The 53473-nt window shown below is 72.7% G+C and carries 56 protein-coding genes and 2 pseudogenes; 23 read left to right on the top strand and 35 right to left on the bottom strand.

The features are described from left to right. Together ADY59_RS22405 and ADY59_RS22400 are read right to left on the bottom strand one after the other, a co-directional pair. Nucleotides 1-696, bottom strand: a 696-nt coding sequence (locus ADY59_RS22405) for a histidine kinase (RefSeq protein WP_049565154.1), incomplete at its 3' end; no start/stop codon positions are given. Next, nucleotides 680-1297 carry a DedA family protein gene (locus ADY59_RS22400; RefSeq protein WP_049565165.1) on the bottom strand — a complete coding sequence of 206 codons (618 nt, stop codon included), beginning with the start codon at nt 1295-1297 and terminating at the stop codon, nt 680-682. The genes ADY59_RS22400 and ADY59_RS22405, both read right to left, overlap by 17 nt. Nucleotides 1298-1397: 100 nt before the next feature. Between ADY59_RS22400 and ADY59_RS22395 the strand changes: the two genes are divergently transcribed. Further along, the gene (locus ADY59_RS22395; RefSeq protein WP_049565152.1) at nt 1398-4097 is read left to right on the top strand and encodes a DEAD/DEAH box helicase; all 2700 of its coding nucleotides are present in this window, start codon (nt 1398-1400) and stop codon (nt 4095-4097) included. Next, nucleotides 4094-5209, top strand: a complete 1116-nt coding sequence (locus tag ADY59_RS22390) for an SWIM zinc finger family protein (RefSeq protein ID WP_049565150.1) — start codon at nt 4094-4096, stop codon at nt 5207-5209. Before ADY59_RS22395 ends, ADY59_RS22390 begins: the two co-directional genes overlap by 4 nt. On the opposite strand, the gene ADY59_RS22385 is transcribed toward ADY59_RS22390, so the two are convergent. The 9 genes from ADY59_RS22385 to ADY59_RS22345 all read right to left on the bottom strand — a co-directional run bounded on the left by ADY59_RS22385 (nt 5202) and on the right by ADY59_RS22345 (nt 11800). Beyond that, nucleotides 5202-6386 carry a hypothetical protein gene (locus ADY59_RS22385; protein WP_049565147.1) on the bottom strand — a complete coding sequence of 395 codons (1185 nt, stop codon included), beginning with the start codon at nt 6384-6386 and terminating at the stop codon, nt 5202-5204. The genes ADY59_RS22390 and ADY59_RS22385 overlap by 8 nt on opposite strands. Next, nucleotides 6383-6877 carry a SigE family RNA polymerase sigma factor gene (locus ADY59_RS22380; protein WP_049565146.1) on the bottom strand — a complete coding sequence of 165 codons (495 nt, stop codon included), beginning with the start codon at nt 6875-6877 and terminating at the stop codon, nt 6383-6385. The genes ADY59_RS22385 and ADY59_RS22380 overlap by 4 nt, the downstream gene beginning before the upstream one ends. A gap of 64 nt (nt 6878-6941) precedes the next feature. Then, the gene (locus tag ADY59_RS22375) at nt 6942-7313 is read right to left on the bottom strand and encodes a hydrophobin family protein (protein WP_049565144.1); all 372 of its coding nucleotides are present in this window, start codon (nt 7311-7313) and stop codon (nt 6942-6944) included. 111 nt (nt 7314-7424) lie between these two features. Further along, the gene (locus ADY59_RS22370) at nt 7425-7820 is read right to left on the bottom strand and encodes a VOC family protein (protein WP_049565142.1); all 396 of its coding nucleotides are present in this window, start codon (nt 7818-7820) and stop codon (nt 7425-7427) included. 2 nt (nt 7821-7822) lie between these two features. Then, nucleotides 7823-8434, bottom strand: a complete 612-nt coding sequence (locus ADY59_RS22365; protein ID WP_049565139.1) for an SRPBCC family protein — start codon at nt 8432-8434, stop codon at nt 7823-7825. Then, nucleotides 8431-8793, bottom strand: a complete 363-nt coding sequence (locus tag ADY59_RS22360) for an ArsR/SmtB family transcription factor (RefSeq protein ID WP_049565137.1) — start codon at nt 8791-8793, stop codon at nt 8431-8433. Before ADY59_RS22360 ends, ADY59_RS22365 begins: the two co-directional genes overlap by 4 nt. Nucleotides 8794-8853: 60 nt before the next feature. Further along, nucleotides 8854-9633: a putative protein N(5)-glutamine methyltransferase gene (locus tag ADY59_RS22355; RefSeq protein ID WP_049565135.1), complete on the bottom strand. Its 780-nt coding sequence runs from the start codon at nt 9631-9633 to the stop codon at nt 8854-8856. A 126-nt stretch (nt 9634-9759) separates the two neighbouring features. Continuing rightward, nucleotides 9760-11187 (bottom strand): pyridoxal phosphate-dependent decarboxylase family protein, encoded by a 1428-nt coding sequence (locus ADY59_RS22350; RefSeq protein WP_049565133.1) that lies wholly within the window; start codon nt 11185-11187, stop codon nt 9760-9762. Then, nucleotides 11180-11800 (bottom strand): helix-turn-helix domain-containing protein, encoded by a 621-nt coding sequence (locus ADY59_RS22345; RefSeq protein WP_063780735.1) that lies wholly within the window; start codon nt 11798-11800, stop codon nt 11180-11182. Before ADY59_RS22345 ends, ADY59_RS22350 begins: the two co-directional genes overlap by 8 nt. A 251-nt stretch (nt 11801-12051) precedes the next feature. Between ADY59_RS22345 and ADY59_RS22340 the strand changes: the two genes are divergently transcribed. After that, nucleotides 12052-12870 carry a nitroreductase/quinone reductase family protein gene (locus ADY59_RS22340; RefSeq protein WP_049565132.1) on the top strand — a complete coding sequence of 273 codons (819 nt, stop codon included), beginning with the start codon at nt 12052-12054 and terminating at the stop codon, nt 12868-12870. Between the two features lie 4 nt (nt 12871-12874). Here ADY59_RS22340 and ADY59_RS22335 read toward each other — a convergent pair whose 3' ends face one another. Then, complete coding sequence (locus ADY59_RS22335) at nt 12875-13819, bottom strand: alpha/beta hydrolase (RefSeq protein WP_049565130.1); 945 nt, start codon at nt 13817-13819, stop codon at nt 12875-12877. A 77-nt stretch (nt 13820-13896) separates the two neighbouring features. Between ADY59_RS22335 and ADY59_RS22330 the strand changes: the two genes are divergently transcribed. After that, nucleotides 13897-14472, top strand: coding sequence for a TetR/AcrR family transcriptional regulator (locus ADY59_RS22330; protein ID WP_049565129.1), 576 nt, complete (start codon nt 13897-13899; stop codon nt 14470-14472). Here ADY59_RS22330 and ADY59_RS22325 read toward each other — a convergent pair. Then, entirely contained in the window at nt 14469-14963 is a 495-nt protein-coding gene (locus ADY59_RS22325) for a nitroreductase/quinone reductase family protein (protein WP_049565127.1), read from the bottom strand. The two genes, ADY59_RS22330 and ADY59_RS22325, sit on opposite strands and share 4 nt — an antisense overlap. After that, nucleotides 14960-15385, bottom strand: coding sequence for a hypothetical protein (locus ADY59_RS51590; RefSeq protein ID WP_197093786.1), 426 nt, complete (start codon nt 15383-15385; stop codon nt 14960-14962). Before ADY59_RS51590 ends, ADY59_RS22325 begins: the two co-directional genes overlap by 4 nt. A gap of 114 nt (nt 15386-15499) precedes the next feature. Here ADY59_RS51590 and ADY59_RS22315 point away from each other — a divergent pair, with 114 nt between their 5' ends. Continuing rightward, nucleotides 15500-16108, top strand: a complete 609-nt coding sequence (locus ADY59_RS22315) for a TetR/AcrR family transcriptional regulator (protein WP_049565125.1) — start codon at nt 15500-15502, stop codon at nt 16106-16108. After that, nucleotides 16109-16225 (top strand): annotated as a pseudogene (locus ADY59_RS54070) (IS481 family transposase); the annotation flags it as partial. Between the two features lie 10 nt (nt 16226-16235). Here the strand turns inward: ADY59_RS54070 and ADY59_RS53730 are convergent. Beyond that, a complete protein-coding gene (locus ADY59_RS53730; protein ID WP_049565123.1) occupies nt 16236-16427 on the bottom strand; it encodes a hypothetical protein in 192 nt (63 codons plus the stop codon). 397 nt (nt 16428-16824) lie between these two features. Here ADY59_RS53730 and ADY59_RS22305 point away from each other — a divergent pair, with 397 nt between their 5' ends. The 3 genes from ADY59_RS22305 (at nt 16825) to sigJ (ADY59_RS22295) (ending at nt 20146) form a co-directional block, all read left to right on the top strand. Further along, entirely contained in the window at nt 16825-17994 is a 1170-nt protein-coding gene (locus ADY59_RS22305) for a cytochrome P450 family protein (RefSeq protein WP_049565121.1), read from the top strand. Then, on the top strand, nt 17991-19193 hold the full coding sequence (clpX, locus tag ADY59_RS22300; RefSeq protein ID WP_049565119.1) for an ATP-dependent Clp protease ATP-binding subunit ClpX: 1203 nt from the start codon (nt 17991-17993) through the stop codon (nt 19191-19193). Before ADY59_RS22305 ends, clpX begins: the two co-directional genes overlap by 4 nt. Nucleotides 19194-19261: 68 nt before the next feature. Beyond that, entirely contained in the window at nt 19262-20146 is an 885-nt protein-coding gene (sigJ, locus tag ADY59_RS22295) for an RNA polymerase sigma factor SigJ (protein ID WP_049565118.1), read from the top strand. Between the two features lie 8 nt (nt 20147-20154). On the opposite strand, the gene ADY59_RS22290 is transcribed toward sigJ (ADY59_RS22295), so the two are convergent. Next, nucleotides 20155-21369, bottom strand: coding sequence for a PP2C family protein-serine/threonine phosphatase (locus ADY59_RS22290; RefSeq protein ID WP_231618834.1), 1215 nt, complete (start codon nt 21367-21369; stop codon nt 20155-20157). A gap of 133 nt (nt 21370-21502) precedes the next feature. On the opposite strand from ADY59_RS22290, the gene ADY59_RS22285 reads away from it, so the two are divergent. Further along, nucleotides 21503-21859, top strand: coding sequence for a ClpX C4-type zinc finger protein (locus ADY59_RS22285; RefSeq protein ID WP_197093785.1), 357 nt, complete (start codon nt 21503-21505; stop codon nt 21857-21859). 46 nt (nt 21860-21905) lie between these two features. Continuing rightward, a complete protein-coding gene (locus ADY59_RS22280) occupies nt 21906-22406 on the top strand; it encodes an AAA family ATPase (RefSeq protein WP_049565115.1) in 501 nt (166 codons plus the stop codon). 72 nt (nt 22407-22478) lie between these two features. Here the strand turns inward: ADY59_RS22280 and ADY59_RS22275 are convergent, their stop codons facing one another. Next, on the bottom strand, nt 22479-23531 hold the full coding sequence (locus ADY59_RS22275) for an aldo/keto reductase (RefSeq protein ID WP_049565114.1): 1053 nt from the start codon (nt 23529-23531) through the stop codon (nt 22479-22481). Nucleotides 23532-23620: 89 nt separating this feature from the next. Beyond that, a complete protein-coding gene (locus tag ADY59_RS22270) occupies nt 23621-24454 on the bottom strand; it encodes a TetR/AcrR family transcriptional regulator C-terminal domain-containing protein (protein WP_049565112.1) in 834 nt (277 codons plus the stop codon). Nucleotides 24455-24471: 17 nt separating this feature from the next. Here ADY59_RS22270 and ADY59_RS22265 point away from each other — a divergent pair, with 17 nt between their 5' ends. Beyond that, nucleotides 24472-26196, top strand: a complete 1725-nt coding sequence (locus ADY59_RS22265; protein ID WP_197093784.1) for a right-handed parallel beta-helix repeat-containing protein — start codon at nt 24472-24474, stop codon at nt 26194-26196. 83 nt (nt 26197-26279) lie between these two features. Here the strand turns inward: ADY59_RS22265 and ADY59_RS22260 are convergent, their stop codons facing one another. Then, nucleotides 26280-26849, bottom strand: a complete 570-nt coding sequence (locus ADY59_RS22260) for a helix-turn-helix domain-containing protein (RefSeq protein ID WP_197093783.1) — start codon at nt 26847-26849, stop codon at nt 26280-26282. Nucleotides 26850-26904: 55 nt separating this feature from the next. On the opposite strand from ADY59_RS22260, the gene ADY59_RS22255 reads away from it, so the two are divergent. The 5 genes from ADY59_RS22255 (at nt 26905) to ADY59_RS22235 (ending at nt 30729) form a co-directional block, all read left to right on the top strand. Further along, on the top strand, nt 26905-27732 hold the full coding sequence (locus tag ADY59_RS22255; RefSeq protein ID WP_049565157.1) for an alpha/beta fold hydrolase: 828 nt from the start codon (nt 26905-26907) through the stop codon (nt 27730-27732). Between the two features lie 83 nt (nt 27733-27815). Further along, nucleotides 27816-28154, top strand: a complete 339-nt coding sequence (locus ADY59_RS22250; RefSeq protein WP_049565156.1) for a YciI family protein — start codon at nt 27816-27818, stop codon at nt 28152-28154. Further along, nucleotides 28151-29335, top strand: coding sequence for an RNA polymerase sigma factor (locus ADY59_RS22245; RefSeq protein WP_049565106.1), 1185 nt, complete (start codon nt 28151-28153; stop codon nt 29333-29335). The genes ADY59_RS22250 and ADY59_RS22245 overlap by 4 nt, the downstream gene beginning before the upstream one ends. A 30-nt stretch (nt 29336-29365) precedes the next feature. Next, entirely contained in the window at nt 29366-30112 is a 747-nt protein-coding gene (locus ADY59_RS22240) for a hypothetical protein (RefSeq protein WP_156325655.1), read from the top strand. Between the two features lie 11 nt (nt 30113-30123). Then, entirely contained in the window at nt 30124-30729 is a 606-nt protein-coding gene (locus tag ADY59_RS22235; RefSeq protein ID WP_049565104.1) for a PadR family transcriptional regulator, read from the top strand. Nucleotide 30730: 1 nt separating this feature from the next. On the opposite strand, the gene ADY59_RS22230 is transcribed toward ADY59_RS22235, so the two are convergent. From ADY59_RS22230 to ADY59_RS22220, 3 genes are all read right to left on the bottom strand, one after another. Then, nucleotides 30731-31519: an ABC transporter permease gene (locus tag ADY59_RS22230; protein ID WP_049565102.1), complete on the bottom strand. Its 789-nt coding sequence runs from the start codon at nt 31517-31519 to the stop codon at nt 30731-30733. Next, nucleotides 31516-32454, bottom strand: coding sequence for an ATP-binding cassette domain-containing protein (locus tag ADY59_RS22225; RefSeq protein ID WP_049565100.1), 939 nt, complete (start codon nt 32452-32454; stop codon nt 31516-31518). Before ADY59_RS22225 ends, ADY59_RS22230 begins: the two co-directional genes overlap by 4 nt. A 74-nt stretch (nt 32455-32528) precedes the next feature. Continuing rightward, nucleotides 32529-33098, bottom strand: a complete 570-nt coding sequence (locus ADY59_RS22220) for a TetR/AcrR family transcriptional regulator (RefSeq protein WP_049565098.1) — start codon at nt 33096-33098, stop codon at nt 32529-32531. A 65-nt stretch (nt 33099-33163) separates the two neighbouring features. On the opposite strand from ADY59_RS22220, the gene ADY59_RS22215 reads away from it, so the two are divergent. The 3 genes from ADY59_RS22215 to ADY59_RS22205 all read left to right on the top strand — a co-directional run bounded on the left by ADY59_RS22215 (nt 33164) and on the right by ADY59_RS22205 (nt 35453). Then, nucleotides 33164-33661 carry an FBP domain-containing protein gene (locus ADY59_RS22215; RefSeq protein ID WP_049565097.1) on the top strand — a complete coding sequence of 166 codons (498 nt, stop codon included), beginning with the start codon at nt 33164-33166 and terminating at the stop codon, nt 33659-33661. Nucleotides 33662-33810: 149 nt separating this feature from the next. Next, on the top strand, nt 33811-34230 hold the full coding sequence (locus tag ADY59_RS22210; RefSeq protein WP_049565095.1) for a YciI family protein: 420 nt from the start codon (nt 33811-33813) through the stop codon (nt 34228-34230). Next, nucleotides 34227-35453: an RNA polymerase sigma factor gene (locus tag ADY59_RS22205; RefSeq protein WP_049565093.1), complete on the top strand. Its 1227-nt coding sequence runs from the start codon at nt 34227-34229 to the stop codon at nt 35451-35453. Before ADY59_RS22210 ends, ADY59_RS22205 begins: the two co-directional genes overlap by 4 nt. Before the next feature lie 43 nt (nt 35454-35496). Here the strand turns inward: ADY59_RS22205 and ADY59_RS52660 are convergent. The 4 genes and pseudogenes from ADY59_RS52660 to ADY59_RS22185 form a co-directional block, all read right to left on the bottom strand. Beyond that, a pseudogene (locus ADY59_RS52660) lies at nt 35497-35718 on the bottom strand (DUF6204 family protein); the annotation flags it as partial. 3 nt (nt 35719-35721) lie between these two features. Continuing rightward, the gene (locus tag ADY59_RS22195) at nt 35722-36360 is read right to left on the bottom strand and encodes a TetR/AcrR family transcriptional regulator (protein ID WP_049565089.1); all 639 of its coding nucleotides are present in this window, start codon (nt 36358-36360) and stop codon (nt 35722-35724) included. Between the two features lie 61 nt (nt 36361-36421). After that, nucleotides 36422-37876 carry an MFS transporter gene (locus ADY59_RS22190; RefSeq protein ID WP_049565087.1) on the bottom strand — a complete coding sequence of 485 codons (1455 nt, stop codon included), beginning with the start codon at nt 37874-37876 and terminating at the stop codon, nt 36422-36424. Between the two features lie 9 nt (nt 37877-37885). Continuing rightward, entirely contained in the window at nt 37886-39031 is a 1146-nt protein-coding gene (locus ADY59_RS22185; protein WP_049565085.1) for a serine hydrolase domain-containing protein, read from the bottom strand. Nucleotides 39032-39156: 125 nt separating this feature from the next. On the opposite strand from ADY59_RS22185, the gene sigJ (ADY59_RS22180) reads away from it, so the two are divergent. Further along, nucleotides 39157-40038: an RNA polymerase sigma factor SigJ gene (gene sigJ, locus ADY59_RS22180; RefSeq protein WP_049565083.1), complete on the top strand. Its 882-nt coding sequence runs from the start codon at nt 39157-39159 to the stop codon at nt 40036-40038. On the opposite strand, the gene ADY59_RS22175 is transcribed toward sigJ (ADY59_RS22180), so the two are convergent. From ADY59_RS22175 to ADY59_RS22160, 4 genes are read right to left on the bottom strand one after another with little or no spacing between them, the layout of a single operon-like run. Beyond that, nucleotides 40035-41435 (bottom strand): hypothetical protein, encoded by a 1401-nt coding sequence (locus tag ADY59_RS22175; protein ID WP_049565081.1) that lies wholly within the window; start codon nt 41433-41435, stop codon nt 40035-40037. The genes sigJ (ADY59_RS22180) and ADY59_RS22175 overlap by 4 nt on opposite strands. 38 nt (nt 41436-41473) lie before the next feature. After that, complete coding sequence (locus ADY59_RS22170; RefSeq protein ID WP_049565080.1) at nt 41474-43198, bottom strand: ABC transporter ATP-binding protein; 1725 nt, start codon at nt 43196-43198, stop codon at nt 41474-41476. After that, nucleotides 43195-44976, bottom strand: a complete 1782-nt coding sequence (locus ADY59_RS22165) for an ABC transporter ATP-binding protein (RefSeq protein WP_049565079.1) — start codon at nt 44974-44976, stop codon at nt 43195-43197. The genes ADY59_RS22170 and ADY59_RS22165 overlap by 4 nt, the downstream gene beginning before the upstream one ends. A gap of 48 nt (nt 44977-45024) precedes the next feature. Continuing rightward, complete coding sequence (locus tag ADY59_RS22160; RefSeq protein WP_156325654.1) at nt 45025-45921, bottom strand: alpha/beta hydrolase; 897 nt, start codon at nt 45919-45921, stop codon at nt 45025-45027. Nucleotides 45922-46016: 95 nt separating this feature from the next. Here ADY59_RS22160 and ADY59_RS22155 point away from each other — a divergent pair, with 95 nt between their 5' ends. After that, nucleotides 46017-47060, top strand: a complete 1044-nt coding sequence (locus ADY59_RS22155; RefSeq protein ID WP_049565075.1) for a PucR family transcriptional regulator — start codon at nt 46017-46019, stop codon at nt 47058-47060. Between the two features lie 84 nt (nt 47061-47144). On the opposite strand, the gene ADY59_RS22150 is transcribed toward ADY59_RS22155, so the two are convergent. The 4 genes from ADY59_RS22150 to ADY59_RS22135 all read right to left on the bottom strand — a co-directional run bounded on the left by ADY59_RS22150 (nt 47145) and on the right by ADY59_RS22135 (nt 50047). Next, nucleotides 47145-47618, bottom strand: coding sequence for a carboxymuconolactone decarboxylase family protein (locus ADY59_RS22150; RefSeq protein WP_049565074.1), 474 nt, complete (start codon nt 47616-47618; stop codon nt 47145-47147). Nucleotides 47619-47712: 94 nt separating this feature from the next. Then, the gene (locus ADY59_RS22145) at nt 47713-48087 is read right to left on the bottom strand and encodes a cupin (protein WP_049565072.1); all 375 of its coding nucleotides are present in this window, start codon (nt 48085-48087) and stop codon (nt 47713-47715) included. A gap of 158 nt (nt 48088-48245) precedes the next feature. Beyond that, nucleotides 48246-49115, bottom strand: a complete 870-nt coding sequence (locus tag ADY59_RS22140; RefSeq protein ID WP_049565070.1) for an LLM class flavin-dependent oxidoreductase — start codon at nt 49113-49115, stop codon at nt 48246-48248. Between the two features lie 32 nt (nt 49116-49147). Next, on the bottom strand, nt 49148-50047 hold the full coding sequence (locus tag ADY59_RS22135) for an alpha/beta hydrolase family protein (protein ID WP_049565068.1): 900 nt from the start codon (nt 50045-50047) through the stop codon (nt 49148-49150). Nucleotides 50048-50200: 153 nt separating this feature from the next. Between ADY59_RS22135 and ADY59_RS22130 the strand changes: the two genes are divergently transcribed. Next, a complete protein-coding gene (locus tag ADY59_RS22130; protein WP_049565066.1) occupies nt 50201-50788 on the top strand; it encodes a TetR/AcrR family transcriptional regulator in 588 nt (195 codons plus the stop codon). Nucleotides 50789-50839: 51 nt separating this feature from the next. Here ADY59_RS22130 and rpoB read toward each other — a convergent pair. Further along, the coding region (gene rpoB / locus ADY59_RS22125; RefSeq protein ID WP_049565064.1) for a DNA-directed RNA polymerase subunit beta at nt 50840-53473 on the bottom strand (2634 nt) is incomplete at its 5' end.

Raw genomic sequence — 53473 nt, 5'->3', positions numbered from 1 at the left:
GAGGTGTATAAGAGCCCGCTGCGCCTCGTCGTGCGCCTGGTCCAGCAGCTCCGGACGGCCGCGGCGGGAGCGGCCGATCAGCATCGACAACGCCACCAGCCGCTGCTGCAGGCCGTCGTGCAGGTCCCGCTCGATCCGCCGCCGCTCGGAGTCGACCGCCGCGACGATCCCCGCCCGGCTCTCGGCCAGCTCGGCGATCCGGCGCTCCAGCGCGAGCGTGCGGTCACCGGCCAGCAGCCGCCGGGCCAGCCATCGCTCCAGGACATGCACACCGACCAGGCCCGACAAGGCCAGGAACAGCAGGACGAGCCCGACGAGCAGGAAATAGCCCCCGAGCGGCAGCGACGGCGCCATCTCGTCGAACGCCTCACCCCGCCCCCAGCTCCACAGCAGCTCGCCGGCGAGTTTGGCCCCGAACGCCATCAGGAACAGCACCAGCCCGCCCAGCACCCCCACCGGCACCCGCGCGGCCAGATAACGCAGCAACCGGCCCCGGTCGTCCTGGGCCAGCGCGTCCAGCTCCGACGCCGCCAGCCGCAGCCGGCGGGCCTCCAGGCCGGTCAGCCACCGGGCGGCCGCGTCCGCCCGGCCCCCCAGCAACGGCGTCACCAGCAGGAAGACCAGCTCCACCGGCGCGGTGACCGCACCCAGAGCCACCCTGCCGAAGACCCGCGCCCCGTCAGCGACCGGCCGCATGCCGCCCCTTGCGGCGCTCGCCCAGGCGTACGCCGATGAAGATCAGCACCGCCAGCACCACGACGCCGAGCACGACCTTGGACCCGATGCCGACGTACGTCTCCACCAGGTGCCACTGCTCGCCCAGCAGATAGCCGGCCATCACGAACACCGTGTTCCAGATCGCGCTGCCGATCAGCGTCAGCAGCGTGAACTGCAGGATCGGCATCCGCTCGACCCCGGCCGGGATCGAGATGAGGCTGCGGAAGATCGGGATCATCCGCCCGAAGAACACCGCCTTCTTGCCGTGCCTGAGGAACCACGCCTCGGTCTTCTCGATGTCGGAGACCTTCACCAGCGGCAGCTTGGCGGCGATCGCCAGCGTCCGCTCCCGGCCCAGCAGGGCGCCCACCCCGTAGAGCGCCAGCGCCCCCACCACCGAGCCGAGCGTCGTCCAGATCAGGGCGTCGAGCAGATTCATCGACCCCCTGCTCGCCGTGAATCCCGACAGCGGCAGGATCACCTCGCTCGGCAACGGCGGGAAGAGGTTCTCCAGCGCGATCGCGATTCCGGCCCCCGGCGCACCGAGGGTGTCCATCAACTCCACTACCCAATCAACCATGCGCATAAGGGTACGGAAGATCAACTCTACCTGGGATGAGGATCGCTGCCTATGTGGGGTGCGGAAAACCACACTTCCGCGTACCGTACACTGTACGGCTGTGAGTCTTCCTCAGGATGCGGTACGGCACGCGGTCGTCTTCGAGCCGGGTGATCCCCCCAGGAGCGGGCGGATGGCCTTCCTCGACCCCGGCGGCGACACCACCCTAACCATCGCCCGGCCGGACGGCGCCCACGAGGTCGCCGCCACCCGCGTCCCCGTCGCCGAGGCCGTCGCCGCCCTGGCCAGGGCCCGTGCCGACGACTCGGCACACCCCGCCGCCCGGTTCTGGGGCGCCGCCGCGCTGGTGGCCCTGCAGCTCGTCGCCCGCGGCCGGGTCCTGCCCGGCGTCACCGGGCAGGACCACGACTCCTGGCGCGCCGGCCCCTTCGACAGCGCCGACGCCCGCCGCGTCCGGGAGCTGGCCGACGCCATGCCCGCCGAAGCCCGCGCCGTACCCGTCGACGCCGAGCTGCGCCTGGCCGACGCGGAAAGTCACGTGCGGGCGTTCCTGGACGCGGTGGCCGACGCCATGCCGCGCTCGCCGGGAGCCGTCAGGGCCACCGGCACCACCGCCTACGCCGCCACCCGCCCGGTCAAGGTCCCCCGGCTGCGCCACTGGGCCGAGGAGGTGTCGGCCGGGCTCGACTCCGGCGTGCGGCTGTCGCTGCGGCTGGAGGCCGACGACCCGGCACGCGCCGAGTTCCGTGCCGTGGCGCAGCTGCACAGCCTGGCCGACCCCTCGCTGGTGGCCGACGCCGCCGACCTGTGGGAGGGCCGCGACCCCGGGTTCGGCGGCCGCGCCAGGATCGACGCCACGCTCGCCATCCGCCGCGCCGCCCGCGCCTGGCCGCGCCTGGAACGGCTGCTCGACAGCGCCGTCCCCGACGAACTCACCCTGACCGACGCCGACCTCGAAGAGCTCCTCGCCGGCGCCGCCGACCGGCTCGACGCCGCCGGGATCGAGGTGCACTGGCCCAAATCCCTGGTCAGCGGCCTGACCGCGCGCGCCGCCGTCGGCGCCCGCGACACCGCGCCCTCCGACCTGCCCTCGTTCCTCGGCGGACACCACCTGACCAGCTTCGACTGGCAGCTCGCCCTCGGCGGCGAACGGCTGACCGCCGCCGAGATGGACCACCTCGCCGAGACGCACCGCCCCGTCGTCCGCCTGCGCGACCAATGGGTCCTCGTCGACCCCGCCGTGGCCCGCAAGGCCCGCCTGCGCGACCTCAAGCCGATGACCGGGCTCGACGCCCTCGGCGCCGCGCTCACCGGCACCGTAGAGGTCGACGGCGAGCAGGTGCCCGTCGAGCCGAGCGCCTGGCTGAGCGAGCTGCGCGACCGCCTCGCCGAGCCCGCCTACATCGGCCCGCCGGCCGGCCTGGCCGCGACGCTGCGCGACTACCAGCTCCAGGGGCTGCGCTGGCTGGCCAGGATGACCTCGCTCGGGCTCGGCGGCTGCCTGGCCGACGACATGGGCCTGGGCAAGACGATCACCCTCATCGCCCTGCACCTGACCAGGCGCGGCAGCGGGCCCACGCTCGTGGTGTGCCCGGCCTCGCTGATGGGCAACTGGGAGCGGGAGATCTCCAGGTTCGCCCCCGGCGTCCCGGTCCGCCGCTACCACGGCGCCCAGCGCACCCTCGCCGACGACGGCTTCGTCCTGACCACCTACGGCACCATGCGCCTGGACGCCGCCCTGCTCGCCGAGCACCCCTGGGGACTGCTGGTCGCCGACGAGGCCCAGCACGTCAAGAACCCCGCCTCCGGCACCGCCAAGGCGCTGCGCGAGATCCCCGCCGCCGCCCGCGTCGCCCTCACCGGCACCCCGGTGGAGAACAACCTGTCGGAGCTGTGGGCCATCCTCGACTGGACCACGCCCGGCCTGCTCGGCCCCCTCACCAGGTTCCGGTCACGCTGGGCCAAACCGGTCGAGTCCGGTGACAAGGCCACGGCCGAGCGGCTGGCCAGGCTCGTCGGCCCGTTCCTGCTGCGCCGCCGCAAGTCCGACCCCGGCATCGCGCCCGAGCTGCCGCCCAAGACCGAGACCGACCGCCCCGTCGCGCTCACCACCGAGCAGGCCGGCCTGTACGAGGCCGTCGTCCGCGAGATCATGACGCAGATCGAGAGCGCCCACGGCATGGCCAGGCGCGGCCTCATCGTCAAACTGCTCACCGGGCTCAAGCAGATCTGCAACCACCCGGCGCAGTATCTGCACGAGGCCGCCCCCCGCCTGCCCGGCCGCTCCGGCAAGCTGGAGCTCCTCGACGAGCTGGTCGACACCATCGTCGCCGAGGACGGCGCCGTCCTGGTGTTCACCCAGTACGTGCAGATGGCCCGCCTGCTCGACAAGCACCTGTCGGCCCGCGGCGTCGGCACCCAGCTCCTGCACGGCGGCACCCCCGTCGCCCGCCGCGAGGAGATGGTCCAGCGCTTCCAGGACGGCGCCGCCCCGGTGTTCCTGCTGTCGCTCAAGGCCGCCGGCACCGGGCTCAACCTCACCCGCGCCGACCACGTCATCCACTACGACCGCTGGTGGAACCCCGCCGTCGAGGACCAGGCCACCGACCGCGCCTACCGCATCGGCCAGACCCGCCCCGTCCAGGTGCACCGGCTCATCGCCGAAGGCACCATCGAGGACCGCATCGCCCAGATGCTCACCGCCAAGCGCTCCCTGGCCGAGGCCGTGCTCGCCTCCGGCGAGGCCGCCTTCACCGAGCTGACCGACGCCGAACTCGCCGCACTCGTGGAGCTCCGATGACCGACGCCCGCGGCTTCGCCGCCTTCCCCCGCCAGCGGACCGGCGCCCGCTTCGCCACCTCCTGGTGGGGCCTCGCCTGGATCAAGGCCCTGGAGGACACCTCCCTGGACCACACGCTGCTGAAGAAGGGCCGCGCCTACGCCAAGACCGGCCAGGTCGGCCCCATCACCGTCAGCCCCGGCCGGCTCGCCGCCGTCTCCGAGCACGAGTACGACACCGTCGTCCGCGTCGAACAGCTCACCGACGCCGCCTGGGAACGCTTCCTCGACCAGGTCGCCGCCAAGGCCGGGCACATCGCCGCCCTGCTCGACCGCGACATGCCGCACGACCTCGTCGAGGCCGCCGAGGACGCCGCCGTGCCGCTGCTCCCCACGGTCGGCGACCTGGAGCCCGAATGCTCCTGCCCCGACTGGGGGCACCCGTGCAAGCACGCCGCCGCCCTGTGCTACCAGGCGTCCTGGCTGCTCGACGACGACCCGTTCGTGCTGCTGCTGCTCCGCGGCCGCGGCGAGCGCGATCTCATCGACGCGCTCCAGCAGCGCGACGTGCCCGCCACCGCCCCGCAGGGCATCCCCGCCGCCGACGCCTACGCCCTCGGCGTCCCGCCGCTGCCCGTCCCGCCGCCGGTGGACGTCACGTTCGCGCCGCTCGGCCTGGAGCCCGCGCCCGGCGTCGACGTGGCCGCCCTGGAGGTGCTCGCCGCCTCCGCCGCCTCCCGGGCCCGCGAGCTGCTGGTCACCGGCGCCTTGACGGCGCTGTCCGAATACCAGGACCGGGTACGGATGTCCGCCGAGTTCGGGCTCGACCTGGGCCTCGACGCGGCGGTGGCGGCGTGGCGGCACGGCGGCGCCGGCGGCCTGGACGCCCTCGAATCACCCTGGACCCCGCCCCGGCAGGACCTGGCCCGCGCCCGGGCGCTGCTGGAGGCGGGCTGGGAGGGCGAGCCGCCGGCGGTCGAGGCGTGGCGCAACCAGTGGACCGTCGGCGACCGGCAACTGCGCTACGGCCGTGACGGCCGCTGGTACCCGTTCACCCGCCGCGACGACGGCTGGTGGCCCGCCGGGCCGCCGGAACGCGACCCGTCGGCCCTGCTGACCGGGCTGCTCACCTGATCGCCTTCAGGTTCACCACGACCTGCTCCCCGCCCCTCATGTAGGTGAGCAGACCGGGCATCCGGTAGTCGAGGACCGGCGTGTACCCCGTGGACCGCAGCATGCCACCCTTCGCGCCGGCCAGGTCGTACAGCACGCTGTCCGCCCCCCTCCGGGAGAGCAGGGCGAACCGGTCGAGCGCGGGCACGTCCCCCGCCGTCGCGTCACCGGGCAGCTCGCGCCGTCCCCCGCCGTCGCGGCGCATCGCGGTGCGCCCGGACACGCACCAGGTGAGCGAGCAGGCGCCGATCGTGACGGGCGCCTGCTCGCGCGCCCCCGTGCGCAGGTCGACCAGGTCACCGAAGGTCACGTTCCCGCCCTTCCGGACGCCGGGCCGGGGCCGGGCCGCCCACGGCCACGCCAGCAGGGTGTGCCCGGCCGAGCCCGCCACCGGCTTGGCCGCGCCGCCGGTCAGCGGCATCCGGTAGACGCCCTCACGGCCCCACGGCGACCACACCAGCCGGCCGCCCGCGATCGTCAGATCGATGCCCTGCGGGGCGTCCTTCAGCGTGGCGACCTTGCGCTGCGACCCGCCGGTGACCGGCGCCGTCCAGATCTCCACCACGCGCGCGTTCCGCTCGCGGCGCAACGTCCACCAGGCCAGCAGGCCGTCGCCCACCGCGACGAACGGCGCCGTGACCACGGTGCCGCGCGGCGACCGCACGTCCACCAGGCGGCGCGCGGTCCGCTTCCTGACGTCGTACGCCCACAGCGCGTCGATCCTGTCGACGTCCAGCGTCCGCACCAGCAGCGACCGGTCGTCCAGGAACCGCTCGGGATGCAATTCCTGCCCGTTCGGCAGGTTCCGGGGAACGGTGTGCAGCGCGCCCGGCCAGACCTTCTCCACGGGCGGCAGCGCCGGATCCGCCGTCGCCGGGGCGCTCGGCTCGAACGTCGGCGAGGGCCGCGTCGCCACCGGCACCGGCGGTGACGCCGCCACCGTGACCGCCACCGTGATCACCACCGTGACGGCCGCCGACAGCACGGCGACGGCCGCCGCCGACAGCGCGGTCCCCGTGCGCCGTCGCCGCCGGTGTCCCGCCTCGATCCGCGCCCGCAGATCGTGCGCCGGTCGCGGGGCATGGCCGGCCGCCCGCGCGAGCTCCTCGGCCAGCGACTTCTCCAGATCGGCGTTCACGCCTTGCTCCCCAGGCTCGCGGCGATGGCGGGCAGGTCCCCGCGCAGCTTGTCCAGGGCCCTCGACGCCTGGCTGCGCACCGTGCCGCGCGAGATGCCGAGGACGACGGCGATCTCCGCGTCGGTCAGCTGTTCGTAGTAGCGCAGCACCAGCACCGCCCGCTGCCTGCGCGGCAGCCGCGCCAGCGTGTCCCACAGGGCCGAGCCCTCGTACGGGCTGTCCAGCCAGGTCCGGTCGGGCGGCTCCGCCGTGACCTGCTCGCGCCGCCGCAGCCGCCAGGAGTTGACGTGCAGGCGGCTCATCGTCGTCTTGACGTAGGCCTCGGGGTCGTGTTTGCGCCGCACCCGTTCCCAGCCGCCGCGTAACCGCACCAGTGCCTCCTGCACCAGGTCGGCGGCGTCGTGCGGGTTGCCGGTCAGCACGTAGCCGTAGCGGAGCAGCACGTCCACCCGTTCCGTCACGAACCGCTCGAACAGCTCGTCATCGTGCACACCTGCGCCTTCCTCTCGCGGTCATCCCGACTGAGACGGGCGGAGGCGGCCAAGTGTTGCACCGTCAGACGGACGGCTTGGGCGGGTTCGGGAGCTGGGCGATCTCCTCGGGCGTGAGGGCGCGGCAGCCGAGCGCGATCACGCCGTTGAAGGAGTTGTTCTCGCACATCACGGCGACGGTCGCGCAGGTGGCGGCGATCGTGGCGGCGATGACCCGGATCGGGTTGCAGGTCAGCCCGATCTGCCCCTGAGGCAGGGTCGCCGCGGGCAGGCCCAGCAGGCTGAGCAGCAGGGCCGTGCTCGGCGCGGTGGCCGTCGTCGTGACGAGGCAGCACTGCGGCGCCGGCTCGGCCTGGGCCGCGGGTGCGGCGAGGACGAGGCCCGCCGCGTCCTCGGTGGTGGCCGCGGCAGCGGCCAGGGTCCTGCTGATGCGCATCGAGAACTCCTCGTACGTAAGGGACGATCATTACGATCAGCCACTTACCCGCTGCAATGTGTTACGCATCAACAGATCTGGTCAAAGCCGGTCGGCCTCCGGCGGGCTCGCTCAGGCCAGGTTGAGCTGCCAGGACACGCCGAACCTGTCGTTCACCCAGCCGAACCGCTTGCTGAACCCGTAGTTGTCGAGCGGCATCAGCGGCTTGCCCTGCTCCAGCAGGGCCGCGTAGAGCCGCTCGATCTCGGCCTCCGACTCGCACTGCACGTACAGCGACATCGACGGCGTGAACGTGAACCCGTGATGCACCGAGCTGTCGATGGCCATGTACTCCTGGCCGGCGAGCCGGAACGTGGCGTGCTGCACGCTGCCTTCGGCGCCCTGCTCACCGGGTCCGTAGCGGGTGACGGCGACGATCTCCGCGTCGTCGAACAGCGACAGGTAGAAGGCCATGGCCTCCTCGGCCTTGCCCTCGAACATCAGGAAGGTGGTGATCTTCTGTGCCATGGTCACTCCGGTTCCGGTGCGTAGAAGGCGGTCGTCGCCGCGGTGGCGGCCGCGACCTGGGCGGGGTCGGCGCCCGAGGCCAGGTGCGCCTCGCCCCAGGCCCTGCTGCTGGCGGTGATGGCGGCGCGTCCCTCCTCGGTCTCGTGCAAGCGGTCGTGGTCGGGGATCACGCCGCCGCTCAGGTGCATGCTCAGGCCGAGCAGGGCCAGGTCCCAGCCCGACCCGACGGCGCCCGGGCCGTACCGCGACCAGAACTCGTCCGGCACGACGGCGGTGTGCACCAGCTCGAAGCGGGTGCCGTCGCCGTCGGCCGCCAGCGTGACCTCGACCTCGGAGGCGGGCGCGTCGCCGAAGACCCACGTGACCGCGAGCAGCGCGGGCGGCTCACAACGCAGGACCTCGCCGCCGGCGTTGCCCTCTAGCTGATACTTGCCGCCGAGCCGGAGGTCGCCGCTGACGGGCATCAGCCAGCGGCCGATCCGCTCGGCGGTGGTGAGGGCGTCCCACACGTCCTCGACGTCGGAGTCGTAGTGGCGCGACAGGACGACGGTCTTGGTGTCGCCCTTCTCGCTGACCCTTCGGTGGGCCCGGCTGATCTCGTCGATGATGTTCATGTCGATTCTTCTTTCCTGGTGGGCACGGGCGCGTCGCCGGTGCGGCGCTTGCCGCGGGCCAGCTCCGTCGCCAGGGCGTCGAGGCGCTGGCTCCAGAAACCGCGGAAGCGCTCCAGCCACTGGTCGACCTCGCGCAGCGGCTCCGGGTCGACGGCGTAGAGCCGCCGGGTGCCCTCGGCGCGCACGCTGGCGAAGCCGTTGTCCCGCAGCACCTTGAGATGCTGCGAGACGGCGGGCTGAGAGATGCCGAACTCGCGCTGGATGACGGTGGTGACCTCGCCGGAGCTGCGCTCACCGTCGGCGAGCAACTCCAGGATCCGGCGCCGGACCGGGTCACCGAGAACGTCGAATGCATGCACGACCAGAGTGTTTCAGGCAGTGCTTATATAAGTCAAACCCGGTATAAGGGCCGGCCGTACTCACATGGCGGAGGCCGGCCGGGTGGCGATGATGACGGTGGCGGACCACTCGGCGGACTGGGCGACGCGCGGGGTGAGACCGTGGCGGACGACGGCGTCCAGGGCGGGCGGGATCTGGCGTTCGCTGGTCTCGAACAGCAGGTGGCCGCCAGGGGCGAGCCAGTCCGGGGCCCCGGCGGCCACCCGGCGCAGCACGTCGAGACCGTCGGCGCCGCCGTCGAGCGCCAGGCGCGCCTCGTGCAGGCGCGCCTCGGCCGGCAGCAGGCCGATCTCGCCCGTCGGCACGTACGGCACGTTGGCCAGCAGCAGCCCGACCCGGCCGTGCAACGCGCGGGGCAGAGGCTCGTACAGGTCGCCCTCGTAGACGTGACCGCCGGGCAGGTTGCGGCGGGCGCAGGCGACGGCGGCCGGGTCGAGGTCGGCGGCGTGCAGTTCGGTCCCCGGCAGGGCGTCGACCAGGGCGGCCCCCAGGGCGCCGGTGCCGCAGCACAGGTCGACGGCGACCAGGTCGGGGGCGGCGAGCGCGAGCGCCTGCTCGACGAGGTACTCGGTGCGCGGCCGCGGCACGAAGACCCCCGTGTCGACGGCTACGCGCAGGCCGCGGAACCCGGCCCAGCCGAGGACGTGTTCGAGCGGTTCGCCGGCGGCCCGGCGATCGACGAGGGCGTGGAGCGCGGCTTCGGTGCCGGCCGCGCCCGCCAGCAGGCGGGCCTCGTCTTCGGCGAAGACGCAGCCCGCGGCACGGAGGCGGGCGACGACAGCGGGCGGAGGGAGTGACATGAGCGCCTTTCGCGATGATCTGGGCGCTCTCCCGGTCGCCTCAGGCTGGGCGGACCGCGTGAGGTGAGAGCACCCGAACGGAACGTGCGGTAATGGGTCTCACCTCCTCTGATTCCTGCGGCGACATTATCGGAGCCCGCCGGAGTCCGGCAAACCGGTCAGCTCCTTGGCGGCCGTGCGGATCTCGTGCAGCAGCACCGCCAGGTCGTCCTCGGTGGTGTCCGGGCTCAGGACGCAGGCGCGCAGCGCGTCGGCGCCGCCCAGCCGGGTGCCGGTGAGGAAGGTGACGCCGCGCCGCTGGACGGCCGAGGGGATGGCGCGGTTGATCGCGTCCGGGTCGCCCGACGGCGGGCGGTAGCGGAAGGCGGCGATGGAGGTGACGACGGGGGCCATCAGCTCGAAGTCGCCCGACTCCTCGACCCTCGCGGCCAGCGCCCGGGCCAGCCGGGTGGTGTGGCCGACCAGGCGGACGATGCCGTCGCGGCCCAGGTGCGACATGGTGGCCCACGTCTTCAGCGCGCGGAACGGGCGCGTCTGCTCGGGCCCGTACTCGGCGAACCAGCCCAGCTCGTCGGCGTTGTCGTCCACCAGGTACGACGGGACCAGGCTGAAGGCGGCCCGCGCCTCGGACGGGTCACGCAGCAGCGCGCAGCCGCAGCCCACCGGGACGCCGAGCCACTTGTGCGGGTCCAGGGCCAGCGAGTCGGCCAGCTCCATGCCGGCGAAGGCCGGGGCGTCGGCCAGCACGCCGAGCGCCCCGTAGGCGCCGTCGACGTGGAACCAGAGGCCGTGCCCGGCCGCGACGGCGGCGATGTCGGCGAGCGGGTCGACGGCGCCGCTGTTGACGGTGCCCGCGCTCGCCGCCACGCAGAACGGCCGCCGCCCGGCCGCCAGGTCCTCGGCGATCATCGTCCGCAGCGCGGCCACGTCCATGCGGAAGGCGGCGTCCACCGGGACCGTGCGGATCTGACGGGAGCCGAGGCCGAGCAGCTCGGCGGCCTTGCGCAGGCAACTGTGCCCTTCGCCGGACACGTACAGGACCATCGGCGGGCGGCCGGACAGGCCCTCCTCGCGGACGTCCCACCCGTCGGCGAGCGCGGCGCGCTGCCGTGCGGTGGCCAGGCAGATGATCGTGGCCATCGACGCGCCGCTGGTCAGCAGCCCGCCACCGGGCCGGTGCGGAAAGCCGACGAGGCCGGCCAGCCAGCGCACGACCGTGCGCTCCAGCAGCGGGCCGGCGTGGTCGCCGCCCGCGCAGCTCGGGTTGAGCGCGGCGGCCAGCGGCTCGATGAGCACGCCCGCCGGGTTGGGCGGCGAGTTGACCCAGCCGAAGAAGCGCGGGTGCCCGTTGCCCATCGGGTACGGCAGCACCCGGCCGCGCACGTCGTCCAGCAGCTCGTCCAGGCCGCGCCCGGCCTCGGGCAGGTCCTGATCGGTGAGCCAGTCGCGGTCGCCGGCCTCGACCGGCCGCCACACGGGCTCCTCGCGGACGCCGCCGAGGTGGTCGGCCACGAGGCCGGCCGCCCGGCCGGCGGCCCTGCGCAGCTCATCCATGGTGGGTCTCCGTTCGCTGGTCGTGGTGCGTGCCGGTGGGCCCGCCCAGCTCCATGGCCAGGTAGTACACGCAGTCGGTGGCGGCGTCGTTGGCGAAGGCGTGCCGGCGGTCGCCCGGGTAGTAGGCCGAGTCGCCCGCGTGCAGCACGTGCGGCCGGTCGTCGATCGTCAGCCGCAGGCTTCCGGACTCGACCGCCACGTACTCGCGTGAGCCCGGCGCGTGCGCGGCGAACTCCCCCGCGTCGACGCCCGGCCCGATCGTGGTCCGCATGAACTCGAACTCCACGTTCGGCAGCACCGGTGACAGCACCCGCCGCTCCCACCCGGACGGATCGCGCACGACCCGCTGGCCGGCGTGACGCAGCACGGTCGGCACCTCCCGGACGGGCTCGTCGAGCAGCCGGGCGATCGACGTGCCCAGCGCCGTGGCCAGCCGGTCCAGGACGAGGACGCTCGGCGTCTTGGCGCCGCGCTCGACCTCGGAGACCATGCTGCGGCTGATGCCGCTCAGCTCGGCCAGCCGGTCGATGGACAGTCCGCGCGCGCGGCGCTCCGCACGGACGCGCGCGCCGAGCTCGGCCATCGACAGGCCGGTGGAGAGTACGCCTTCCATGATTCCACTATAGCGGCGGTTTGTCCGCAATAGTGGTGATGTTGACAGGAGGGACGAGCCCGCGTGTAATGATCCGGCAGGTCGCGTGTCGTCGCCCGGTGGACGGCGGGGGCATGGAGGCCGTGACCGCAGGGGGACGATACCGTGACTTCACAGCTCACAGGCAGCGCCTGACCCGTCAGCGCCCGCGCGCCACTCCCCCCTTTTCCCGCGTTCCCGGCATTCCCGCACGCCTGACAGAGAGCTTCAGCATGCCCAACGACTTCAACCAGTCCATCATCGACCAGTTCCGCGCCAACAACGGCAAGGTGGGGCCGCCGTTCGAAGGCGCCCGCCTCCTCCTGCTGACCACCACCGGGGCCAGGAGCGGCGAACGCCACACCACCCCGCTCGGCTTCCTGGCCGACGAGGGCAACGCCCGGCTCTTCGTCATCGCCTCGGCCGGAGGCTCACCCCGCAACCCCGCCTGGTACCACAACATCCTGACCGACCCGCGGGTCACCGTCGAGGACGGCGCGTTCACGTACGAGGCCACCGCCGCCGTCCTCGACGGCGCCGAGCGTGACGAGATCTTCGCCCGCGCCGTCGAGGCCGACCCCGGATGGGCCGAGTACGAGACGAAGTCCGGGCGCACCCTGCCCGTCGTCGCCCTCACCCAGACCGCCGGCGGCCCGCCCGACATGCGCGGCGGCGACTTCCTCAAGCTCGTCCACGACGCCTTCCGCCGCGAGCTCGCCCTGATCCGCAAGGAGGTGGCCGAGTCCGGCGCCGGACTCGGCGCGCAACTGCGCATCAACTGCCTCAACCTGTGCCAGGGGCTGCACTTCCATCACACGATCGAGGACACGCGCATGTTCCCGCACCTCGACGGCTCCCGGCCCGACCTGGCCCCCGTACTGACCAGGCTCCGGGACGAGCACCGCGTCATCCAGGACCTCGTCGAGGAGTTGCGGAAGGTCGTCGCGGGCGGCGGGAACGTGCTGGCCGAGGTGGAACGCCTCACCACCGAGCTCGAAGCCCACCTGGACTACGAGGAGGAGCACCTCATCCCCGTCCTGAACGGCGCTTGAGCCTTCAGGGGGCGAGGGCCTCTCGGAGGAACTCCCGGATCTCCGCCCCCGCCGTCCTGGCTTGCGGCAGCAGGCCCGGCAGGCTGAGGAAGGCGTGGCCGGTGTCAGGGTATTCGGTGAGCCGCACCGGCGTCCCGGCCGCCCGCAGCCGTTCGGCGTAACGCCGCCCGTGGTCGGCCAGCGGGTCGTCGGTCGGCAGCACCACCAGCGCCGGAGCCAACCCGCTCAGGTCGCCGGCGTACAGCGGCGACAGCGCGCGGGCATCGGCCCCCGGCGGCACCGCGTACCGGTGGAAGAGCCGCAGGACCGGTACGCCGAGCGTCGGGGTGTCGGCGTACCGGCTGATCGAGGCGTAGTCGAACATCGTTTCGGTCACGTCCACGGCGGGGTTGACCAGCACCTGTGCCCGCAGCTCCAGGCCGGCGTCCCTGGCCCGGACGGCGGACAGGGCGCTGATGAGCGCGCCGCAGCTCTCGCCGACGAGCGCGACCCGGGCCGGGGTGACGCCCCACTGTCCGGCGCGCCCCAGCACGTGCCGGAGTACGTCCCAGCCGTCGTCGGCGGCGGCCGCCAGCGGGGTGTCCGGGGAGAGGAGGCGGTGCTCGACGGAGACGACGACCGCGGGCAGCCGGGCGGCCAGGTGGCTGTTGACCCAGTCGCACTGCACCGCCGTACCGACGAAGCCGCCGCCGTGCACGTGGAGCACGAGCGGCAGGCCGCCCCGGTCCGCACCCACCGGCCGGTAGACGCGGACCGGCAGGTCGCGGCCGGGCAGCGTGACCTCGTGCCACTCGATCGTGGCGCCGGGATCCGGCTCCCCGGTGAGCGCCCGCGCCGCCTCGGAGGCGCGGAAGCGGTTCTCCGCGTCGCGGTAGGCGACGAGCTCCTCGGCCGTCACCGTCGACCAGTCCGGCTCCGCCGGGCGTGCCGCGGAAGCGATCTCACTCATGACTTCTCCTCGTTCGGCTAGTTTCGCTACCTGAGGTATCGATACTGACGGTAGCGTAAATGGATATCCTGGGAGCTATGACCTCCGCCACACCCGCCCGGCCGCCGGGTCGCCCTCGCTCCGGCGTCAACGCCGCGGTGTTCGCGGCGACGCTGAGCACGGTCCACGAACTCGGTTACGCGCCCGCCACCGTCGACCGCATCGCCGCCGCGGCCGGTGTCGCCAAGACGACGATCTACCGTCGCTGGCCGTCCAAGGGCGCGCTGGTCGTGGACTGCCTCCTGGACGCGTTCGGCCCGGTGCCGCTGGAGGGCGCCGGCCGGGCCGAGGTCATGTCCTCGGCCCTCCGTTGGATCGCGGCGAAGATCGGCGAGCCGGGGGTGGGCGACGCGTTCGCGGGCGTGTTCAGCGACGCCGTCAGCGATCCCGCCCTGCGCGAGATCCTGTCCACGCGGCTGCAGGACCCCTACCGGATCGCCCTCCAGGAGGCGCTCGGCGAGCCGGAGGACCGGGTCCTGTTCTTCATCGACGTCGTCGTCGGGACCCTCCTGCACCGCATGGGCATGACCGGCGAGCCGATGGTGGAGGCGGACGTCGCCGCGCTGGCCGAGATGGTGCTGTCGTACTTCGGCGACGACCCGGGGCCCGCCTAGTCAGGGCGGTCGAGGATGCGGAAGACGGGGTGGCCGGGCGCGATCCGGCGGAACTCCGGCAGGGGCGCCGCCGGTCCCAGCCCCAGGTGCGGCCGCGCGCCGGGGGCGGCGGCTACGTAGCGGCGCAGGATCTCGGCGCGCTGCCCGGCCGGGACCTCCACGAGCAGGATCGGCGTCTCGCGCCCCTGCCGGTGGAGCACCGCCCGGCCGTGCGCGGCCCGGACGTTGCGCACCCAGCCCGCCTCCGGCCCGAGCATCGAGACGAGGAACTCGGCGTCACCGAAGCCCGTGACCGCGACCGGGACCGGCACGACGCTCCCGCTGCGGCGCCCCGCCACCTTCAGCACGGCGGCATGCCGCGGTGACAGCCGCCGCGCCCCGTACACCAGGACGTCGAGGCGGTTGACGAGCCGCATGAGCGCGTTCGGCCGCCCGCCCCGATACATCCAGCGCTTGAGAGCCGCGAGACCGGCGGTCAAGGTTCCGGTCATCGCGCCCTTCTCCACAGCGCGACCGCGGCGAGACCGGCCACGCACGGGAGAACCTGCAGCCAGCCCAGCAGCGGCGCCAGGCCGACGTCTCCCGAGGTGTCCCGGACGGTCAGCGCGGCGGCCGCGAAGCAGACCCCGGCCGCGAGCAGCGCGGTCGCCGGCAGGCGGACCCGCCTCCTGCCGGCGCGGAGCGCCCAGGCCGTGCCTAGCCAGCCGAGGAGTCCCAGCCCTCCGGCGGCGCAGAGAATCACCAGGTACGCGGTGACGGCGGCGTCGATCGCGCCCGGATCGTAGGCCGGATAGCCCGCCCTGATGTGGTCGGCCAGGATCGCCCGGCCGGCGAACGGGACAAGGGTGACGAGTGCGGTGAGCCCCGCCCCTGCATACAGCATCAGCAGTGCGGTGCGGTGCGGCGTAGTCATCGAAGGCGTCCTCAGTCGAGTTTCAGACAGTGACTGTCTCTTGGAGGTGACTGTACGTTTCTCGTTTCAGACAGTCAATGTCAGGTGGGAGTCACTTGCTGTTAGGCTGGTCGCATGACCGGGCTTCGCGAGCGCAGGCGGCTCAAGGCCATGCGCGACATCCAGGAACGCGCCCTCGACCTGTTCGACGAGCGCGGGTTCGACGCCGTCACGATCGAGGAGATCGCGGCCGCGGCCGAGGTCTCACCGTCGTCGGTGTATCGCTACTTCGGCACCAAGGAAGGGATCCTGGTCGCCGACGAGTTCGACACCATGAGCCCGGAAGCGCTCAACGACTTCCTGGACCCCCGCGACCCCGTCGGCAGCCTGCTCCGCGCCATCCGCGCCTACGAGGCAGCGCCCAGCGCCGAAGCCCCGCAGGCCGGCAGGAGCCCGTGGCGCAGGGTCCGCTACTTCTTCGCCGAGCCGTCGGTGCGCATGGCCGTCTGCGCCACGCTCGACCGCGCCGGCCGGCGGATCGCGCCGCTGCTCGCGGCGAGCGGGGAGATGACCGGGACGCAGGCGCGCGTGCTCGCGAACGCTCTCGCCTTCGGCTACTTCGCCGCGCTCGAGCAGTGGTATCTCGACGGCGGCGACCGCCCTATCGCCGACTACGTCGAGGAAGGCATGCGGCCACTGCGCAGCGTCTGGAGCGCGCCTCCGCCCGCCGCCCGGGACGCGTGACGCACCGCCGCTCTGCCAAGCCTCCCGCACACCTACAACCACCACCGCTGCCATACCGCACTCGGCGGCCGCGCACCGATCACCCGTGCCAACAACCCAGCGGGTCAATACACCTAGCGGCCTGCCGCTACTGCGGCGTGGCGGGGCGGGGGCGTGGCGGGGCGGAGTCGAGCCCTGCCAGGGCGGCCGGCCCGGCCCGTGCGCCGTCGGCCTGGGCCTGGAACTCGCCCAGGCGGTCACGGACGAGGACCGCCTGGAGGACGTCGACGCCGTCGGCGATCAGGCGGGTGTTCCACAGCCCCCGGTCCTGCTCGGCCACAGGGACCAGGCGGCCGCCGGGCGCCGCGCGTGGTGGAGCAGCATGAGCGCGACCAGGCCCGACGGCCTCCTCATGGCAGGTCCTGGCCGCGAGCTGGCGGGTGAGCCGGAGCAGCCCTCGTCGACGACCAGGTAGAGCGCGCGCGGCACCGTGGCGACGACACCCGGGCTGGTTGAACCGAGCGCAGCGTCAGCGGGACCGCCGAGACCGGGGTCAGGGACGGGTGCGCGCACGGGAGAAGCGTGTCGTCCACCGCCTCACCCGGCCCCGGCCTCGGCATGGACCTCGCAATGCAGCCGGGAGACCGCATCCCTGGGTTCTCGACGTCGTTTGCCGTACTCCCGCAAGCGAGATACTGTCCCCATCTGGATGTTGACATCATCTCTAGGGAGGGCCAATGGTGCCGGAGATCGACCTCACCGACCCGGGAGTGCTGGGCGACCCCCTCGCCGCCTACGGGGAGGCGCGGGAGCGGGGGCCCGTGGCGCGACTGGTCGCGCCCGGCATGGCGATGTGGGCCGTGACGCGCTACGCCGAGGCCAGGGCGATGCTCAACGACCCGCGCTTCGAGCTGAGCCCCGCCAGCTACTTGCGCCGCACGCGGGTGCCCGACGAGTACGCGATCTACATGCGGACCATGCAGGAGATGGAGGGCGCCGAGCACACCAGGCTGCGCAGGCTGGTGTCCCCCGCGTTCACGCCGAGGCGGATGGCCCGGTTCCGGGAGCGGATCGAGCAGATCGTCGGCGGCCTGCTCGACGCCCTCCCGGAAGGCCCGGCCGACCTGCTCGAACATTTCGCCCGGCCGCTGCCCATGGACGTGATCTGCGAGATCGTCGGCATCCCGGAGCCCGACCGGCCCGCGTGGCGCGAGCACGGCGCGGCCGTCGCCTCCGGGGACGGCGCGAAGCTGGAGGCGGCGATCCCCGCCGTCCTGGCGGGCGCCAAGACCGCGGTCGCCCGGCGGCGCGCCGAACCGGGGCCGGACCTGATCTCCGACCTGGTCCGCGTCCAGGCCGACGACGGCGACCGGCTCACCGACGAGGAGCTCGTCACGCTGGTCTGGCAGCTCGTGCTCGCCGGGCAGACGCCGGCCAACCTCATCGCCAACGCCGTGGTGGCCCTGCTCGGCCACCCAGCACAGTTCACCGCCGTCCGCGCCGACGACACGCTCATGCCACGCGCCGTGGAGGAGCTGACCCGCTGGTGCGGGCCGCAGCTGCTGGCGATCCCGCGCTTCACCGGCGAGGACGTCGAGATCGGCGGCGTGCGGATCCCCAAGGGCGAGCCGGTCACCGCGGCCATCGGCGCGGCCAACCGCGATCCGCGCGTGTTCGCCGACCCCGACCGGCTGGACCTCGCCCGCGACCCGGGGACAAACGGACATCTCGGGTACGCGCACGGCCCGCACTTCTGCCTGGGCGCCGCGCTGGCGAGGCTGGAGACCCAGGTGGCGCTCACCGCGCTGCTGCGCCGCTTCCCGGACCTGGCGCTCGCCGAGCCGCCGGTGCGCCCGCCCGACCCGGGCACCTGGCGCCTGGCCTCGCTCAGGGCCGAGCTCCGATGACGCCCATGACCTGCGCGTTCTGTGGCAAGAGCCAGGACCGGGTGCGCAAACTCATCGCCGGCCCCGGCCGGATCTGCATCTGCGACGAGTGCGTGGCGGCCTGCGACGACCTCGTCCGGGAGGACGAGCCGGAGCCGCGCGAGCCGCTCCCGCTGCCCAGGCCGCGCGACATCCACGCCTTCCTGGACCAGTACGTCATCGGCCAGGAGCACGCCAAGGTCACCCTGGCGGTGGCGGTGTACAACCACTACAAACGCATCCGGGCCGGTGAGGAGCCGGTCGAGCTCGGCAAGTCCAACATCCTGCTGCTCGGCCCGACCGGCTCGGGCAAGACGTACCTGGCGCAGACGCTCGCCCGGATGCTCGACGTGCCGTTCGCGATCGCCGACGCGACCACGCTCACCGAGGCCGGCTACGTCGGCGAGGACGTCGAGCACATCCTGTTCAAGCTGCTGCAGGCGGCCGGCTTCGACGCCCGCAGGGCCGAGACCGGGATCGTCTACCTCGACGAGGTGGACAAGATCGGCCGCAGGAGCGAGAACCCGTCCATCGTGCGGGACGTCTCCGGCGAGGGCGTCCAGCAGGCCCTGCTGAAGATCATCGAGGGCGCGGTGGTGAACGTGCCCCGGCAGGGCTCGCAACGCGAGACGGTCGCGATCGACACCACGAACGTGCTGTTCGTCGCGGGCGGCGCGTTCGACGGCCTGGAGGAGATCATCGGGCGGCGTACCCGCCGGCGGGGCGCCGGGTTCGGCGCCCCGCAGCCTGCCCGGGGCGGCGGGCTGGCCGAGGTCATGCCGGCCGACCTGCTCGCGTTCGGGCTCATCCCGGAGCTCGTCGGCAGGCTCCCGGTGCTTGCGGCGCTGGAGCCGCTGGACCGCACGACGCTCGAACGCATCCTCCTCGAACCGCGCAACGCGCTGATCAAGCAGTACCGCAAGCTGTTCGAGCTCGACGGGATCGAGCTGGAGTTCACCGAGGACGCCGTGGCGGCGATCGCCGAGCAGGCGCTGCTGCGCCACACCGGCGCCCGCGCCACCCGGGCGGTCCTCGAAGAAGTGCTGCTCGACGTGATGTTCGAGGTGCCCGGCCGGGGCGACGTGGCCCGCGTCCTGATCAGCCGCGACACCGTGCTCGGTACCGTCAACCCGACGCTGGTGCCGCGCGGCGAGCCGGAGCGCCGCGAGAAGTCCGCCTGATCCATGTCACACCCGGCCGCCGCTTTCCCTCTCATGGTGTGACGTAACGTACGCAAGGGGGATGGGTCATGTCTGAGGCGGCGACAGAGGCGTTCGTCGGGTATCGGGAGCTGCTGTTCTCCATCGTCTACAACATGCTGGGGAGCGTCGCCGACACCGAGGACGTGCTGCAGGAGACCTGGCTGGCATGGGCGCCCCGCGCCGGGATCGGCGACGGGATCGCCAACCCGCGCGCCTACCTGGTACGGGTCGCGGTGAACGCCGCCCTGGCCCGGCAGGCCGCCATCAGCCGGCGCCGCGAGACGTACGTCGGGCCGTGGCTGCCCGAGCCGCTGGTGAGGGAGGAGCCCGAGGACGCCGCCGGGCCCGCGCTGCGCGCCGAGTCGGTGTCGATGGCGCTGCTGGTCGTGCTGGAGACGCTCACTCCGCTGGAGCGGGCCGTGTTCGTGCTGCACGAGGTGTTCGGCTACGCGCACACCGAGATCGCCGACATCCTCGAACGCTCCCCCGCCGCCGTCCGCCAGGTGGCCCACCGCGCCCGCGAGCACGTGCACGCCCGCCGCCCCCGCTACCAGGCCGACCCGCGCGTCCAGCGGCAGGTGACCGAGCGCTTCCTGGCCGCCGCGCTCGGCGGCGACCTCGACGCGCTCATGGAGATGCTCGCGCCCGACGTCACCCTGTGGACCGACAGCGGCGGCAAGTCCCGCGGTGCCGTCCTGCGCCCGGTGCACGGCCGCGACAAGGTCGCCCGCCTGCTGGTCGGCGTGAGCACCCGCACGCCGGAGGACCTCGACGTGCGCTACCGGACCGTGAACGGCGACCCGTCGGCGGTGCTGTTCGCCCACGACGCGCCGTTCGCCGCCATGGTCATCGACCTCACCGAGGAGGGCGACCAGGTGGCGGGCGTCTACGTGGTGCGCAACCCCGACAAACTGTCCAGGGTCGCCGAGTAGCGGCGATGTCAGAGGGTGAGCGTCGCCTGCCGGTTCGCCTGCCACTCCACCGTCACGACCGTGGCGTCGTCCTGGAGCCGGCCGTGCTGGTGCTCCAGGATCGAGTTGATCAGCCGCCGCAACGTCTCGGGAGCCGACAGCCCGCCGGCCTCGTGGCGCACGATGAAGTCGACGAAGCGCTCCAGCCCGAACTGCTCCCCGCTGGGGCTCTGCGCCTCGATGATCCCGTCGGTGTAGAAAAGCAGCCGGTCGCCGCGCTGCAGCTGGTAGCGCTCCAGCCCCGACGACAGGCCCAGCCCGAACCCCATCGGCGGCGACGGCAGCTCGCTGTCGAGGGTGGCGACCAGGCGGCCGTCGCGCAGGACCAGCGGCGGGTGGTGGCCCCGGTTGATCCAGCTGAGCTCGCCGGTGTCCATGTCGAGATCGGCGAGGATGCCGGTGGCGAACCGGGCCCTGCTGAACTGCTCCCCGATCGCCGCGTCGATCCCCTCGCTCGTGGCCAGCAGGTCCTCGCCGCCGAGCCGGCCGTTGCGGCACGCGCCCATGGCGATCGTCGCCGTCAGCGTCGCGGACAGGTCGTGCCCCATCGCGTCGAAGATCGACACGTGCAGGTTGTCGCCCGCGATGCCGTAGTCGTAGGCGTCGCCGCCCACCTCGTAGGCCGGCTCCAGGGCGGCGCTGAACACGACCCTGTCGTTGGCGAAGCTGCCGTGCGGCAGCAGGTTCCACAGCACCTCGGCCGACAGCAGCATCGGCTCGCCGCGCACCAGCGCCGCCCACGAGTCGCTGGCGCCGCGCTTGCTCACCAGGATCAGCGCGGCCAGCGAGGCGAGCTGCTCGACGCGCCACTGGACGGTGTCGTCGAGGTGCTGGACCGTGGTGCCGAGCACGCCCACCCGCTCGGTGCCGTCGATCAGCGGCACCCACAGCCGCACGGCTGTCGGCTCCTCCTCCGCCCTGCCGCGCACGACCTGGACGTCGCGGAAGGCCCGGCCCGGCATGCTCATGTCGACCGGCACCGGAGTCAGCGGGACCCCCCGCGCGTCGACCTGGCCGGGCAACGGCACCAGGGCCAGTTGCCGCAGGTCGGCCACGTACACCTTGGTGTTGGTGAACCCGGAGATGGCCGCGTGTCCGCCGATCAGGGGGACGAGGTCCTCCAGCGTGGCCGTGTGGCTGGCACGCAGCAGACCACCTAGCATGCGCTCGCCGTCGCTCAGCACCGTGCCGCCTCCCTCCGCCGATCTCCTACCCGCGCGCACGCCGTCTTGCACGGTCCCGGACTCACGGCATTGTCAGGTGCGGCCTGACGTACTACCCTGTCAGGGACAGCCTGACAGCATTTGGAGGCTCATGATGTCCGCACCGTCCCAGGCCGACGAGAAGATCCGCTGCTCGTTCTGCACCAAGTCGAAGACCGAGGTCGCCAAGGTGATCGCGGGGGCCGGCGTCTTCATCTGCAACGAGTGCGTCGGGCTCTGCGTCACGCTGCTCGACACCCCCACGGCCGAGGTCCCGTGGCACGACACGATGACCGACGAGCAGATGCTGGAGCACCTGCCGCGCATCGCCGCCGTGAGCGCCCAGGTCGACGCCAACCTCCAGGTCTGGGTCGAACGGCTGCGCGACCGGGGCGTCACCTGGGCCAGGATCGGCGGCGCGCTGGGCATGGCGCGCCAGTCGGCCTGGGAGCGGTTCTCCGGCGAGGAGTGACCGCCGGGCGGTGTGCGCTCCCGCCCCGGCCTCTACGATCAAGAGGATGTACGCATCCCTCCACCTTCTTGCGGGCGCGCCGGCCGCGGGCAAGACCACGTTGCTCCCGTACCTGCTGGGAGCGGCCGACGGGCTGGTCGTGATGGACCTGGACGAGCTCCTGGAAGAGGGGAAGCTGCTCGGCGTCACCATCGCCGACCCGGCGGCGGCCGCGGTGTGGCCCGCCTACGACCGCATGTGGGAGCGCATCGTGGCCATCGTCCGCAGGGCGGGGCATCCGGTGCTCCTGCTGTGCCCGGTGCCCGATGCCGGGGAGCTCGCCCCGGGCGGCCGCTGGGCGCCGCCGGTCCGCTGGGCTCTGCTCGACTGCCCGGACGAGGTACGCCTTCACCGGCTGAAGGAGCGCGGCACGCCCCAGGAGTGGGTCGCCGAGGCGATGGCCGACGCCGCTCACGGACGCGCCCTCGCCCCCACGGTCTTCACCGGCGACGACCCCGCCGAACTGGCGGCCCGCATCCTCGCCTGGGTCCGGACCGGCACGCACTGAGAGGCAGCGGCAGCGGCGGCGCCGGCGTCTCGCAGCGGTGATCCGGCCCTGCGGTCGCGGGCGGGCAGACGCTCAGGCGGCGGCGCGGTCGCCGGTGGGACGGCGGCGCAGGTGGGCGTGCACGATGGCGGGCGGGTTGTAGGCCATGTCGAGCGTGCCGATGTCGGTGCCGGGCGGCACGATCTCGTCGATCCGGTCGAGGAGGTCGTCGGTGAGCGTGACGTCGAGGCCGGCGAGGAGGTCGTCGAGCTGCTCCATGGTGCGCGGTCCGATGATTGCGCACGTGACACCGGGATGCGCGATCGCGAAGGCCATGGCCAGGTGGGTCAGCGGGATGCCGGCCTCCCCGGCGAGCGGGATGAGCGCCTCGACGGCGTCCAGGCGGCGCTCGTCGCTCAGGTGACCGAAGCCGAACCGGGCGCGGTGCGTGGCGTTCGGGCTGTTCTTGCGGTAGCGGCCGGTGAGCAGGCCGCCGGCGAGCGGGCTCCACACCAGCGTGCCCATGCCGAACTCCTCGGCCGCGGGAAGGACCTCGCGCTCGATGCCGCGGTTGAGGATCGAGTAGGGAGGCTGCTCGGTGCGCGGCCGGGCCAGGCCGCGCCGCTCGGCGACCCAGTGGGCCCGGACGAGGTCCGAGGCGGGCAGCGAGGAGGTGCCGATGGCGCGGACCTTGCCGGCGCGCACCAGGTCGGTGAGCGCCGAAAGGGTCTCCTCGATGTCGGTGTCGGGGTCGGGCTGGTGGATCTGGAACAGGTCGACGTAGTCGGTGCCCAGGCGGCGGAGCGAATCGTCGAGGGCGCGGATCAGCCAGCGGCGTGAGGCGCCCGACCGGTTGGGGAGGGCCGGCGTGGCGCCGCTGGGGTCGAAGTCGACGGGGAAGCGGGCCTTGGTGGCGAGCACGACGTCGTCGCGGCGGCCCTTGAGCGCCTTGCCGACGATCTCCTCGGACTCGCCGCGGGAGTACATGTCGGCGGTGTCGATGACGTTGATCCCCGCGTCCAGGGCCCTGTGGATGATCCTGACGGAGTCGTCGTGGTCGGGATTGCCGACGGCCCCGAACATCATGGCGCCGAGCGCATAGGGGCTGACCTTGATGCCGGTCCTGCCGAGAGGGCGGTAGCGCATGAGGTTCTCCTGACCTTGTACGGTTAAGCGGAACGTCCTTCCGGAACTATACGGAACGTCGTTCCGATTGAGCAAGCCGGGCTCGCGCGTCAGGCGCCGGTTCTGCGCCGGCGGTAGGCGCGCTGGCGGCAGGCGCGGGAGCAGTACTCGCGCGGCCTGCCCGATTCCGGCTGCTCCACCGGCATGCCACACACTTGGCACCTGGTTTCGTCACGACTTTCGTCACGCCTGCCCGCAATGAGGAGCTCGATCCCGTCGAGCACCCGCGCCAGGCCGAACTCGAATGGATCCTCCGGGTGGTCGTAGCCGCCCTCCTCCCACAACCGGGTGAGCGTCGGATAGCGGTCCAGGCGCGCGAAGAGCGTGTCGCGCGACCCCCACCACTCCTCCGCGCTCACGCCGCTGCTCCGCTCGGCCTCCGCGGCCTCCACCAGCACCAGCGCCTCGGCGTCGACGAACCGGCCCACCAGGCCCACCGCGGCGATCGTCTCGGCCGGGGTGAGGCCGGTGCCGGCGACGGTGCTCAGCATCGAGTCGTAGTAGGCCACCGCGTTGGGGCCGGGCACATGCCTGCCGCCCCGGATCTCCGCCAGCCACGGGTGGCGTTTGCGCAGCTCCCAGCCCTGGCGCGCGCACGCCTCCAGCCGGGCCCGCCAGTCCGCTCCCCCGGGCGCCGTCAGCCCGGCCATCACCGCGTCCTGCATCAGGTCCACCAGATGGCCGCGGCCGGGGACGTGCCGGTAGAGGGACATCGTGGTGAAGCCGAGGCGCTCGGCCACCTTGCGCATCGACAGGCCGGCCAGGCCCTCCGCGTCGGCGACCGCGACGGCGGCATGGACGATCCGGTCCAGGTTCAGTCCCGCTCTCGGCTCCTCGCCCCAGAGGAGTTCCACCCCGCGTTCCGGATCAGCTGCTTGGTTCATGGTTTATGGTATATATCGTGTACGCCATAAACAACGAAATCCTGTACGTTTCCCCTCACGGCGACGACGCCGCGCCCGGCACGCCGGAGCGGCCCTTCGCCACCCTCGGCCGGGCCCTGCGCGCGGCCCGTGAGCTCACCGGCGACGTCGTCGTCCACCTGCGCGCCGGCACCCACACGCTGGCCGCCCCCCTGGAGCTCACCGAGGACGACGGCCACCTCACCTTCCAGGCCCACGGATACGGCACCCCGGAGCAGGAGGAGGTCGTCATCAGCGGCGGCCGGGAGATCACCGGGCGGCTGGAGGACGGCGTCTGGGTGGCCGACGTGGGCGACCTGGACACCCGGCAGCTCTACGTCGGCGCCGAAGGCTCCTACCGGCGGGCCGAGCGGGCGGGCATCGACGCGCTGCCCGGCGATGCCGCGAGAACCGTCACGGGTTACGTCACGGACAGCCCCGATCCCCTCTCCTGGCACAGCCCCGCAGACGTGGAGTTCGTCTACCGGGGCGTCTACCCCTGGACGGAGGCCCGCATCGCCGTCGCCGCCGTCGCCCCCGACGGCGACCGCACCCTGATCACCATGGCCCAGCCCGCCTTCGCCCGCGCCGTCGAGCTGTACAACTTCACCTGGGAGGAGCACACCCAGGCCGGCCCGGCCCTGCCCACCAGGATCGAGAACGACGCCGCCTTCCTCACCGAGCCGGGCACGTTCGTCCTGGACCGCTCGCGTCCCGGCCGGCACCGGCTGCGCTACCTCCCCCACCCCGGCGAGCAGCCCAGGTTCGTCGCCCCCGCCCTGGAGACCCTGCTGCGCGTCACCGGCTCCCGGGACGTCACCTTCCGCGGCCTGACCTTCGCCGACGCCACCTGGCTGCGCCCCGGCAGCCCGGCGGGCTTCCTGCACTACCACGGCAACGGCCACTACGACGGCGGCCCCGTCGAGAAGGTCGTGATCGTCGAGGGGCACGCCTGGGTCACGGTTCCGGCCCGGTCGGAGACGATCCCCGCCTGCGTGGCCGTCCACGGCGGCCAGGACGTCCGGTTCGAGGGCTGCCGGTTCACCCGGCTGGGCGCCACCGGGCTCGGCCTGACCGGCGGCGAACGCCATGTCGTGCGCGGCTGTGACTTCGACACGCTGTCCGCCTCCGCCATCAGCGTCGACGGCGGCCACGACACCCTCATCGAGGACAACCTGGTCGAGCACATCGGCCTCGACCACTCCGGCTCCCCCGGCATCGCCCTGCACGGCACCGACGGCTGCACCGTCGCGCACAACCACGTCCGCGAGGTCCCGCACTGCGGCATCGTCGCCGGGCCCGCCCGCGGCACCCGCATCCTGCGCAACCTCACCACGGGCACGATGAGCGTGCTCGCCGACGGCGGCGGCGTCTACCTGTCGGGCCCGCAGGGCGACTCGCACGACACAGGCGCGCGGATCGTGGGCAACGTCATCAAGGACACCCGCACGCCGTACAACTTCGGCCTCTACACCGACTACGGCGCCGCCTGGGTCACCGTCGAGGAGAACGTCGTCACCGGCGCCGACAGCACCGCCGTCCTGCAGGTGTCGCCGCCGCTGGAGAACGTCGTCTACCGGGGCAACTTCTGGGACGCCGACCCCATGGGCAGCGACGCCGTCCCGGACGGAGTCACGTACGAGGACAACACCACGCTGGCGGAGGGACTGGACGCCGCCACGACGGACCTCCAGGACCGGGCGGGACTGCGCCGGCGGCGGTGATCCGGTTCGTGCGGATCCCGGCTCCACGGTGTGCGGCATGACGACACCCGCCCTCATGAGCGGGGTCCGCGCGGCCGGGGCGGCTAGGCCGGAGGCTGCTGGAGCCGGCTGCGCTGCAGCTCGCGGGCGAGGGTGCGCCGCACCGAGGCGGGGGCGGGAGGGGTGACCTTCGCCGGCACGTCGAGACCGCGGCTGATCCTGTCGTAGGCTGCCCGGCAGCCGCCGGGCAGCCGCTCCCGGTGCAGGCGCAGGTCCTCCTCGACGAGGCGGCGCAGCTCGTCGACGAGCTGGGGGGTGAAACGCTTCCTGCCCCGGGCGATGGCGTGCACGTGGCGGGCGCAACGGGCGGTGTCGTACGTCTCGGCGAGGTGCTCGGCGAGACCCCACAGCCGTCCTTCCAGCCAGGGGACGTCGTGCTGGTCGAGGGAGAGCTCCAGCGGCGGCTGCGACCCGCCGGTCCGCTGCCTGGCCACGTGCTTGGAGACGGCCGGCTGGCTCATGCCGGTGAGCCGGGCGATCCTGTCCTGGGTCCAGCCGAGGCCGGCGAGCGCCGCGATCACCTCGGCGCGGAGCCTGCGCATGTCGTCGCCCGCGCGGATGACGTCGTTCATGTCGGCGAGCATCCGCCCGGCCTGCTCCTCCGTCAGCGTCATGGCTCCGATCATAACCTAGTTGTATAAATGAGTTATAGCTGTCATGGTGCAGGTCATGCCCACCTTCTCAGCACCCGACGGCACCCTGCTGGCCTACCGCACGCGGGGAAGCGGAGACCCGCTCGTCTGCGTCCCCGGCGGCCCCACCGACGCCGGTTACCTCGGCGACCTCGGCGGCCTGTCCGCGCACCGCGAGCTGGTCCTGCTGGACCCGCGCGGCACCGGCCGCTCCGCGACGCCCGCCGACCCCGCCTCCTACCGCTGCGACCGCCAGACCGGCGACGTGGAGGCCCTGCGCCGGCACCTCGGACTCGACCGGATCGACCTGCTCGGCCACTCGGGCGGCGCGAACGTCGCCGTGCGCTACGCGGCCCGCCACCCGGAGAACATCGGCAAGCTGGCCCTGATCACCCCCGGATGCGCGGCCGTCGGCATCACGGTCACCGGGACGACCCGGCGCGAGCTCGCGCGGCTCAGGGCGGGCGAGCCGTGGTTCCCGGCGGCGTTCGCCGCCCTGGAGGAGATCATCGAGGGCAGGGGCGGCGACTGGGACGCCATCACGCCCTTCCTCTGGGGCCGGTGGGACGAGGCGGCGCGCAACCACCCCGCCTCCAGGCCGCCGGGCAACAAGGAGGCCGTCGCCGCCTTCTCGGCCGAGGGCGCCTTCGACCCGGAGGGCACCCGCGCGGCGCTCGCCGCCCATCGCGGCCCCGTGCTGCTGCTCGCCGGGGAGTACGACCTGAACAGTCCCCCGCGGGCCATGGCCGAGTACGCCGCCCTGTTCCCCGCCGCCGCACTCGTCGTGCAGGCGGCCGCGGGCCACTACCCCTGGCTCGACGACCCCGGCCGGTTCACGGAGATCGCCGCGGCGTTCCTGCGCTGATCCGAAACGCGAATTCCGGACACGCAGCCGCCGGTTGTCGATCCGGGCGGGAGTCATTCGTATAAGGGGTGAAGGAGGACATCATGCAGAAGTACCTGCTCAGCATCTATCAGCCCGACGGAGGCCCGCCGCCGCCGGAGATCCTGGACCCCATCGTCCGCGACCTCGACGCGCTCAACGACGAGATGCGCGCCGCCGGCGCCTGGGTGTTCGCCGCAGGGCTGCACCCGCCGGGCACCGCCACCGTGCTGCGGCCGAAAGGCGCTGACGTGCTCATGACCGACGGCCCCTACACCGAGGGCAAGGAACACCTCGGCGGGTTCACCGTCATCCAGGCGCCTGACCTGGACGCCGCCCTCGCGTGGGGCCGCAGGCTGGCCGGCGTCACCACGCTGCCGGTCGAGGTGCGCCCGATCCAGTGAGCGTGGAGCGGGTGTTCGCGCAGGAGTACGGGCGCGCGGTCGCCGTCCTGGTCCGCGTCCTCGGCGACATCGACCTCGCCGAGGACGCGGTCCAGGACGCGTTCGCGGTGGCGGTGCGCCGGTGGCCCGCCGACGGGGTGCCGCCGAGCCCGGCCGGGTGGATCATCACCACCGCCCGCAACCGGGCGATCGACCGGCTGCGCCGCGAGGCCGCGCGGCAGGACAAACACGCCCAGGCCGCCCTGCTGCACGCCCGCGACGAACCGGCCGAGGAGGGACCCGTGCCTGACGACCGGCTCCGCCTGATCTTCACCTGCTGCCATCCGGCGCTGGCCAGACCCGCCCAGGTCGCGCTCACCCTGCGGCTGCTGGGCGGGCTCGGCACCGCCGAGATCGCCCGCGCGTTCCTGGTGCCGGAGCCGACCATGGCCCAGCGCCTGGTCCGCGCCAAGGGCAAGATCCGTGACGCGCGGATCCCGTACCGGATCCCGCGCGAGGCCGATCTGCCGGAACGCCTGCCGCCGGTGCTGGCCGTCATCTACCTGATCTTCAACGAGGGCTACCTGGCGGGCTCGGGCGACGGGCTGGTCCGCGAGGAGCTGTGCGCCGAGGCGGTCCGGCTCGGCCGGCTGCTGGCCGAGCTCATGCCGGACGAGCCCGAGGCGATCGGGCTGCTGGCGCTCATGCTGCTGCTGGAGTCACGCCGTCCCGCCCGCACCTCGCCGGACGGCGCGCTCGTCCGCCTCGCCGACCAGGACCCCGGCCTGTGGGACCGCGCTCTGGTGGCCGAGGGCCGGGAACTGGTGCGGCGCTGCCTGCGCCGGGGACGCCCCGGGCCGTACCAGATCCAGGCGGCGATCAACGCCGTGCACAGCGAGCCGCCGACGGACTGGCGGCAGGTGGTGGCGCTGTACGACCAGCTCATGGCGGTCGCGCCGAGCCCCGTCGTGGCGCTCAACCGGGCCGTCGCGGTCGCCGAGGTCGCCGGGCCGGGGGCCGCACTCGGCCTGGTGGACGACCTGGACCTGGACGGCTATCACCTGTTCCACGTCGTCAGGGCCGACCTGTTGCGCCGCCTGGGCCGGGGCGCGGAGGCGGCGCGGGAGTACGACGCGGCGCTCGCCGGCACGGCCAACCAAACCGAACGGGACTTCCTGCGCCGCGCCCGCGAAGCTCTATGATCATCCCTCTCGTCACGAGAAGGGACTCCTGTGTTACGTCGCCGTCTGAGGCTGTGGGTGGTCGGCCTCTTCCTGCTGTCGGCGCTGGTCGCGGCGGCGACCGGCGGCATCGGCGCCGCGTGGACGGCCGTCCTGTGGTGGCCGCCGGAGGAGGCTCCAGCCGCCCGCATGTGGGTGGGCCTCGTCGTGTTCACCTGGATCAAGGCGTGGACGCTGTGGCAGGTGTTCTCGGCCTTCCCCGCCGTGCGACGGCTCGCCGACCGGCAGGCGGTGTGGCTGCGCCGCGTGCTCTACCTCGCCGCGGCCGATCTGCTGGTCCTCTGGCTGCTGCCCGACATCCCCCACACGGTGCTGTCGACCCTGGTGTGGGTGTCGTTGTTCCTGCTGTTCGCGCGCGTGCCGGTCGGGATCAGCTCCTACGGCCTGCCGTTCGCCTACGGGGCCGTGGTGGCGCTCGCCGCGGAGTCGGCCGGCCAGTTCGAGGGATTCGTCCTGATCTTCGCGGTGTGCCCGCTGATCTGCCAGATCCTGATCCTCCTGGGGCAGAAACGGGACGGCCGCTGGAGCGCGGAGACGGTCTCGATCGGCTGGAAGACGTTCTGGGTGTCGCTGGCCCTTCCCCTGATGCCCGTCGTCCTGGACATGGACTGGCCCCTGGCCACGCTGCTGACCCAGTGCGCCGTCGTCCAGGCCGCCTGGCTCGCCCGCTCCGCCGCGGAGCTGACGGATGTCGACAGGGCGGACACTGATACCCCTACACTAGTCAAAGTTGATTAGAGAGGTGGCGGATGTCGGCGATCCGGTTGCTGGTGCTGGGCGCGGTGCGGCTGCGCGGGCGCGCGCACGGCTATCAGGTGCGCAACGACCTGGAGTTCTGGGGCGCCGGCGAATGGGCCAGCACGAAACCGGGCTCCATCTACCACGCGCTCAAGCAGATGGCCAAGCAGGGGCTGCTGCACGCGTACGAGACGGCGCCGAGCACCGCCGGAGGGCCGCCGCGGACCGAGTACGAGGTGACGGAGAAGGGCACCGGCGAATACTTCTCCCTGCTGCGCGGGTCGCTGACCACGCATGACGCGATGGACGTGCTGGCCGCCGGTGTCGGGTTCATGGTCGAGCTGCCCCGGGAGGAGGTCATCGGCCTGCTGCGGCAGCGGATCGCGAGCCTGGAGGAATGGCGCGGGTCCGTCACCACGCACTACGTGCCCGAGGACGGCCCCGGGCAGTACGGGCACATCGGCGAGATCATGCACATGTGGGTGACCGCGGCCGACTACGGCGTGCGCTGGACCCGCGACCTGATCGAGCGGATCGACGGCGGCGCGTACGTCTTCGCCGGCGAGGAGGGCGACCCGTTCGAGGGGGTCCTCACGGAAGAGGACCCCCTCGCGTAGGTCAGCGGCTGAGCCCCCGGAATCGGGCGGCCGCCATGGGGAAGGCGATCGCCAGCAGGACGAGCGGCCACAGCACGGCCAGCAGATGGGCGTGCTCGGCGGCCCAGGAGGTGCCCGCCACGCCAGGGTTGCCGAACAGGTCGCGCACCGCGGTGGCGGTGGCGGTCATCGGGTTCCAGTCGGCGACCGTGCCGAGCCAGCCGGGCATGGTCTCCGGCGAGGCGAACGCGCTGGAGCTGAACGCGACCGGCCACACCAGGATCTGCACGGCCATGACCAGATCGGGCCGGCCGACGATCAGCCCGAGCCAGATCCCGCACCACAGCATCGCGAAGCGCAGCAGGAGCAGGAGCCCGATCGCGGCGAACGCCGAGGCGGGCGAGCCGTGCCAGCGCCAGCCGATGGCCAGCCCCGCGCCGATCATGATGGCCAGGCTGACGATCGATTCGAGCATGTCGGCGACGCCCCGCCCGACCAGCACCGCCGACGGCGCCATGGGCATCGACCGGAAGCGGTCGATGACGCCCTTGCCGAGATCCTGGGCGATCGCCGTCATCGTGCCTTCGAGCCCGAACGCCATGGTGAGCACGAGCATGCCCGGGACCAGGAACTCCTTGTAGTCGCCGCCTCCCGCGACCTGCATGCCGCCGCCGATGAAGAAGGCGAACATCACCAGCATCATCACAGGGAAGGCGAGCGAGATCACCGCCCCCCACGGGTGGCGGGCCCAGCGGGCCAGCTCGCGCCGCGTCATGGTCCAGGAGTCGGCCAGCCACCAGCGCGGGCTCATCGGTGCTCTCCCGTCAGTTGCATGAACACCTCGTCCAGCGTGGGCCGGCGCACCGCCAGGTCCTCGGCCTCGATGCCGGCCTCGTGCAGGGCCCGTACCAGGTGGTTCAGGGCGTCCATCCGGTCGGCGACCGGCGCGCTGATGCTGCGGCGGTCCTCGTCGAGCTCCACCGCGCCGGCACCGGGGACCGCCGCCAGGACGGCGGCCGCGGCCGGCAGCAGGCCGGCCTCGTGCACCACCACGTCGATCCGGTCGCCGCCGACCTTGCCCTTGAGCTCGTCGGCGGTGCCGTCGGCGATCACCCGGCCGTGGTCGATGACCGAGATCCGGTCGGCGAGCTGGTCGGCCTCCTCCAGGTACTGGGTGGTCAGCAGCACGGTGGTGCCGCCGCCGACCAGCGAGCGGACCGCGTTCCACACCTCGGTGCGGCCGCGCGGGTCGAGACCGGTGGTCGGCTCGTCCAGGAACAGGATCTGCGGCTCGATGATGAGCGAGGCCGCCAGGTCCAGGCGGCGCCGCATGCCGCCGCTGTAGGCCTGGACGGGTTTGCGGCCGGTGTCGGACAGCCCGAACCGCTCCAGCAGCTCCGCCGCGCGCGCCGCCGCCCGGCGCGCGCCCAGGTGGTAGAGGCGGCCGAACAGCTCGAGGTTCTGCCGCCCGGACAGGTCCTCGTCCACCGCCGCGCTCTGCCCCAGCAGGCCGATCCGCCGGCGCACCTCGGCCGGGCGCTCGGCCACATCGATCCCGGCGACCCGCGCCCTGCCCTCCTCCACCCTCAGCAGGGTGGCCAGAGTGCGGACGAAGGTGGTCTTTCCGGCCCCGTTGGGGCCGAGCACCGCGTGCACGGTGCCGCTCGGCACGGTCATGTTCAGGCCGTCGAGGGCCTTCTTCGTGCCGTACGTCTTCCGCAGCCCTTCCGCGACGATCGCGAGCACTACCCCTCCCTTGCTAGTCAAGTTTGACTAATCGCAGGAGCGTAGCCCCGGGCCGCAGCATTAGTCAAACTTGATTACTTGCCGGAACGGCCTTTGAGCGCGAGGTCGAGCGTGTCGAGCATCCAGGCCCAGGAGGCGTCCGCGTCACGCGGCGTATGCCGGAAACCGCCCGCCATCTCCAGGCTCACGTAGCCGTGGAAGGCCCCGCCCAGGAAGCGCACCGCGTCGGTCTGGTCGGGCTCCGGCAGGCCGTAGCCGCGCAGCAGCGCCCGGATCATCTCCGTGTGCCGGGGAGCCGCGCTGGCGGCCGCGGTCTTCGCGTCGAGCTCGAACCGGGCCGCGGCGTATCGGCCTGGGTGCTCCTTGGCGTAGCCGCGATAGGCGTCGGCGAAGGCCACCAGCGCGTCCTTGCCGGCGCGACCGGCGAGCGCGGCGGCGGCCCTGTCGGCCATCTCCTCCAGCGCCAGCAGCGCCACCCGCACCTTCAGCTCGCGGGCGTTCGCGATGTGCGTGTAAAGGCTCGGGTCCTTGACGCCGAGTCTGCGCGCGACCGCCGAGCCCGTCACGTGCTCGAAGCCGATCTCGTCGGCCACCTCGGCGGCCGCCCGGGTGAGGCGTTCGGCGGTGATGCTCCCCCGCGCCATGGGACCTCCAGCTAAATGAATTAATGGTTTGCCTAATTGTATTAGGGAAAGCTAGCCTCCGGGGCATGAGACCCATCACCGAACGCGATATCCGCAGGTCATTCGTCAACTGCTCCAAGGGCGAGGCCCAGCGCCTGGGCATCCCCAGGGATCTCGGTGAGCAGCCCTGGGACGACCTCGACTTCCTGGGCTGGCGAGATCCCGGCGCACCCGAACGCGGCTACCTGGTCGCCGAACGCGACGACGGCAGCCTCGTCGGGATCGCGCTCCGGGCGGCCCCGGCGACCATGCGCGCCTTCACCTCGCGCAGCATGTGCTCGCTCTGCCTGACCACGCTCACCAGCGGCAGCGTGGCGCTGATGACCGCGCGCCGCACCGGCGAGGCCGGTCGCCAGGGCAACACGGTCGGGCAGTACCTGTGCGCCGACCTGGCCTGTTCCCTCTACACCCGCGGCAAGAAGCAGACGGCCGGCGGCGACTTCGACGAGACCCTGACCGTGGCGGAGAAGGTCGCCCGCACCCGGGGCAACCTGGCCGCCTTCATCGGCAAGGTGACCACCTGACCGGGCATCCGGACCGCCGGCGCGCGCCCCGCACCCTCCTGGAAGCTGCGGAGAACACGTCGTAGAGTGCGTGTCCGGATCGGCCGGGCGGGTCCGACGTCTCTGACGAGCGGCACCCGGGAAGAGGTGCCCGCAGGGAGGAACGACCGATGAAGTACATGATCATGATGTTCGGTTCGCAGCGGGACTACGACATGCTGACCGGCAGGTCGGCGGACCAGCCGTGGACGGCCGAGGAGATCGGGGCGCTGCACGCGTTCATGGAGGAGTGGAACAACGACCTGGTCAGGTCCGGTGAGTTCGTCGACGCCCAGGGCCTGACCGCGCCCGTGCACGCCAGGCGCGTCCAGGTCCACGACGGCCTCCCGGTCGTCACCGACGGGCCGTACCCCGAGACGCAGGAGGTCCTGGCCGGCTACACGATCGTCGAGACGCCGAGCTTCGACCGGGCCACCGAGATCGCCGCGCGCCTGGCCGGCACCCCCTCCCCGGAGGGCGTGTCGCTGGGCCGCGACTGGTACGTGGACGTGCGGCCCGTCGCCGACGGGCGGGACGACCTCGACACGTGACCGGCGACGGCGTGGAGGGCCTGCTGCGTGCCTGCGCGCCGCAGGTCCTCGGTGCGCTCGTGCGGCGTTACGGCCACTTCGACACGGCCGAGGACGCGGTGCAGGAAGCGCTGCTGGCCGCCGCCGTCCAGTGGCCGGAGGAGGGCGTACCCGACAACCCGCGCGGCTGGCTGATCACGGTGGCGTCGCGCAGGCTGACCGACCTGCTCCGCGCCGAGCAGGCGCGGCGGCGCCGCGAGGACGTCGCGGCCGCCTGGACGCCGGCTCCGGAAGGGCTGGTGCCCGACGCCGACGACACGCTGGTGCTGCTGTTCATGTGCTGCCATCCGTCGCTCTCGCCCGCCTCGCAGATCGCGCTCACGCTGCGCGCGGTCGGCGGCCTGACGACGGCGGAGATCGCCCGCGCGTTCCTGGTGCCCGAGCCGACCATGACCCGGCGCATCACCCGGGCCAAGCAGCGCGTCAAGGACAGCGGCCTGCCGTTCGGCCTCCCGCCGGGACCGGAACGGGCCGAGCGGCTGCGCGCGGTGCTGCACGTGCTGTATCTGATCTTCAACGAGGGCTACGCCAGCACGTCCGGCCCCCGGTTGCAGCGGGCCGAGCTCTCGTCGGAGGCGATCCGGCTGGCCCGCATCGCGCACCGGCTGCTGCCGGGCGACGCCGAGGCGGCCGGGCTGCTCGCGCTCATGCTGCTCACCGACGCCCGCCGCCCGGCCCGCACCGGCCCGGACGGCGCCCTGATCCCGATGGCCGAGCAGGACCGCGGCCGCTGGGACGCGGCCCGGATCGAGGAGGGCGTCGCGCTCATCTCCGAGACGCTCCCCCGCGGCCCCATCGGCCCCTACCAGGTCCAGGCCGCCATCGCCGCACTCCACGACGAGGCCCCGACGGCCGCCGCGACGGACTGGCCGCAGATCATGGCGCTGTACGAGGTGCTGCTGAGCATGTCCGGCAACCCGGTGGTGCGGCTCAACCACGCGGTCGCGGTGGCCATGGTCAGGGGCGCGTGCGCCGGGCTCACGCTGCTCGACGACCTGGCGGCCGACGAGCGCGTCGCGAGCGACCACCGCCTGCACGCCGTGCGCGGCCACCTGCTGGAGATGTCCGGCGACCGGGCCGCCGCGCGCGCCTGCTACGAGGAGGCCGCCCGCCGCACGACGAGCTTCCCCCAGCAGCGCTACCTGCACGCCAGGGCCGCCCGCCCCACCGCCGGCGGATCTTGACGGCCCGCATGTCCGTCGCCGCGACCCGCAGCACCCGGTACGGCACCGCGTACGCGTCGAGGGCGGCCGTGGCGAGGGCGACGGCCTCGGGCTCGCCGTCGTCCGGCCCGGCGGGCACCTGGCAGCGGAACGTGAACGCCGTCAGCCCGGCGTCGTGGGTGAACGTGCCGGCCTCGGTGAAGGCCACCTCGCTCGCGGCCAGCACGGTGGCCCGGCCGGTCTCGTCCAGCCCGTCGAACTTCCCGGAGATCGTCACCCGGAACATGGATCAGTCCTTTCTCACGGCGTAACCGAGGACGCGCTCGCCGAGCACGTCCTCGATCACGTCCAGCAGATCCAGCACGGCCCCGGCGATGGCGTCGGGGCCCTCTCCCGCGACCGTGCGCCGGCCGATCTCGGCGAGGACCATCGCGTGGAAGGACCCCAGCTGCCAGGCCACCACGCGCGGCAGCGGGTCGCCCGGCGCGGCGCCGGTCTCCTCGGCCAGCGTGACGGCGAGCTCGTCGGTCATCCGGCGGCCGAGATCCTCCAGCCGGGCGGTGAGTGTCGGCGCGGCCCGCATCATCTCCAGGACGCGCCCGAACCCGCCCGTCAGGCCCAGTTTGCGGTCACGCTCGCGCACCTCCTGGCGCAGGCGGCCGAGGACGCCCCCGGCCGCGCCCGTGCCCGGTGGCCGCTCGCGCACGATGTCGGCCAGCCGCCGCGGGGACGCCTGGTCGGGCGGCAGGACGAGGTCCTCCTTGACCGGGAAGTAGTTGTAGACGGTGTTGACCGACACCTCGGCCGCCACCGCGACGTCGGCCACCGTGACCCGGTCGAAGCCGCGCGCCACGAACAGGCCGATCGCCACGTCGGAGATCCGCTGCCGCGTCTGCCGCTTCTTCCGCTCCCGCAACCCCTCGGTCATGGAGCGAAAGTTTAACCGAACCCCAAAGTTGGAGTGCACTCCATTTTCGGTGGGCTGACGATCACAGGTGCGTGCCGGAGGGCTCGTCGAGCGCCCCGGCGGGAGCGGGCTCCGGACCGCGTCGCGGCCGCATGAGGACGACCGCGGTGAGGATGGCGGCCAGGTAGAACGCGCCCGCCCCGAGCATGCCGGTGGTGTAACCCGCGGTGAGGGCGTCGTGCGGGGAGGTGCCCGGCGGCCGGCCGGAGGTGGCGGTGACGGCGATGCCCGCCAGGACGGCCAGGCCCAGGGCGCCGCCGATCTGCTGGCTGGTGTTGACGAGGCCGGAGGCGATGCCGGAGTCGCGCGAGGTGACGCCCTGGACGCCGCCGATGGTGGCGGCGACGAAGCCGATGCCCAGGCCGATGCCGCCGGCGAGCTGGGCGGGCAGCAGGACCAGCAGGGGGTTCTGGCCGGGGGTGAGCAGGCTGAACCAGGCCATCGCGACAGCGGCCACGCTCATGCCGATCGCCAGGACGGTACGGGTGGTGGTGCGCGCCTGCAGGCGGGGGCCGATGAGGCCCGACCCGAGCCCGATCCCGATCGCGAAGGGCAGGTAGGCCAGGCCGGTGATCATGGGCGAGTACTGCTTGATCGTCTGCATGTAGAGGGTGAGGAAGTAGAAGGTGGCCAGCTGGCCGGCGCCCATGAGCAGCATGACCAGGTTGGCGCCGAGTCTGCCGCGGTCGGCCAGGACGCCGGGGGGCAGCATCGGGTCGCGTGCGGTGCGCTGGATGCGCAGGAACGCGAGGAGCAGGACGACGGTGGCCGCACCGAAGGTCAGGGTGAGCCCGTCGGTGACGCCGTGGGTTCCCGCCCGGTTGATGGCGTAGACGAGGGAGCCGAGGGCGAGGGTCACGGTGGCCGCGCCGGGCACGTCGAGGTGGCCGGGCCGGCGGCTGCCGGGGGCCAGGGCGACGGTGCCGGCCAGGACCAGGAGGGCGATGGGGATGTTGACGAACATGATCCAGCGCCAGCCGAGGTATTCGGTGAGCGCGCCGCCGAGCAGGAGACCGGCTACCGAGCCGAGGCCGCCCATGGCGCCGTACACGCCGAGCGCCTTGTTGCGCCGGGGCCCGGCCGGGAAGGTGTCGGTGAGCAGGGACAGCGCGGCCGGGGCGACGATCGCGGCGCCGAGTCCCTGCAGAACACGGGCGGCGATGAGCACGGTGCCGTTGCCGGCCAGGCCGCCGAGCAGGGAGGCCGCCAGGAAGACGACCAGACCGGCGCGGAACAGCCTGCGCCGGCCGAGCAGGTCACCGGCCCGGCCGCCGGCCAGCAGCAGGCCGCCGAAGGCCAGCGCGTAGGAGGTCAGGACCCAGTCCAGGTCCGCCTCGGGGATCCGCAGGCCGGTGGCGATGACGGGCAGGCCCACGGTCACGATGGTGCCGTCCATCACCATCAGCAGTTGCGCGGCAGCGATCACCAGCAGCGCCAGACCGCTTCTGCCGGAACGGGGAGCGGGATGCGTACTCATGCGAGGTCCTCAGGAAGTGGCGGCGTGGTGGACGGCGGCGGCGAGCCGGTCGTGTTCGGGGTAGGACCAGCCGAATCCGTAGCGGCGCCGGGCGTAGCCGAAGGCGATGCCGCTGAGCGGGTCGGCGAAGGCTTCGGCGCCGGCCGAGCCGTCGTGGCCGAACGCGTTCGCGGCGAGGAACGGGTAGCGCAGGCCCTTGGCCTGGAAGCCGACCGCGTAGTTGCCCTGGTCGCCGCGGACCAGGTCGGCGCCGACGGAGTGCAGCTGGGCGAACTCGCCGACCGTGTCCGGCTTGAGCAGCGGCGGCCGCCCGCCGACGCCCCACACGGCGGCGGCGTACAGGCCGGCCAGGCCGCGCCCGCTGCCCACCCCGCCGGCCGACGCCTGGCCGTTCGCCCGCACCGCGCGCGTGTTGGCGAAGGCCACCTGGTCCAGCGGCGGTGTGCTGTTGAGCCCGTACCCGACCCCCAGGATGCTGTGCGGGCCGGGAAGGTCCGACCAGAACGCGGCCTCCTGCTCCGGCGTGGCCGTCCACCACTGGATCGGCAGGAACCGGCCCTCCTCGCTCTCGGGCAGCCCCAGGAACAGGTCCAGCTCGTACGGGATCCGGACACGCTGCTCGTAGATCGTCTGGAGTGACTGGCCGGTGGCGCGCCGGATCACCTCGTTCACCATGGCGAAGGTGACGAACCCGCCGTAACCGTAGGCGGAGCCCGGCCGCCAGTACGGGCGCTGGACGGCGAGGCGGCGCGCGATCACCGCGTCGTCGGCCAGCTCGGCCGCCGACAGGCCGCCGTCGACCCCGATCACGCCGGAGCGGTGGGTGAGCACGTCCCGCAGCGTGATCGCCTCCTTGCCCGCGGCGGCGAACTCCGGCCAGTGCCGGGCCACGGGCTCGTCCAGATCGAGGACACCGTCCTGCGTCAGCAGCGCCGCCACCAGCGTCGCGGCGCCCTTGGTGGCGGAGTAGAGGCCGGTCAGCGTGTCACCGCCCACCTCGTCCCCGGCCCACAGGTCCACCACCAGCCCGCCGTGCGCGTAGGCGGTCAGCTGCGCGCCCACCTGACCGCCCTGCTCGGCCACCACCTCGGCGAACACCTCGCGCACCCGCTCGAAGCCGTCCGCCACCGTCCCGTGAACATCCGTCGCGCCCATCGTCAGCAACCTTCCGTGAGTGTTGGTCGCCGGCATGACGGATCGAGCGCGGAAAAGGTGACCCGGTCACCTTTCACGGGTGCGCTTCGTCAGCGGTATGACGTAGGTGAAGGAAGGGAACGACAGTGACGCACCATGACTTTCTGGCCGACCAGTTCGAGGGCCACCGCCCGCACCTGAGGGCGGTCGCCTACCGCATGCTCGGCTCGCTCACCGAGGCCGAGGACGCGGTCCAGGAGGCGTGGCTGCGGCTGGCCCGCTCCGACTCCGGCGACATCGACAACCTGGGCGGCTGGCTGACGACCGTGGTCGGCCGGGTCTGCCTGGACATGCTCCGCAGCCGCAAGGCCCGGCGCGAGGAGTCGCTGGAGGAGCGCCTGCCGGACCCGGTGGTCAGCCGGGCGGACGCCGGCGCCGATCCGGAGCAGGAAGTGCTGCTGGCCGACTCGGTGGGGCTCGCGCTGCTGGTGGTGCTGGAGTCGCTGACCCCGGCCGAACGGCTCGCCTTCGTGCTGCACGACATGTTCGGCCTGCCGTTCGAGCAGATCGCGCCCATCGTGGACCGCAGCCCGGCCACGGCCAAGAAGCTCGCCAGCCGCGCCCGCCAGCGGGTCCGCGGCGCGGCCCCCACCCCAGACCCCGACCTGGCCGGTCAGCGCCGGGTGGTGGACGCGTTCCTGACCGCCGCGCGCGGCGGCGACTTCGAGGCGCTGGTGTCGATCCTCGACCCCGACGTGGTGCTGCGCGCCGACGGCGGAGTCCTCACCAACGGCATGAAGGTCATCCGAGGCGCCGCGGCCGTGGCCGGGCAGGCCGCCACCTTCCAGCGCATGGCCACCAGCGCCGCCACCCACCCGGCGCTCGTCAACGGCCTCGCCGGACTCGCCAACACCATCGACGGCCGGCTGATCTCCGTCATGAGCTTCACCATCTCCGACGGCAGGATCGCCGCGATCGACATCCTGTCCGACCCCGACCGGCTGGCCGACTGGGCGGACGCCTTCTAGCCCGCCGCGTACAGCTTGGCGAGGCGGGCGCCGAGATCGGCGCCGTAGTTCTGGTGGTAGACCTGGGCCGAGCAGTAGACCGGGCCGCCCCGGCGGGCCAGAGTGGGCGTCCAGGTGGCGGCGTTCTCCACACCGGGGTCGGCGAGCTGCAGGCCGGTGACGGCGATGTCGTCCACGCCCACGTCGACGGCGTAGCTGCTGACGCCCTTGCGCTCGTACAACCGCCATTGCAGCTTCGCGCTCGACGCCCCGGCCAGCCTGGCCGTCAGGTCGACCGTGGCCTTGCGCCACTCGCCGGCGGGATCGGCGGTGACGTCCTGCTGCCACACCACCCGGTCGTCGAGCAGGAGCTGCTTCACGTGGTAGCCGGCCGGGTTCGCGGGCCCGCGATCGTCGCGGTGCCAGAACGACACCGTCTTCCTGGCCGCGCCCGAGCTCACGCTCACCGGTCGCGTGGTGGAGCACCACGTCCCGGCCGTGGTCGGCGTGCCGGTCTGCAGGACGAAACTCAGCCTGCCGTTGCCCGTCCGGGCCAGGTTGTCGGCGGCGGGCCGCGTCCATCCCGGGTCGCGCGACAGGTACGGGAGCTTGTACTGCAGGACCCCGGCAAGGTCCCCGGCGCGTACGTGCTGGAGCGCCTTCTTCGTCACCGCTTCGACGTAGCCCACGGTCGGCTTCTGGGCGGCGCGGCTCAGCGGATGGGCGTACGGCATCAGGTAGACGTCGGTGTCCGGCAGGCGCTCGGCGAGCTGGCGGACCTGGGACGAGAGGCTCCACATCCACGAGGTGTCGCGATGCGGCTCGTCCCGGAAGGGGAAGATCACCCCGTCCAGGAGCGGGGCCTGCTCGGCGATGAACTCGTCCGTGAAGTGGCTGTAGTAGACGGTCGGGACGAACTTCAGCGCGGGATTCACCGCCTTGGCCGCTGCCTGGATCCGCCGGAGATACTCCGGCGTGAACGTCTCCAGATCCCACCCGAAGTCGTCCACGGTCCAGCCGGCCAGATTCGGATGGCGCTTCGACAGGGTGGCGAGCTCACGGCCCCAGGCCACGTAGTCGTGCTCGAACGGCCGGGAGACGGGCCCCTGGCCGGGCGCGTACAGCATCACCCACACGTCGATCCCGGCGGCCTCGGCCGCCGGGAGGAACTCCGCGCCCAAATCGGTCCAGTGGTCGTAGCCGCCGGCCAGCGGATAGACGTAGGTGTTCACGTTCAGGGCCCGCAACGCCGAGACCATCGCCTTGCTGTCCATGTGCCTGATGCCGTCGGCCCGCGGCTCCTCCTCCCGGATGAGGTTGCCCGAGGTGCCCACCACACCGGGGGCCTCGGCGTGGGACACACCGGGGGCCATCGACAGCAGGAGGACCGAGGCGGTCACGAGCGCCAGGCGATGCACGAAGGCTCCCTCTTCACATGATCTTTTACGGGGGCCCGTCAGCTTAGCGATCGCGGGTATGCCGCCGGTATGGCGATCTCCCAGAAGGCGGCGTAGCGTCCGCCGCGGCGCAGCAGCTCGTCGTGGCCGCCCTCCTCCACGACCCGGCCGCCGTCCAGGAAGACGACGCGGTCGGCGCGCCGGACGGTCCGCATCCGGTGCGCCACCATCACCACCGTCCGGCCCGCCATCAGCCGCTCGATCCCCTCGTGGACCGCCGCCTCGTTCACCGGGTCCAGCGCGGAGGTCACCTCGTCCAGCAGCACGACGGGCGCGTCCTTCAGCAGCGCCCGCGCGATCGAGACCCGCTGGCGCTCACCGCCCGACAGCAGCGCGCCGCCCTCGCCGACGTTCGCCGCCCAGCCGCCGGGCAGCCGTTCGATCACCTCGTCCAGCCGCGCTGCCGTCGCCGCCGCCCGCACCTCGGCCTCGCCGGCGCCGGGACGGCCGAGACGGATGTTCTCCTCGATCGTGCCGTCGAAGAGGTAGACGTTCTGGAAGACGATGGCGATCCGCGCCATCAGCGCCTCGGTGCTGATGGCGCGCACGTCCACACCGCCCACGCGCACGGCGCCCGCGTCGACGTCGTGGAAGCGCGCGAGCAGTTGCAGCAGGGTGCTCTTGCCCGCCCCCGACGGCCCGACGACGGCCAGCCGCTGCCCCGGCGGCACCGACAGCGACAGGTCGTCGATCACCCTGCGGCCGCCGTGCCGGAACGTGACGGCGTCGAACTCCAGGCCGGCGTGTTCCGGCTGGACCGGCTCGGCGGGTTCGGGCAGCGGCTCGGTGCGCAGCACCGCGTCGAGCCTGGCCAGCTCGGACCGCGCGCCGCGCAGCTTGCCGCCGATGTCCGACAGCGACAGCAGCGGATCGGCGCAGCGGGCGGCGAGCACCAGGATCGTCAGCACCTCCGCCGCGCCGATGCTCCCGCCGAGCGCCAGGTAGGCGCCCAGGACCAGCAGCACCGTGAAGACCGTCTGCACGGCGAGCGTCAGGCCCACGGCGCCGGGCAGCGTCGCCAGCACGGTCCGCCGGGAGGCACGCCGGACCTCCCGCAGCGAGTCGTCGAGCGCCTCGAAGCGTTCACCGGTCCGCCCGCCGGCTCGCAGCACCGGCTGGGCCTGCAGATATTCGATGACGCGCCCGGCAGCTTCCTTGTCGCGTTCGTGGCGGTCGGCGTCGGCGGCGGCCGTCGAGCGGGCCGTCCAGGCCTGGATCGCCGCCACGACCGGGGCCGCGGCCAGCGCGGCCAGCCCCAGCTGCCAGTCGAAGGCGAGCATCACGGCGACGATCGTCGCGGGGGTCACCAGGGCGGAGACGAACGGCGCCAGCAGGTGCGCCGACACGCCCATCGCCTGCAGGAGGCCGCGGCTGGCCATGACGGACACCTCACCGACCCGGCCCGAGCTGTACCAGCCGATGGGCAACCGGGCCAGGTGCTCGCCGAGCCGGTGGTACATGCCACGCAACATCGTGGTCCCGACCCGCATCCCGGCCAGGTCGCTGAGGTAGCGCAGCACGGCGTAGCCGGCGACCGCGGCCCCGAACGCGATCAGCCACGGCCAAGCGTCGGCGGGCGTGCTGCCGAGCAGGGCCCGCAGCACCGGGACCAGCAGCGCGTATGACAGCCCCTCGGCCATCGCGGTGATCGTCATCAGGGCCACGGTGCGGCGCATCGCCCGCGCGTACTCGTGTCCCAGCACGCGCAGCAGCATCCGGATCATCGGGGCTCATCTCCTTGCGGGACGGCGTCGCCGGCGACGGCCGATCGGTGGGACTGCCAGAAGGCGGCGAACCTTCCGCCTCGCGCCAGCAGTTCGGCGGGGCTGCCGCGCTCGACGATCGCCCCGTCGTCCAGCATCACGACGGTGTCGGCGTCGGCGACCGTCTCCAGCCGGTGGGCGATGACCAGAATCGTGCGTTCGCCGGCCAGGGCCGCCAGGGCCCGGCGCACCGCCTGTTCGGTCTGCGGGTCGGCGAAGGCGGTCGCCTCGTCGAGCACCAGGACGGGCGTGTCGGCCAGCAGGGCGCGGGCGATCGAGATCCGCTGCGCCTCGCCACCCGACAGTTCGGCCTCCTCGCCGAGCACCGTGTCGTACCCGCGGGGCAGTTCGAGGACGCGGTCGTGGATGCCGGCCAGCCGGGCGGCGCGGACCACGTCGTCGTGGCCGGCCCGCGGCACCGCCAGCGCGATGTTGTCCGCGACGGACGCGCGCAGCAGGCGGACGTCCTGGAAGACGAAGGAGACCAGCCGGTAGAGCTCCCGGCTGTCGATCTCGCGCAGGTCGGCGCCACCCAGCAGGACGGCGCCGTGGGTCGGGTCGAAGAAGCGCGGCAGCAGCTGCACCAGCGTGGACTTCCCGCTGCCCGACGGCCCGACGAGCGCGGTGACCGTGCCCGGCTCCAGCACCAGGTCGATCCCGCGCAGCACCTCGCGGTCGGCCTCGTACCCGAATCGCACGCCACGCAGCTCCACCCGGTGCCCCAGCGGCGTGGCGGGGCGCGCGGGCTCCGGCAACGACCGCACGTCGAGCACGTCCTTGATCCGGCCGACCGCGCGCCGGGCCGCCTGCAAGTCGTCGAAGCCGTGGCCGAGAGCCGCCACCGGAGCGGTCAGCCCCAGCCCGAGCAGCAGGAACGGCAGCAGGTCGGCCGGCGCCAGGCCCCCGGACGTGATCAGGGCCGCGCCGCCGATCAGCACCACCAGCAGCACGAACGGCGGCGACAAGGCCAGTTGCATCCCGGCGGCGACCGCGGACATGCCGCGCACCCACCGGGAGAAGATGCCGACGAAGTCGTCGGCGGCCGTGAGGAACCTCCGGTGCGCGCGCTCGGACCCGCCGAACGCCTTGACCACCGCGATCCCCTGCACGAACTCCACGACCGCGTTCGCGATCCGGCCCATGGCCGCGTCGTACTCCTCCTGCTCACGCAGCCGGGCGGGGAGCATCAGCAGAGGGACCAGCGCCACCGCCAGCACCACCGGGATCAGGGTGATCAGCGTGAGCCGCCAGTCGACGGAGAACAGGTAGACCAGCGACACCAGCGGCACCACGAACGCGGAGACGAGCTCACCGGGCGCGTGCGCGATGAACGGGTGCACGGCGCTCACGTCCTCGCCCACCACCTTGGCCAGCTCACCGGTCCGGCGCCGGGAGAACCAGCCGATCGGCACGCGTCCCAGCCGCTCGGCCAGCCGCCGGCGGAGCGCCAGCTGCACCCGGCCGTCGAGAACGTGCCCGAGCCCGGACGACGCGGCCGTGAACAGCAGCCGGACGAGCAGGCCGGCCGCTCCCGCGATCACCACCAGCCACACCTGACCGTGATCGACCGGGCCGGGCGACAACAGCGCACGTCCCAGCTCGACGACCGCCAGCAGCGGCGCCAGCCCGGCGACAGCGCCGATCACCTGCAGGAGGACGACGCCCGCGAAACTCCACCCGTAAGGGCGCAGCAGCGGCGGGGACGGGTCCTCCTCCTGGGCAAGGCCGGTGGTGGTCATCGCTCTCCCGTCTTCGTCCATCTCGTCGGCGGCACGTACGCGGCGGTCTCAGTCGCCCAGCGCGCGGCGCAGGACGGTGCCGAGCTCGGCGAACTGCCGCTGCGACACCTCGGCGGTCAGGATGGCCTGCGACCCGTGGAAGGTGCCGGCCCACTGGTGCAGCTCGACCGAGACGCCCGCGCGCAGCAGGCGCAGCGCGTAGTCGATGTCCTCGTCGCGGTTCGGGCACAGCTCCGCGGTGGCCAGGTAGGCCGGCGGCAGGCCGGCCAGGTCGGCCGCCCTGGCCGGGGCGGCGTACGGGGTCGCGGGCGCGGAGCCGAGGTAGTGCCGCCATGCCGCGGCGACCTTGTCGCGGTTCATCCAGGGCGTATCGGTGAAGTTCCGCCGCGACCACGTCTCCTGCCGGTCGTCCAGGCTGGGCTGGTTGAGCAGCTGGAAGCGGATCGGCGGCCCCTGTTCGTCACGCGCGCGCAGCGCGCCCCCGGCCGCGATCCCCCCGCCGGCGCTGTGCCCGCCGACCGCGATCCGCTCCGGATCGACACCGAGGTCGGCCGCGTGCCCGGCCGCCCAGGTCAGCACGGCGTAGGCGTCGTCCAGCGCGGCCGGGAACGGATCCTCCGGAGCCAGCCGGTAGTTCACCGATATCACCACCGCGCCGGAGGCGTCCGCGAGCCGGGCCGCCCACGGGTGCTCGGTCTCCAGGTCACCCATGACGTACGCGCCGCCGTGCAGCCAGATGATGGCGCCCCGCGCCTCGTCCGGACGATAGATCCGCACCGCCACGTCCGGATCGGCGGGCACCGTGAGGTCCTCGATCTTCATCCCCGTGATGTCCGGCGGCGGCACCGAGACGGCCAGGGCGGCGAAGTTCCCGCGCTCGGCGACCGGGTCGGTCAGATCGGCGCGAGGGAACAACGGGATGAATGCTTCGAGTTCGGGATCCATGCCGGTCATCCTCGCAGCGGCCACATTCGCCCTCATCCGCCATCTGTCGGGCATCTCACCCGGATCGCGCGCCGATCGGCGCATACGCTTGAGCCATGGAGGCACTGGCCGTACGACTGTCGCAACTGGACGCGGAGGCCGGAGGCGCGATCCGGGTCGTGATGTTCTACGACACGCTGATGCGCCGCCGGGTGGATCTGCCGGCGCTCGCCCGTGCCTCGGCGGGCCTGGCCGAGTGCGTGGTCGGCATCCGGCTCCACGACACCGGCCGGGTGATCCGCTTCGCCCCCGACGGCAAGGAAGCGCCCGTCCCGCCTTCACCGGCGTCCACCACGGCGCCGATCACGCTGGACGACGAGGAGATCGGCACGGTCTGGCTCGAACGCCCCGGTCCGCCCGTCCCGCCAGGCACGCTGGACGACCTGGTGCTGGACCGGCTCGGCCTCGCCGTCACGGCCGTCGTCGAGAGGTACGGCCCGGCCCGCACCACCATGGCCGATCCCGCGCTCGTCGAACTCGCGATCAGCCCCGGCAGCGACGAGGCCGCCAGGGCGCGGGCGCTGCGCCTGCTCGGGTTCGCCGCCGACCTGCCCATCCGGGTGCTCGCCGTACGATCGCATCTTCCGCTCGACAAGGTCGGCGGCCTGATCTGCCCGGTCCGCCCGGTGAAGGCGGCGCCGCTCGCCGACGTGGGCGTCATCCTGGCCACCACCGTCAACCCGGCCCGGTTCCCCGAGGGCGTCCGCGTGGGCATCGGCGCCGCCGCGAACCTCGGCCGATCCTGGCAGCAGGCCCGCACCGCCCTCCGCTTCAGCACCCTGCGCCGGCCCGTCGTCCATCACGACGACCTGGGCGCGCTGGCGCTGCTGGCCGAGGTGTCCCGGGAAGCCGCGCGGGGCAACGCCGACGTGACCGCGATCACCCGCGTGGCCGAGATCCCGGAGGACCTGGAGACGCTGGACGCCTACTGCGCCACCGGCTCCCTGCGCCGCGCCGCCGACCTTCTCCACCTGCATCACAGCAGCGTCGCCCGCCGCGTCGAACAGCTCGGCAAGACCCTGGGCATCGACCTCACCCAGCCCTCCGGGCTGACCCGGGCCAGCCTCGCCCTCACCGCCTGGCGGCTCCTGGACGCCTGAACCCGAACGCCGCCGGCCCGCCGGCGCAGGGCCGGGCGGTTCGCCGCGAGGGCGTCCCGCCCGGCCTGACGCGGACCGGTCCCGCTAGCCGAACTGGCCGGGCTGGTAGTCGCCGGCAGGCTGCTGGACCATCACGTTCATCCGGTTGAAGGCGTTCATGAGGGCGACCAGCGACACCAGGGCGGCGAGCTGGTCCTCGTCGTAGTGCTTGGCGGCGTTCGCCCAGGCGTCGTCGCCGACCCCGCCGGCCGCGTCGGCGAGGCGGGTGCCCTGCTCGGCCACCTCCAGAGCGGCTCGCTCGGCGTCGGTGAAGACCGTCGCCTCCCGCCAGGCCGCCACCAGGTGAAGCCGCACCGAGGTCTCCCCCGCGAGCGTGGCCTCCTTGGTGTGCATGTCGACGCAGTACGCGCAGCCGTTGATCTGGCTGACGCGGATCTTCACCAGCTCCTGCGTCGCGGCAGGAAGGGGCGAGTCGTGCACGGCCTTGCCCGCGGAGACGATGTGCTTGATGAACTTCGCCGCGACCGGGTTGCCGAGGTAGTTGATACGAGCTTCCATGGTGCATCTCCTTGCCGTTCTTGGCTGTCGACCATCCGACGAAACAGCTGCGTGAGATGTCAGAGTCACCCGGATGTGATCTGCGTCTCCCGGCTCACTTCTCCAGGTGGCCGCCGTGCGGCAGGGTGACGGTCAGGATGTTGCTGGGGATGTCGAGCTCGATGCGGTGCCACCGCCCGCGCGGGACGATCGCGGCGGTACCGGCCGTCAGCCTGATCTCCTCCTCCAGCTGTCCCGGCAGCTCCGGGCGGAGGTGGAGGCGGATCTTCCCGATGAGGCAGGACACGACCGTGTCGGCCTCGGGGTGGACCTCCCAGTGGCCGAGGCGGTCGTCGTCGGTCCGCGCGTAGAAGGCCGTGAGCTGCCAGCCGTCCCGGCCGGAGCCCTCGGCTCTCTTCCCGGCGTGGATCTCGCCGTCCCGGAGCAGGTGGACGGAGGACGCGAAGAGATCGATCGAGGTAACGGGCATGCCGCAACGTCCTTCCTGCTCATCCGGCCGGCGCGGCGGAGAGTTCGGGAACCATACCGGCCATCCTCGCGGCCACGACTCCCGGGATCGTCCGCCATCCGTCGGGCATCTCGCCCGGATCGCGCGCCGATCGGCGCCCGGATCGGCGCGGCCGTCGCCTATGCGCGCCGGGCCGATGCCGTGACGAGCTCGTCGGCGACCCACCGCGCGACGCCGTCGGGATAGGGCGCCGGCAGCCCGAGCACGAGGTGCCGGAAGCCGGCGGCGACCGCCTCGCCGATCGCCTCGCGGGTCGTCCCGGGCCGGTCGTAGGAGACCGGCAGGTGGATCGAGCGGGTGATCGAGGCGGGGTCGCGGCCGATCTCGGCGCAGTAGCGGTCCAGCAGGGCGTTGCGGCGGACGACGTCGCCGATGTCTCCGCCGGGGATGTTCCACACGTCGGCGTGCTCGGCCACCACGCGCAGGATCGCGGACGAGCGTCCGCCGATCAGGATCGGCGGGTGCGGGCGCTGGACCGGCTTGGGGTTGCAGAACGCCCCGGTGAGCTGGACGTGTGCGCCGTCGAAGTCGAACGGCTCCGTCTCGGTCCACACCCGCCGGATGACGGTGCACGCCTCGGCGAGGCTCTCCACGGAGTGGGCGAAGTCGTGGAAGGGCAGGCCGTGGGCCTCGTACTCGCGCCGGGCCAGTGGGTGGCCGGGACGTGAGCCCGCGCCGATCCCGAAGTCGAGCCGCCCGCCGGAGACGACGTCGACGGTCGCGGCGATCTTGGCCAGCATCGCGGGCGGCCGGAAGCGGTTGCTGGTCACGAGCAGGCCGAGACGTAGCCGCCGGGTGTGTGCGGCGAGGGCCGAGAGCAGGGTCCAGCCTTCGTGGGCCGGTCCGCCGAGGTCGCCGGCGATCGGCAGCAGGTGGTCGAACAGCCACGCGTGCTCGATCTCCGCAACGGAGTCCGCCTCCTGCCAGACGCGGAGGATGTCGTGGTAGCCGACCTGCATGGGCGCGGTCATGATGCCGAAGCTGGGCATGGGGACGTGAGTCCTTCCCGAAGGCTGGAGCGTCATTCGGTGTGGATCCGGCCCAGCGGCCCGGCGCTCGCCGCGGACCAGGCGGGGTCGGCGGGGTAGAGCGCGCTGCGGAGGAAGGCCCAGGTGAGCCGCTGGATCAGGGCGACCCGCGCGGGGCTCTCGTCGGTGGTCTCCGTGACGGCGTATCCGGAGATCCCGCCCAGCGAGTGCTCCGCCCCGAACAGGGTCAGCAGGCTCTTGGGGCCGGGGCTGAGGAAGTACGCGTCGGTGAACCACTCCGGCCCCCGGACGGTGAGGGCCGACCGGTCGCCGTCACCCGCGACTACTAGGGCCGGCGTGGTCATCCCGGCGAAGTCGGGGTTCATGAACGAGAACTGCTCGGCGGCGAACGACGTCAGGTCGGCGCCGCCCGTGCCGGGCACGGCGAGCAGGACACCGGCCTTGATCCGCGGGTCGGTCATGTCCTTGCCGGGGACGCCCTCGGCGTCGAGGACCCGCGCGCCCAGCAGCATGCTCGCCGTCTGGGCGCCCCAGGAGTGCCCGGCGGTGGCCATGCGGCCCCGGTCGAGCCGGCCCGCGAGGCCGGGAACGGCGGCTTCCACGAGGTCGAGCCGGTCGAGTACGAGCGAGAGGTCCGCGACCCGGTGACGCCAGATCTCGGGGTAGCGGGGATCGCCGGGCGTGACCTCCAGCTTCCGGGAGTCGAGATGGGTGGGCTGGACGACCACGAACCCGTGTGCGGCCCAGAAGTCGACCAGCGGGGCGTAGCCGTCGAGCGACTCGCCGAAGCCGTGCGAGAAGACGATGACGGGCAGGTCGTCGCCGGTCGCCGGGGCTGAGACCCGCAGGTGCAGGTCGTCGCCGCGGTCGGGGGCCGGCAGGACCACCGGGCGTGCGGAGATGACGGTGGCGGCTTCGTCGGGGCGTGGCATGGGATTCTCCTTGGGAAGCGACGGGAGACGCGCTGCGTAACCTGGCCAAAGGACGCCTGATCTGGCATCATGGGCAAGCGGATCGGCGTTCCGCTTATGAATATACGGATCGGCGTTCCGTTTGGCAAGACGGGCGATGGAGGCAGCAGCGCAGTGGCCGGCACAGGCAGCGGATCAGAATCGTCAGCCCCCCGGAAGCGGGCCGACGCCAGGCGCAACGAGCAGTCACTGCTCGAAGCGGCCGCCGAGGCTTTCATCGCGTCCGGCGTCGACGTGCCCGTGCGCGAGATCGCGGGCAAGGCCGGCGTCGGCGTCGGCACGATCTACCGCCACTTCCCGACGCGGGCCGCCCTCATCGTCGCCGTCTACCGGCACCAGGTCGAGGCCTGCGCCGAGGCGGGCCCGGCCCTGCTGGCGAGCGGCGACTCCCCCTGCACCGCCCTGGCCCGGTGGATCGATCTCTTCGTCGACTTCCTGGTCACCAAGCACGGCCTCGCCGAGGCGTTGCAGTCCGACGACGCCACCTTCGTGACCCTGCACGCCTACTTCATCGACCGCCTCGTGCCCGTCTGCGCCGAGCTGCTCGCCGCCGCCGCCGAAGCGGGCGAGATCCGCTCCGACATCGAGGCGCTGGAGCTGATGCGCGGCGTCGGCAACCTGTGCATCGGCGCGGACAAGGACCCCCGCTACGACGCCCGGCGCATGGTCGGGCTCCTCCTCGCGGGCCTGCGGCTCCACTGAACCGAGCCGGCCCGCGCCGGAGCTTGCGGCGCGGGCCGTGAACGGCGACCGTCAGACCTCTTCGACGCTGCTCGGCTCGCGCCGGGACAGATCGATGCCGAGCTCCTCCGCCGCGCGGAAGACGTCCTCGTCGGTGTCGCGCAGCTCGATGGACATGCCGTCGCTGGAGAGCACCTCGACGTTGAGGCAGAGCGACTGCATCTCTTTCATCAGGACCTTGAAGGACTCGGGGATTCCCGGCTCGGGGATGTTCTCGCCCTTGACGATGGCCTCGTAGACCTTCACGCGGCCGAGGACGTCGTCGGACTTGATCGTCAGGAGCTCCTGCAGCGCGTAGGCGGCGCCGTACGCCTCCAGCGCCCACACCTCCATCTCACCGAGGCGCTGGCCGCCGAACTGGGCCTTACCGCCGAGCGGCTGCTGGGTGATCATGGAGTACGGGCCGGTCGACCGGGCGTGGATCTTGTCGTCGACCAGGTGGTTCAGCTTGAGGATGTAGATGTAGCCCACGGCGATGGGATACGGGAACGGCTCACCGCTGCGGCCGTCGAACAACCGCGCCTTGCCGCTCCGCTGCACCATCCGGTCGCCGTCGCGGTTGGCGAGGGTGCTGCCGAGCAGCCCGACGATCTCTTCCTCGCTGGCGCCGTCGAAGACCGGCGTGGCCATCTTCGTGCGCGGCTCGACCCTTTCGAAGCCCTTGTCGCGCAGCCTCTCGGCCCAGGCCTCCTCGATGCCGGAGATGTCCCAGCCCCGGGCCGCGATCCACCCCAGGTGGGTCTCCAGCACCTGGCCGATGTTCATCCGGCCGGGCACGCCCAGCGGGTTGAGGATGATGTCGACCGGGGTGCCGTCCTCCAGGAACGGCATGTCCTCGACCGGCAGGATCTTGGAGATGACGCCCTTGTTGCCGTGACGGCCGGCCAGCTTGTCGCCGTCGGTGATCTTACGCTTCTGCGCTACATGCACTCTCACGAGGTCGTTCACCCCCGGCGGCAGTTCGTCGCCGCTGTCGCGGGAGAAGGTGCGCACGTCGATGACCGTGCCGCGCTCGCCGTGCGGCACCTTGAGGGAGGTGTCGCGGACCTCGCGGGCCTTCTCACCGAAGATCGCGCGCAGCAGCCGCTCCTCCGGCGTCAGCTCGGTCTCGCCCTTGGGCGTGACCTTGCCGATCAGGATGTCACCGGGAGCGACCTCGGCGCCGATGCGGATGATGCCGCGCTCGTCGAGGTCGGCCAGCACCTCTTCGGAGGCGTTCGGGATGTCCCGGGTGATCTCCTCGGGGCCCAGCTTGGTGTCACGGGCGTCGACCTCGTACTCCTCGATGTGGATCGAGGACAGGACGTCGTCCTGGACCAGCCGCTGGGAGATGATGATCGCGTCTTCGTAGTTGTGACCCTCCCACGGCATGAACGCCACCAGCAAATTCTTGCCCAGCGCCATCTCACCGCCGTCGCTGGACGGGCCGTCGGCGATGACCTGCCGGGCCTCCACCCGGTCGCCCTCGGCCACGACGGGCTTCTGGTTGAACGCCGTGCCCTGGTTGGAGCGCTTGAACTTGGCGACCCGGTAGGTCGTCCGCGTGCCGTCGTCGTTCAGCACCGTCACGTAGTCGGCGGAGACCTCCTCGACCACGCCGGCCTTCCCGGCGCTGATGACGTCACCGGCGTCGGTCGCGGCACGGTATTCCATGCCGGTGCCGACCAGCGGCGCCTCGCTCCTGATCAGCGGCACCGACTGGCGCTGCATGTTCGCCCCCATCAGGGCACGGTTGGCGTCGTCGTGCTCCAGGAAGGGGATCATCGCGGTGGCGACCGACACCATCTGGCGCGGCGACACGTCGATGTAGTCGACCTCTTCCACCCGGACCAGCTCGGTCTCGCCGCCCTTGGTGCGCACCAGCACCCGGGACTCGGCGAACGACCCGTCGGCGTTGAGCACCGTGTTGGCCTGCGCCTTGACGAAGCGGTCCTCCTCGTCGGCGGTCAGGTAGTCGATCCGCTCGGTCACCCTGCCGTCGACGACCTTGCGATAGGGCGTCTCGACGAAGCCGAAGGCGTTGACCCTGGCGAAGCTCGCGAGGTATCCGATGAGGCCGATGTTCGGCCCCTCGGGCGTCTCGATCGGGCACATCCGGCCGTAGTGGGACGGGTGCACGTCACGGACCTCGAACCCGGCCCGCTCACGCGACATGCCGCCGGGCCCCAGCGCGGACAGCCGCCGCTTGTTGGTCAGCCCGGCCAGCGGGTTGGTCTGGTCCATGAACTGCGACAGCTGCGAGGTGCCGAAGAACTCCCGCATCGCGGCCACCACCGGCCGGATGTTGATCAGGGTCTGCGGCGTGATCGCCTCGACGTCCTGCGTCGTCATGCGCTCACGCACGACGCGCTCCATCCGGGCCAGGCCCAGGCGGACCTGGTTCTGGATGAGCTCGCCGACGCTGCGCACCCGGCGGTTGCCGAAGTGGTCGATGTCGTCGGTCTCCACGACGGCCTCCCCCATCGACTCCTCGCCGGCGTGCAACCGGACCAGGTATTCGATCACCGAGACGAGGTCGTCCTCGGTCAGCGTGCCCTGCGTGATCTCCGCGCCGACCCCGAGCTTCTTGTTGATCTTGTACCGGCCCACCTTGGCCAGGTCGTAACGCTTGGGGTTGAAGTAGAGGTTCTCCAGCAGGGTCTGCGC

It is taken from the genome of Nonomuraea sp. SBT364, assembly GCF_001083785.1.
GTDB lineage: Bacteria > Actinomycetota > Actinomycetes > Streptosporangiales > Streptosporangiaceae > Nonomuraea.
The sequence above is the reverse complement of the archived record's forward strand: the minus strand, read 5'-3'. Positions and strand labels throughout refer to the sequence as shown.

What these genes read in the sequence shown, in the direction of transcription:
- ADY59_RS22275 (WP_049565114.1), bottom strand. Translation starts at nt 23,531, where the DNA reads ATGCGCTACCGCCCTCTCGGCAGGACCGGCATCAAGGTCAGCCCCTAT.
- ADY59_RS22355 (WP_049565135.1), bottom strand. Translation starts at nt 9,633, where the DNA reads ATGTCACTCCCTCCGCCCGCTGTCGTCGCCCGCCTCCGTGCCGCGGGC.
- ADY59_RS22190 (WP_049565087.1), bottom strand. Translation starts at nt 37,876, where the DNA reads ATGAGTACGCATCCCGCTCCCCGTTCCGGCAGAAGCGGTCTGGCGCTG.
- ADY59_RS22345 (WP_063780735.1), bottom strand. Translation starts at nt 11,800, where the DNA reads ATGGAAGGCGTACTCTCCACCGGCCTGTCGATGGCCGAGCTCGGCGCG.
- ADY59_RS22220 (WP_049565098.1), bottom strand. Translation starts at nt 33,098, where the DNA reads ATGGCGCGGGGGAGCATCACCGCCGAACGCCTCACCCGGGCGGCCGCC.
- ADY59_RS22135 (WP_049565068.1), bottom strand. Translation starts at nt 50,047, where the DNA reads ATGCCACGCCCCGACGAAGCCGCCACCGTCATCTCCGCACGCCCGGTG.
- ADY59_RS22305 (WP_049565121.1), top strand. Translation starts at nt 16,825, where the DNA reads ATGGTGCCGGAGATCGACCTCACCGACCCGGGAGTGCTGGGCGACCCC.
- ADY59_RS22260 (WP_197093783.1), bottom strand. Translation starts at nt 26,849, where the DNA reads ATGACGCTGACGGAGGAGCAGGCCGGGCGGATGCTCGCCGACATGAAC.
- ADY59_RS22315 (WP_049565125.1), top strand. Translation starts at nt 15,500, where the DNA reads ATGACCGGGCTTCGCGAGCGCAGGCGGCTCAAGGCCATGCGCGACATC.
- ADY59_RS22140 (WP_049565070.1), bottom strand. Translation starts at nt 49,115, where the DNA reads ATGCCCAGCTTCGGCATCATGACCGCGCCCATGCAGGTCGGCTACCAC.
- ADY59_RS22390 (WP_049565150.1), top strand. Translation starts at nt 4,094, where the DNA reads ATGACCGACGCCCGCGGCTTCGCCGCCTTCCCCCGCCAGCGGACCGGC.
- ADY59_RS22340 (WP_049565132.1), top strand. Translation starts at nt 12,052, where the DNA reads ATGCCCAACGACTTCAACCAGTCCATCATCGACCAGTTCCGCGCCAAC.
- ADY59_RS22250 (WP_049565156.1), top strand. Translation starts at nt 27,816, where the DNA reads ATGCAGAAGTACCTGCTCAGCATCTATCAGCCCGACGGAGGCCCGCCG.
- ADY59_RS22400 (WP_049565165.1), bottom strand. Translation starts at nt 1,297, where the DNA reads ATGGTTGATTGGGTAGTGGAGTTGATGGACACCCTCGGTGCGCCGGGG.
- ADY59_RS22335 (WP_049565130.1), bottom strand. Translation starts at nt 13,819, where the DNA reads ATGAGTGAGATCGCTTCCGCGGCACGCCCGGCGGAGCCGGACTGGTCG.
- ADY59_RS22280 (WP_049565115.1), top strand. Translation starts at nt 21,906, where the DNA reads ATGTACGCATCCCTCCACCTTCTTGCGGGCGCGCCGGCCGCGGGCAAG.
- ADY59_RS22350 (WP_049565133.1), bottom strand. Translation starts at nt 11,187, where the DNA reads ATGGATGAGCTGCGCAGGGCCGCCGGCCGGGCGGCCGGCCTCGTGGCC.
- ADY59_RS51590 (WP_197093786.1), bottom strand. Translation starts at nt 15,385, where the DNA reads ATGACTACGCCGCACCGCACCGCACTGCTGATGCTGTATGCAGGGGCG.
- clpX (WP_049565119.1), top strand. Translation starts at nt 17,991, where the DNA reads ATGACGCCCATGACCTGCGCGTTCTGTGGCAAGAGCCAGGACCGGGTG.
- ADY59_RS22165 (WP_049565079.1), bottom strand. Translation starts at nt 44,976, where the DNA reads ATGACCACCACCGGCCTTGCCCAGGAGGAGGACCCGTCCCCGCCGCTG.
- ADY59_RS22255 (WP_049565157.1), top strand. Translation starts at nt 26,905, where the DNA reads ATGCCCACCTTCTCAGCACCCGACGGCACCCTGCTGGCCTACCGCACG.
- ADY59_RS22285 (WP_197093785.1), top strand. Translation starts at nt 21,503, where the DNA reads ATGTCCGCACCGTCCCAGGCCGACGAGAAGATCCGCTGCTCGTTCTGC.
- ADY59_RS22185 (WP_049565085.1), bottom strand. Translation starts at nt 39,031, where the DNA reads ATGGGCGCGACGGATGTTCACGGGACGGTGGCGGACGGCTTCGAGCGG.
- ADY59_RS22365 (WP_049565139.1), bottom strand. Translation starts at nt 8,434, where the DNA reads ATGAACATCATCGACGAGATCAGCCGGGCCCACCGAAGGGTCAGCGAG.
- ADY59_RS22270 (WP_049565112.1), bottom strand. Translation starts at nt 24,454, where the DNA reads ATGAACCAAGCAGCTGATCCGGAACGCGGGGTGGAACTCCTCTGGGGC.
- ADY59_RS22375 (WP_049565144.1), bottom strand. Translation starts at nt 7,313, where the DNA reads ATGCGCATCAGCAGGACCCTGGCCGCTGCCGCGGCCACCACCGAGGAC.
- ADY59_RS22325 (WP_049565127.1), bottom strand. Translation starts at nt 14,963, where the DNA reads ATGACCGGAACCTTGACCGCCGGTCTCGCGGCTCTCAAGCGCTGGATG.
- ADY59_RS22235 (WP_049565104.1), top strand. Translation starts at nt 30,124, where the DNA reads ATGTCGGCGATCCGGTTGCTGGTGCTGGGCGCGGTGCGGCTGCGCGGG.
- ADY59_RS22160 (WP_156325654.1), bottom strand. Translation starts at nt 45,921, where the DNA reads ATGGATCCCGAACTCGAAGCATTCATCCCGTTGTTCCCTCGCGCCGAT.
- ADY59_RS22170 (WP_049565080.1), bottom strand. Translation starts at nt 43,198, where the DNA reads ATGATCCGGATGCTGCTGCGCGTGCTGGGACACGAGTACGCGCGGGCG.
- ADY59_RS22145 (WP_049565072.1), bottom strand. Translation starts at nt 48,087, where the DNA reads ATGCCCGTTACCTCGATCGATCTCTTCGCGTCCTCCGTCCACCTGCTC.
- ADY59_RS22150 (WP_049565074.1), bottom strand. Translation starts at nt 47,618, where the DNA reads ATGGAAGCTCGTATCAACTACCTCGGCAACCCGGTCGCGGCGAAGTTC.
- sigJ (WP_049565118.1), top strand. Translation starts at nt 19,262, where the DNA reads ATGTCTGAGGCGGCGACAGAGGCGTTCGTCGGGTATCGGGAGCTGCTG.
- ADY59_RS22330 (WP_049565129.1), top strand. Translation starts at nt 13,897, where the DNA reads ATGACCTCCGCCACACCCGCCCGGCCGCCGGGTCGCCCTCGCTCCGGC.
- ADY59_RS22215 (WP_049565097.1), top strand. Translation starts at nt 33,164, where the DNA reads ATGAGACCCATCACCGAACGCGATATCCGCAGGTCATTCGTCAACTGC.
- ADY59_RS22155 (WP_049565075.1), top strand. Translation starts at nt 46,017, where the DNA reads ATGGAGGCACTGGCCGTACGACTGTCGCAACTGGACGCGGAGGCCGGA.
- ADY59_RS22195 (WP_049565089.1), bottom strand. Translation starts at nt 36,360, where the DNA reads ATGACCGAGGGGTTGCGGGAGCGGAAGAAGCGGCAGACGCGGCAGCGG.
- ADY59_RS22370 (WP_049565142.1), bottom strand. Translation starts at nt 7,820, where the DNA reads ATGGCACAGAAGATCACCACCTTCCTGATGTTCGAGGGCAAGGCCGAG.
- ADY59_RS22210 (WP_049565095.1), top strand. Translation starts at nt 33,811, where the DNA reads ATGAAGTACATGATCATGATGTTCGGTTCGCAGCGGGACTACGACATG.
- ADY59_RS22230 (WP_049565102.1), bottom strand. Translation starts at nt 31,519, where the DNA reads ATGAGCCCGCGCTGGTGGCTGGCCGACTCCTGGACCATGACGCGGCGC.